51 protein-coding genes and 1 pseudogene (2 of these 52 only partly in view) are annotated in these 57229 nt (G+C 62.8%); 23 read left to right on the forward strand and 29 right to left on the reverse strand.

Annotation, left to right across the window (positions count from 1 at the left end; all coding sequences use genetic code 11):
- A protein-coding gene (locus tag ACZYOF_RS00235; protein ID WP_463714389.1) for an alpha-1,4-glucan--maltose-1-phosphate maltosyltransferase crosses the window boundary here: on the reverse strand, positions 1–39 show its 5' portion. The gene continues 1911 nt to the left of window position 1, outside the view; the window shows 39 of its 1950 coding nt (coding positions 1–39); its start codon is at positions 37–39; its stop codon lies beyond the left edge, outside the window.
- 201 nt (positions 40–240) lie between these two features.
- Here ACZYOF_RS00235 and malQ point away from each other — a divergent pair, with 201 nt between their 5' ends.
- The 3 genes from malQ to ACZYOF_RS00250 all read left to right on the forward strand — a co-directional run bounded on the left by malQ (position 241) and on the right by ACZYOF_RS00250 (position 5244).
- On the forward strand, positions 241–2190 hold the full coding sequence (gene malQ / locus ACZYOF_RS00240) for a 4-alpha-glucanotransferase (RefSeq protein ID WP_463714390.1): 1950 nt from the start codon (positions 241–243) through the stop codon (positions 2188–2190).
- 73 nt (positions 2191–2263) lie between these two features.
- Positions 2264–4069, forward strand: coding sequence for a glycoside hydrolase family 15 protein (locus ACZYOF_RS00245; RefSeq protein ID WP_463714391.1), 1806 nt, complete (start codon positions 2264–2266; stop codon positions 4067–4069).
- A gap of 179 nt (positions 4070–4248) precedes the next feature.
- Positions 4249–5244 (forward strand): L,D-transpeptidase family protein, encoded by a 996-nt coding sequence (locus ACZYOF_RS00250; RefSeq protein ID WP_130578792.1) that lies wholly within the window; start codon positions 4249–4251, stop codon positions 5242–5244.
- A 191-nt stretch (positions 5245–5435) separates the two neighbouring features.
- On the opposite strand, the gene ACZYOF_RS00255 is transcribed toward ACZYOF_RS00250, so the two are convergent.
- The 8 genes from ACZYOF_RS00255 to ACZYOF_RS00290 form a co-directional block, all read right to left on the reverse strand.
- Positions 5436–6248, reverse strand: a complete 813-nt coding sequence (locus ACZYOF_RS00255; protein ID WP_463714392.1) for an HAD family hydrolase — start codon at positions 6246–6248, stop codon at positions 5436–5438.
- Positions 6245–6733, reverse strand: a complete 489-nt coding sequence (locus ACZYOF_RS00260) for a gluconokinase (RefSeq protein ID WP_463714452.1) — start codon at positions 6731–6733, stop codon at positions 6245–6247. The genes ACZYOF_RS00255 and ACZYOF_RS00260 overlap by 4 nt, the downstream gene beginning before the upstream one ends.
- A gap of 28 nt (positions 6734–6761) precedes the next feature.
- Positions 6762–7505 carry a 6-phosphogluconolactonase gene (pgl, locus tag ACZYOF_RS00265; RefSeq protein ID WP_282528960.1) on the reverse strand — a complete coding sequence of 248 codons (744 nt, stop codon included), beginning with the start codon at positions 7503–7505 and terminating at the stop codon, positions 6762–6764.
- Positions 7506–7507: 2 nt separating this feature from the next.
- Positions 7508–9016 carry a glucose-6-phosphate dehydrogenase gene (zwf, locus tag ACZYOF_RS00270; RefSeq protein ID WP_130582121.1) on the reverse strand — a complete coding sequence of 503 codons (1509 nt, stop codon included), beginning with the start codon at positions 9014–9016 and terminating at the stop codon, positions 7508–7510.
- 13 nt (positions 9017–9029) lie between these two features.
- Positions 9030–10022, reverse strand: coding sequence for a phosphogluconate dehydrogenase (NAD(+)-dependent, decarboxylating) (gene gnd, locus ACZYOF_RS00275; protein WP_463714393.1), 993 nt, complete (start codon positions 10020–10022; stop codon positions 9030–9032).
- Positions 10023–10142: 120 nt separating this feature from the next.
- Positions 10143–12989, reverse strand: a complete 2847-nt coding sequence (locus tag ACZYOF_RS00280) for a bifunctional transaldolase/phosoglucose isomerase (RefSeq protein ID WP_463714394.1) — start codon at positions 12987–12989, stop codon at positions 10143–10145.
- A gap of 211 nt (positions 12990–13200) precedes the next feature.
- A complete protein-coding gene (locus ACZYOF_RS00285) occupies positions 13201–13650 on the reverse strand; it encodes a DsrE family protein (protein ID WP_463714395.1) in 450 nt (149 codons plus the stop codon).
- Positions 13651–13710: 60 nt separating this feature from the next.
- On the reverse strand, positions 13711–14331 hold the full coding sequence (locus ACZYOF_RS00290; RefSeq protein WP_463714453.1) for a hypothetical protein: 621 nt from the start codon (positions 14329–14331) through the stop codon (positions 13711–13713).
- A 474-nt stretch (positions 14332–14805) separates the two neighbouring features.
- Here ACZYOF_RS00290 and ACZYOF_RS00295 point away from each other — a divergent pair, with 474 nt between their 5' ends.
- The 4 genes from ACZYOF_RS00295 (at position 14806) to ACZYOF_RS00310 (ending at position 21009) form a co-directional block, all read left to right on the forward strand.
- Complete coding sequence (locus tag ACZYOF_RS00295) at positions 14806–16749, forward strand: PrkA family serine protein kinase (RefSeq protein ID WP_463714396.1); 1944 nt, start codon at positions 14806–14808, stop codon at positions 16747–16749.
- An 18-nt stretch (positions 16750–16767) separates the two neighbouring features.
- Complete coding sequence (locus ACZYOF_RS00300; protein ID WP_282528961.1) at positions 16768–18039, forward strand: YeaH/YhbH family protein; 1272 nt, start codon at positions 16768–16770, stop codon at positions 18037–18039.
- Positions 18036–19580: a SpoVR family protein gene (locus tag ACZYOF_RS00305; protein ID WP_130582116.1), complete on the forward strand. Its 1545-nt coding sequence runs from the start codon at positions 18036–18038 to the stop codon at positions 19578–19580. The genes ACZYOF_RS00300 and ACZYOF_RS00305 overlap by 4 nt, the downstream gene beginning before the upstream one ends.
- Before the next feature lie 238 nt (positions 19581–19818).
- A complete protein-coding gene (locus tag ACZYOF_RS00310) occupies positions 19819–21009 on the forward strand; it encodes an ABC transporter substrate-binding protein (RefSeq protein ID WP_463714397.1) in 1191 nt (396 codons plus the stop codon).
- 112 nt (positions 21010–21121) lie between these two features.
- On the opposite strand, the gene ACZYOF_RS00315 is transcribed toward ACZYOF_RS00310, so the two are convergent.
- The 5 genes from ACZYOF_RS00315 to ACZYOF_RS00335 all read right to left on the reverse strand — a co-directional run bounded on the left by ACZYOF_RS00315 (position 21122) and on the right by ACZYOF_RS00335 (position 28334).
- Positions 21122–22177 carry a 2-oxoacid:ferredoxin oxidoreductase subunit beta gene (locus ACZYOF_RS00315; protein ID WP_463714398.1) on the reverse strand — a complete coding sequence of 352 codons (1056 nt, stop codon included), beginning with the start codon at positions 22175–22177 and terminating at the stop codon, positions 21122–21124.
- The gene (locus ACZYOF_RS00320) at positions 22174–24021 is read right to left on the reverse strand and encodes a 2-oxoacid:acceptor oxidoreductase subunit alpha (protein ID WP_394567487.1); all 1848 of its coding nucleotides are present in this window, start codon (positions 24019–24021) and stop codon (positions 22174–22176) included. The genes ACZYOF_RS00315 and ACZYOF_RS00320 overlap by 4 nt, the downstream gene beginning before the upstream one ends.
- Positions 23991–25790 carry an FAD-dependent oxidoreductase gene (locus ACZYOF_RS00325; RefSeq protein WP_463714399.1) on the reverse strand — a complete coding sequence of 600 codons (1800 nt, stop codon included), beginning with the start codon at positions 25788–25790 and terminating at the stop codon, positions 23991–23993. Before ACZYOF_RS00325 ends, ACZYOF_RS00320 begins: the two co-directional genes overlap by 31 nt.
- A gap of 251 nt (positions 25791–26041) precedes the next feature.
- On the reverse strand, positions 26042–26713 hold the full coding sequence (locus tag ACZYOF_RS00330) for a hypothetical protein (RefSeq protein ID WP_463714400.1): 672 nt from the start codon (positions 26711–26713) through the stop codon (positions 26042–26044).
- Positions 26714–26762: 49 nt separating this feature from the next.
- On the reverse strand, positions 26763–28334 hold the full coding sequence (locus tag ACZYOF_RS00335) for a winged helix-turn-helix domain-containing tetratricopeptide repeat protein (RefSeq protein WP_463714401.1): 1572 nt from the start codon (positions 28332–28334) through the stop codon (positions 26763–26765).
- A 163-nt stretch (positions 28335–28497) separates the two neighbouring features.
- Between ACZYOF_RS00335 and ACZYOF_RS00340 the strand changes: the two genes are divergently transcribed.
- Both ACZYOF_RS00340 and ACZYOF_RS00345 read left to right on the forward strand, forming a co-directional pair.
- Positions 28498–29478 carry a Bug family tripartite tricarboxylate transporter substrate binding protein gene (locus ACZYOF_RS00340; RefSeq protein ID WP_463714402.1) on the forward strand — a complete coding sequence of 327 codons (981 nt, stop codon included), beginning with the start codon at positions 28498–28500 and terminating at the stop codon, positions 29476–29478.
- A 58-nt stretch (positions 29479–29536) separates the two neighbouring features.
- Positions 29537–30553, forward strand: a complete 1017-nt coding sequence (locus ACZYOF_RS00345; RefSeq protein WP_463714403.1) for a methyltransferase — start codon at positions 29537–29539, stop codon at positions 30551–30553.
- An 88-nt stretch (positions 30554–30641) separates the two neighbouring features.
- Here ACZYOF_RS00345 and ACZYOF_RS00350 read toward each other — a convergent pair whose 3' ends face one another.
- Complete coding sequence (locus tag ACZYOF_RS00350) at positions 30642–31628, reverse strand: LGFP repeat-containing protein (protein WP_463714404.1); 987 nt, start codon at positions 31626–31628, stop codon at positions 30642–30644.
- Between the two features lie 192 nt (positions 31629–31820).
- Between ACZYOF_RS00350 and ACZYOF_RS00355 the strand changes: the two genes are divergently transcribed.
- Positions 31821–32993, forward strand: coding sequence for a helix-turn-helix transcriptional regulator (locus ACZYOF_RS00355; RefSeq protein WP_463714405.1), 1173 nt, complete (start codon positions 31821–31823; stop codon positions 32991–32993).
- Positions 32994–33046: 53 nt separating this feature from the next.
- On the opposite strand, the gene ACZYOF_RS00360 is transcribed toward ACZYOF_RS00355, so the two are convergent.
- Positions 33047–33790 (reverse strand): SDR family oxidoreductase, encoded by a 744-nt coding sequence (locus ACZYOF_RS00360; RefSeq protein ID WP_463714406.1) that lies wholly within the window; start codon positions 33788–33790, stop codon positions 33047–33049.
- 121 nt (positions 33791–33911) lie between these two features.
- Between ACZYOF_RS00360 and ACZYOF_RS00365 the strand changes: the two genes are divergently transcribed.
- Positions 33912–34511, forward strand: a complete 600-nt coding sequence (locus tag ACZYOF_RS00365) for a DUF4269 domain-containing protein (RefSeq protein ID WP_463714407.1) — start codon at positions 33912–33914, stop codon at positions 34509–34511.
- A 120-nt stretch (positions 34512–34631) separates the two neighbouring features.
- Entirely contained in the window at positions 34632–35426 is a 795-nt protein-coding gene (locus ACZYOF_RS00370) for an alpha/beta fold hydrolase (RefSeq protein ID WP_463714408.1), read from the forward strand.
- Between the two features lie 54 nt (positions 35427–35480).
- Here the strand turns inward: ACZYOF_RS00370 and ACZYOF_RS00375 are convergent.
- A pseudogene (locus ACZYOF_RS00375) lies at positions 35481–36171 on the reverse strand (LysR family transcriptional regulator).
- A gap of 116 nt (positions 36172–36287) precedes the next feature.
- Here ACZYOF_RS00375 and ACZYOF_RS00380 point away from each other — a divergent pair.
- The 4 genes from ACZYOF_RS00380 (at position 36288) to ACZYOF_RS00395 (ending at position 39142) form a co-directional block, all read left to right on the forward strand.
- Positions 36288–37067, forward strand: a complete 780-nt coding sequence (locus tag ACZYOF_RS00380) for a carboxymuconolactone decarboxylase family protein (protein ID WP_130581557.1) — start codon at positions 36288–36290, stop codon at positions 37065–37067.
- A gap of 122 nt (positions 37068–37189) precedes the next feature.
- Positions 37190–37585, forward strand: coding sequence for a (R)-mandelonitrile lyase (locus tag ACZYOF_RS00385; RefSeq protein ID WP_463714454.1), 396 nt, complete (start codon positions 37190–37192; stop codon positions 37583–37585).
- 28 nt (positions 37586–37613) lie between these two features.
- Positions 37614–38309 carry a dihydrofolate reductase family protein gene (locus ACZYOF_RS00390; protein ID WP_463714409.1) on the forward strand — a complete coding sequence of 232 codons (696 nt, stop codon included), beginning with the start codon at positions 37614–37616 and terminating at the stop codon, positions 38307–38309.
- Positions 38310–38380: 71 nt separating this feature from the next.
- A complete protein-coding gene (locus ACZYOF_RS00395; RefSeq protein ID WP_245476594.1) occupies positions 38381–39142 on the forward strand; it encodes a glucose 1-dehydrogenase in 762 nt (253 codons plus the stop codon).
- Positions 39143–39178: 36 nt separating this feature from the next.
- Here the strand turns inward: ACZYOF_RS00395 and ACZYOF_RS00400 are convergent, their stop codons facing one another.
- Genes ACZYOF_RS00400 through ACZYOF_RS00410 form a run of 3 tightly spaced genes read right to left on the reverse strand, consistent with a single transcriptional unit; the run spans position 39179 to position 42490 of the window.
- On the reverse strand, positions 39179–39802 hold the full coding sequence (locus ACZYOF_RS00400; RefSeq protein ID WP_282528943.1) for a VOC family protein: 624 nt from the start codon (positions 39800–39802) through the stop codon (positions 39179–39181).
- 13 nt (positions 39803–39815) lie between these two features.
- A complete protein-coding gene (locus tag ACZYOF_RS00405; RefSeq protein ID WP_463714410.1) occupies positions 39816–41414 on the reverse strand; it encodes an MFS transporter in 1599 nt (532 codons plus the stop codon).
- Between the two features lie 32 nt (positions 41415–41446).
- Positions 41447–42490 (reverse strand): D-cysteine desulfhydrase family protein, encoded by a 1044-nt coding sequence (locus ACZYOF_RS00410; protein ID WP_282528945.1) that lies wholly within the window; start codon positions 42488–42490, stop codon positions 41447–41449.
- A 135-nt stretch (positions 42491–42625) separates the two neighbouring features.
- Here ACZYOF_RS00410 and ACZYOF_RS00415 point away from each other — a divergent pair, with 135 nt between their 5' ends.
- Positions 42626–43498, forward strand: coding sequence for a LysR substrate-binding domain-containing protein (locus tag ACZYOF_RS00415; protein ID WP_130581550.1), 873 nt, complete (start codon positions 42626–42628; stop codon positions 43496–43498).
- A 184-nt stretch (positions 43499–43682) separates the two neighbouring features.
- Here the strand turns inward: ACZYOF_RS00415 and ACZYOF_RS00420 are convergent, their stop codons facing one another.
- Positions 43683–43913, reverse strand: a complete 231-nt coding sequence (locus ACZYOF_RS00420; protein ID WP_130581549.1) for a hypothetical protein — start codon at positions 43911–43913, stop codon at positions 43683–43685.
- 86 nt (positions 43914–43999) lie between these two features.
- Here ACZYOF_RS00420 and ACZYOF_RS00425 point away from each other — a divergent pair, with 86 nt between their 5' ends.
- On the forward strand, positions 44000–44581 hold the full coding sequence (locus ACZYOF_RS00425) for a GrpB family protein (protein ID WP_463714411.1): 582 nt from the start codon (positions 44000–44002) through the stop codon (positions 44579–44581).
- 123 nt (positions 44582–44704) lie between these two features.
- Here the strand turns inward: ACZYOF_RS00425 and ACZYOF_RS00430 are convergent, their stop codons facing one another.
- Both ACZYOF_RS00430 and ACZYOF_RS00435 read right to left on the reverse strand, forming a co-directional pair.
- Positions 44705–45577: a tetratricopeptide repeat protein gene (locus tag ACZYOF_RS00430; RefSeq protein ID WP_463714412.1), complete on the reverse strand. Its 873-nt coding sequence runs from the start codon at positions 45575–45577 to the stop codon at positions 44705–44707.
- Between the two features lie 279 nt (positions 45578–45856).
- Positions 45857–46294, reverse strand: a complete 438-nt coding sequence (locus tag ACZYOF_RS00435) for a hypothetical protein (protein WP_463714413.1) — start codon at positions 46292–46294, stop codon at positions 45857–45859.
- 356 nt (positions 46295–46650) lie between these two features.
- Here ACZYOF_RS00435 and ACZYOF_RS00440 point away from each other — a divergent pair, with 356 nt between their 5' ends.
- Positions 46651–48957 (forward strand): caspase family protein, encoded by a 2307-nt coding sequence (locus ACZYOF_RS00440; RefSeq protein ID WP_463714414.1) that lies wholly within the window; start codon positions 46651–46653, stop codon positions 48955–48957.
- Between the two features lie 19 nt (positions 48958–48976).
- On the opposite strand, the gene pip is transcribed toward ACZYOF_RS00440, so the two are convergent.
- From pip to pqqA, 6 genes are all read right to left on the reverse strand, one after another.
- Positions 48977–49963 (reverse strand): prolyl aminopeptidase, encoded by a 987-nt coding sequence (pip, locus tag ACZYOF_RS00445; protein WP_463714415.1) that lies wholly within the window; start codon positions 49961–49963, stop codon positions 48977–48979.
- Entirely contained in the window at positions 49953–51158 is a 1206-nt protein-coding gene (pqqE, locus tag ACZYOF_RS00450) for a pyrroloquinoline quinone biosynthesis protein PqqE (RefSeq protein ID WP_282528950.1), read from the reverse strand. The genes pip and pqqE overlap by 11 nt, the downstream gene beginning before the upstream one ends.
- Positions 51155–51463, reverse strand: coding sequence for a pyrroloquinoline quinone biosynthesis peptide chaperone PqqD (gene pqqD, locus ACZYOF_RS00455; protein ID WP_463714416.1), 309 nt, complete (start codon positions 51461–51463; stop codon positions 51155–51157). Before pqqD ends, pqqE begins: the two co-directional genes overlap by 4 nt.
- Positions 51464–51474: 11 nt before the next feature.
- Positions 51475–52230, reverse strand: a complete 756-nt coding sequence (gene pqqC / locus ACZYOF_RS00460) for a pyrroloquinoline-quinone synthase PqqC (RefSeq protein WP_463714417.1) — start codon at positions 52228–52230, stop codon at positions 51475–51477.
- A 35-nt stretch (positions 52231–52265) separates the two neighbouring features.
- On the reverse strand, positions 52266–53195 hold the full coding sequence (gene pqqB, locus ACZYOF_RS00465) for a pyrroloquinoline quinone biosynthesis protein PqqB (protein WP_463714418.1): 930 nt from the start codon (positions 53193–53195) through the stop codon (positions 52266–52268).
- 133 nt (positions 53196–53328) lie between these two features.
- Positions 53329–53409 (reverse strand): pyrroloquinoline quinone precursor peptide PqqA, encoded by an 81-nt coding sequence (gene pqqA / locus ACZYOF_RS00470; RefSeq protein WP_082637312.1) that lies wholly within the window; start codon positions 53407–53409, stop codon positions 53329–53331.
- A gap of 257 nt (positions 53410–53666) precedes the next feature.
- Between pqqA and ACZYOF_RS00475 the strand changes: the two genes are divergently transcribed.
- From ACZYOF_RS00475 to ACZYOF_RS00490, 4 genes are all read left to right on the forward strand, one after another.
- Entirely contained in the window at positions 53667–53927 is a 261-nt protein-coding gene (locus ACZYOF_RS00475; protein ID WP_028166081.1) for a DUF6894 family protein, read from the forward strand.
- A 175-nt stretch (positions 53928–54102) separates the two neighbouring features.
- Positions 54103–55377 carry a PQQ-dependent sugar dehydrogenase gene (locus ACZYOF_RS00480; RefSeq protein WP_463714419.1) on the forward strand — a complete coding sequence of 425 codons (1275 nt, stop codon included), beginning with the start codon at positions 54103–54105 and terminating at the stop codon, positions 55375–55377.
- A 118-nt stretch (positions 55378–55495) separates the two neighbouring features.
- Entirely contained in the window at positions 55496–56065 is a 570-nt protein-coding gene (locus ACZYOF_RS00485; protein ID WP_282528953.1) for a c-type cytochrome, read from the forward strand.
- Between the two features lie 260 nt (positions 56066–56325).
- Positions 56326–57229: the 5' portion of an amidase family protein gene (locus ACZYOF_RS00490; RefSeq protein WP_463714420.1), read on the forward strand. The gene runs 488 nt beyond the window's last position; the window shows 904 of its 1392 coding nt (coding positions 1–904); the start codon lies at positions 56326–56328; the stop codon falls past the right edge of the window.

Here is a 57229-nt window from a genome sequence, read left to right on the forward strand (position 1 = left end):
GCCGGCGGCACTCTCGACAGTTTGAGCAGTTTTGTTCACGGTGATGCCGCCATTGACAAGGAAATGACGCCCCCGTTGCGTGAAGGATACGCTCCGGACTGATATAGAAAGCCGCTCATGGGACATTGGTTCCCATGGAACGGCTGGGAGGACAGCGAGTTAAACATCATCTATCCCCTTCCTGCATCTACATAATTTCGTGACCCGCGCTTGCTGGGTTGCGTGCAAAGCGCGTGCCGAATGGACCCCTACGCCAAAGCCAGAGACCTCGGAATTACGACCGAATATATCGACGGTCAGGGCCACCGCCGTGTGACAGACGCGGCTGCGTTGAAAACGATCCTCGACGCCTTGCCGCCGCGCGAGCCGCGCCGGTGGATCGAACAGCCTGTTGTCGTGCGGCGCGGTCGCCCCGCGCCATCGGAGCTTTCGATGGACGCCAAGTTGCCGGTCGGATGGACGATTTCCGCCGGTGGCAAAATGATGGCGAAGGGTGAGGCGGGCGACCGGACGATATCCTGGCCGCAGGATCTGCCGGTCGGGGTGTACCAGTTGCGCCTGAACGACGCTGCCGGATCCACCGAAGAGCTGCCGCTGATTGTCGCACCGGAACGCGCCTTTGGCGGCGATTTCGCCCGCTGCTGGCTGCTCGCGGTTCAGCTCTACAGCGTGCGTTCCGCGCGCAATTGGGGAATGGGCGATTTCACCGACCTGCGGGGCTTGATCGAACTCGCCCATCAATTGGGTGCCGGTGGTGTCGGACTTAACCCGCTGCATGCGCTGTTCGATGACCGCCCCAGTGATTGTAGCCCCTATTCGCCGAACAGCCGGCTGTTCCTCAACGCGCTCTATGTCGACGTTGAGAAGCTGCCGGAATTCCGCGCCGACCCCAGCGCGAAGGACAAGCTCGCACAACTGCGCGCCGGGGACATCGTCGACTATCGTGCGGTTGCGGCGTCAAAATGGCAGGCGCTGCGCTCGGCATTTGCCAACTTCAAGGCAAGCCCGACACTCGAGCGCCGGCAGGACTTCGAACGCTTCAGGACCGAGCGCGGGCCGCTATTGTCGCGCTTCGCCTGTTTCGAGGTTTTGCGGAAAAAGTTCAATCAGCCCTGGTGGGAATGGCCCGAGGAATGGCGGCGGCCGGACGATGGCAAGTGCAGCCGCCTGCGCAAGGGCGCCGATTTCGGGATTGAGTTCGTCGAATTCGTGCAATGGAACGCTGACCGGCAGCTTGCGGCATGCAAGGCGCTGGCGCACCAGCTCGGCATGAAGGTCGGGCTTTATCTCGATGTCGCCGTCGGCGTGCAGTCCGACGGTTTCGATGCCTGGAACGAGCAGGGGGCGATCTCGCGCCTGCTCGGCGTCGGCGCGCCGCCGGACCCGCTCAACACCGCCGGGCAGGATTGGGGACTTGCCGGCTTCAACGCCGCCGGCCTCGAAATGCGTTCCTTCGAGCCGTATCGGCAAATGCTGCGCGCCTCGATGCGCCATGCCGGCGCGATCAGGCTCGACCATGTGCTCGGCTTGAAGCGGCTTTATCTGGTGCCGCAAGGCTTCGGCCCGGAGAACGGCGCTTATGTGCAGATGCCGTTCGAGGCGCTGCTCGCCGCGACCGCGCAGGAGAGCGTGGCGCATCGCTGCGTCGTGATCGGCGAGGATCTCGGCACCGTGCCGGAAGGTTTTCGCGAGCAGATGAACGACTGGGGCATCTGGTCCTATCTGGTGATGATGTTCGAGCGCGACGACGGCGGGGCGTTTCGCGGCATCGACCGTTACGCCGCCAATGCGCTCGTCACCTTCAACACCCATGATCTTGCGACCTATGCTGGCTGGCGCTCGTTCAGCGATTTGAAGCTGAAGCGTTCGCTCGGGATCGATCCGGGCGAAAGCGACGAGGCGCGCTGGCGTGCCCTGGGCATGCTGGACGAGCTGCTGCGCCGGAACGGCGTCGACCGCCATGATCTTTATTCGGTGGCCGCTTTCCTCTCCCGGACCAGGTCCCGCCTGCTGACGATCTCGCTGGAGGATTTGCTCGGCCTGGTCGACCAGCCCAACATTCCCGGCACCGTCGACGAACATCCGAACTGGCGGCGGCGGCTGCCGGTGTCGATCGAGCACATCGCCTCCGCCATCGATGTCGAAGCGCTGAAGAACGCCACCCGCGAGCGGTCGTCCACATCAACCTAGAGCATGGTCCGGAAAAGTGGAAACCGGTTTTCCGAAAAGATCATGCTCAAATAAAGAGGGAGCAGTCGCCACCGTGTCTTGCAGGATCGAAGATTACGGACTGATCGGCGACTGCGAGACGGCGGCACTCGTCGGTCGTGACGGGTCGATCGACTGGCTGTGCTGGCCCGCCTTCGATTGCGACGCCTGTTTCGCCGCACTGCTCGGCAACAACAAGCATGGCCGTTGGCAGATCGCGCCGGCCGAGGCCATCATCAAGACCTCCCGCCGTTACCGCGACAACACCCTGATCCTGGAGACGCGGTTCGAGACGGCAAGCGGTGTCGTCGAGCTGATCGACTTCATGCCGCCGCGCGGCAAGGCTTCCGACGTCGTGCGGCTGGTGCGCGGCGTGAAGGGGTGCGTCAAGCTGCAGATGGAGCTGATCATCCGTTTCGGATTGGGCACTGATATTCCCTGGGTCAAGAAGAGCGAGGACGGATCGGCGCTGCTGGCGATCGCCGGGCAGGACATGATCGTGCTCCGCTCGCCGGTCCAGACCCGCGGTCAGGATATGACCACGGTGGCCGAATTCACGGTCGGCGAAGGCGAGACCGTGCCTTTCGTGATGACCTATGGACCCTCGCATCTGCCGGTTCCGGGGCCGATCGATCCCGTGCAGGCCTTGCAGGACACCGAGGCGTTCTGGACTGAATGGTCGAACCGCTGCACCTATGAGGGGTTTGCCCGCAACCTCGTGCTGCGCTCGCTGATCACCCTGAAGGCGCTGACCTTCGCGCCGACCGGCGGCATCGTTGCGGCGCCCACGACCTCGCTGCCGGAGAAACTCGGCGGCCAGCGCAACTGGGACTACCGCTATTGCTGGCTGCGGGACGCGACCTTCACGCTGCTGGCGCTGATGAACTCGGGCTATACCGAGGAAGCGCTCGCCTGGCACAATTGGCTGTTGCGCGCGGCCGCGGGATCGCCGGCCAACATGCAGATCATGTACGGCATCATGGGCCAGCGGCGGCTTCTGGAATGGGAAGCGCTCTGGCTGCCCGGCTATGAGGGCGCGCAGCCGGTTCGTATCGGCAATGCGGCGCATGCGCAGTTGCAGCTCGACGTCTACGGCGAGTTGATCGACGCCTTCCATCAGTCGCGCGTGGCGAAGCTGCAGCTCGACGAGCGGAGCTGGTCGCTGGAATGCACCGTGCTCGAACACCTTGCGGAAGAATGGGACCGGCCGGACAACGGCATCTGGGAGCGTCGCGGCGAGGGCAGGCACTATGTCTTCTCGAAAGTGATGACCTGGGTCGCGTTCGACCGTGGCATCAAGAGCGTCGCACAATTCGGCCTCAAGGCACCGCTCGACAAATGGCTGGTGCTGCGCGAGACCATCCACCGCGACGTCTGTGCCAAAGGATTCGACATCGAGCTCAATTCGTTCGTCGAATCCTATGGTTCGAAACTGCTGGACGCCAGCGTCCTGCTGCTGCCGGCGGTTGGATTCCTGCCGCCGACCGATCCGCGGATCCTCGGCACGCTGGCCGCCACCGAGCAATACCTGATCCGCGACGGCTTCGTCATGCGGCACGACCCGCGCGAAGTCTCCGACGAGAAGCAGCCGATCGAAGGCGCCTTCCTTGCCTGCACCCTTTGGCTCGCCGACGCCTATGTGCTCGCGGGCGAGGTCGGGAAGGCCCAAACGCTGTTCGATCGCGTCATCGCGATCGCCAATGACCTCGGCCTGTTGGCCGAAGAATTCGACGCCATCGCCGGCCGCCAGACCGGCAATTTCCCGCAGGCGCTGACCCATATCGCGCTGATCAACACCGCGCACAATCTGAGCGACGCCAAGCGGGCGGCGGAGAAACCGGCCGTGCAGCGGTCGAAATAGGCTGCCGCCTGGGCCTCCCGCGACGGAACCCGCGGGGTCGTCGATCATTGTTGCAAATATCCAGATCATGATCCGATTGAACGAAATCGGATCATGATCTCATCTCTTTGTTTGAGCATGATCTTTTCGGAAAACCGGTTTCCACTTTTCCGGATCATGCTCTGGTTGGAGGATCGGCAATGGCTCGCCTGTTCGCCGCAGCGTTGTTTGCGTGCTGGCTGTCAGGGCCGGCGTTCGCTGCCGGCCTCGATGTCGCCGCGATCAACAATGCCGGGTACCGGGCTCGCCCCGCGGCCGAGGACAAGGCCGACGCGACAATCATCAAGGCCCAGGTGCTGCTCGAGCGCGCGTTGTTTTCGCCCGGAGAGATCGACGGCAAGTTTGCCGAGAATACGCGGAAGGCGCTGCAGGCGTTCGCGGAAGCCAAGGGCCTGACGTTTCAGAAGACGCTCACCCCGGAGATCTGGGCGAAGCTGAACGAGACCAATCAGGGCGACGTCATCACGAGCTACACGATCTCCCAGAAGGATGTGAAAGGACCGTTTGTCAGGAGAATTCCCGCCAGGCTGGAGGCGATGAAATCGCTGCCGGCGCTCGGCTACAAAAGCGCGCGCGAGGCGCTTGCGGAGAGATTCCACATGAGCGAGGGGCTGCTCGCCCAGCTCAATCCCGGCAAGAAGTTCGACCGGGCCGGCGAGACCATTTTTGTCGTCAACGGTCGCGATCCCCGGCTCAAGCTGAGCGTGGCCCGGATCGAGGTCGACAAGTCGCGGCAGACCGTCAAGGCCTTCGACGGCGGCGGCGCGCTGGTTGCGTTCTTTCCGGCAACCGTCGGCAGCCAGGACAAGCCGACGCCGAGCGGCACGCTCAAGGTGATCTCGTCCGACGCCAATCCCTATTACCGCTACAACCCGGCCTATAGGTTCAAGGGCGTGCACGCCAAGCGGCCGTTCATCATCAAGCCCGGCCCGAACAATCCGGTCGGATCATACTGGATCGGGCTTTCGGGCGAAGGTTACGGAATCCATGGTTCGCCCGAACCCTCGAAGATCAGCAAATCGGAATCCCATGGCTGCATCCGCCTGACCAATTGGGATGCCACGCTGCTTGGTGCGAGCGTCAAGAAAGAGACGCCGGTGGATTTCGTCGAGGGCGCGGACAACAAGGAGAGCTGAGCGGCGATTGCAACGACGGCGCCTCCACAATTACGATGTCGTCCCGGGCTTGACCCGGGACCCATAACCACAGGGCGTTGTTGTGTGCTCCGCCGCAACTGCTTGCTCGCGCCACAACATCTCCCTGTGGTTAATCTCCCTGTGGTAATGGGTCCCTGCTTTCGCAGGAACGACAGCGGTGATGGGGTTGGTCAAGCGGTTTCGTTATAGTTCAATACCATCTCGATCGCCTTGGCGAAGCCGTCGCGCTCGTTGCTGTCGGTCACGAACTTGGCCTGGCTCTTGACCTCATCGGTGGCGTTGCCCATCGCAAACTGAACGCCGCTCCGGGCGAACATCGGCAAATCGTTGCGCATGTCGCCGATGGTCGCCACCGCCTCGGTCGGAATGCCCAATCGTTTCGCCATCGCCTCGACAAAGGTGCCCTTGTCGTGGCCGGGCGGGGTGACGTCGAGATAATAGGTTTGCGAGCGGACGGCGGTCGCCTCGGTGCCGAGCGCCTGCTGCATCGCGGTTTCGCAGCGCGCGAGCAGCGGGGCGTCGGAAGATGCGCCGACGATCTTGCAGGCCTGGTCGAGATAGGGCGTGTAATCCGTGACGATGGTCGGGTCGTGCCGGATGGTGTGCCGCTCGTGCGCGACATATTCGCCGTCGGGATTGGCCGTCAGCCAGCGGTCGTTGGTGAACAGCCAGATGTCGACGCCGAATTCGCGCAGCAGCTCGATGCTTCGCCGCGCGGTCGCCGGCGGGATCAGGTGCTGCTCGACCGGCTTGAGCTGCGGATCGATGATCGAGCTGCCGTTGAAGGCGCCGACCGGCAGCGTGATCGACAGCGGCTCGATCAGGAATCCCATGCCGATCGAGGGACGGCTGGAGACGATGGTGAAGCCGATCCCGGCCGCATGCAGTTTTTGCGCGGCTTCCCGGGCGGCGTCGGTCAAAACCTTTTCCTTGGTCAGCAGCGTACCGTCGACGTCGGAAACGAGCAGGGCGATGCGGGTCATGGGACTACCGGTTTGATTTGGCGGATGATGGCGTCGACGGTGGCTTCGACCGTGGCGTCGATCGAGACGGTGATCGGATGTTCGCTTAGGCTCGGCGGCTCCAGGGTCTGGAACTGGCTCGCCAGGAGGCCCGGCGGCATGAAATGGCCCTTGCGCTGGGCGAGCCGGCCCGCGATCAGCGCCTCGGTGCCGTCGAGGAAGACGATGCCGACGTCACTCCGTCCATGCAGGAGGATCTCGCGGTAGGCATGCTTCAGCGCCGAACAGGCGACCACCACACGCTGGCCTGCCTCGCAGACGCGGTCGATCTCGTCGGCGATCGCCTGCAGCCAGGGGCGGCGGTCGTCATCGGTGAGCGGCTGGCCTGCGCTCATTTTCGCGACGTTGCTTGCGGGGTGAAAGCGGTCGCCGTCCTCGAAACGCCAGCCGAGCCGCCTCGCAAGCGTCTCGCCGATCGTGCTCTTGCCTGAACCGGAAACGCCCATCACGACGAGGGCGCAGAAGGTCGCCGGATCAGCCACTAAAATTCTCCGGCCGCGCCGCCTCGTCGATCAACCAGACCGTCTCGCCGATGGATTGCGCGCGGTTCGCCGGCAGGTTCTCGCCGGACAACGCGCGGGTCAGGATTGCGCGCTTGTCCTTGCCGGCGACCTCGAACAGCATTTCGCGGCAGCAGGACAGCGTTGGCAAAGTCAGGCTGACGCGCGGCACGAACGGTCCGACATTGGCCTTGGGCACGCCGACCACCCATTGGTCGATCACCTCGATCGCGGGGTAGTTCGGAAACAGCGAGGCGGTGTGTCCGTCCGGCCCGATGCCCATCAGCACCAGGTCGAACAGCGGACGGGCTGCGTCGAGCGCCTCCGCGCCGTAGAACGATTTCAGCTCGCGCGCATAGCGTTCCGCCGCTTCATCGGGGCTGGCGGCATAGGTCGGGATCGGATGGATGTGGGGGGCGGGCGCGTAGCGATCCAGGAATGCCCCCCGCGCCATCGCCATGTTGTTCCTAGGGTCGTCGACCGGCACGAAGCGCTCGTCGCCGATGAACCAGTGCACGCGGTCCCACGGGATCCTGGCGTGGTACGGCTCGGTCGCAAGCAATTGGTAAAGCGCTTTCGGGCTCGATCCGCCGGTCAGGCAGATCGCGATCCGGCCGCCGTTCGCGGCCATCCGCGCCAGCACCCGCTCGGCGGCGGCCTTCGCCAGCGCCGCGGGATCGGCGACCACGATGATCTGGCGGCGACCGACGGCGGTCATCGTCAACCCAGCTTTCGCCAGCTACGGCCGTCGCGGGTCAGAAGCGCGTTGGCGGCCTCAGGGCCCTCGCAGCCGGCCTTGTAGGGTTGCAGGCCGGCGCCGCCGGTCTTTTTCCAGGCATCGAGGAAGGGTTGCACGGCCTGCCAGCCGGCTTCGACGCTGTCGGCGCGCTGGAACAGGATGTTGTCGCCGATCATGCAGTCATAGATCAGCGTCTCATAGCCGGTCGACGGCTCAGCCTTGAAGTAATCCTTGTAGCGGAACTTCATCTCGACGCCGTCGATGTTGATGGTCGGGCCGGGAACCTTGGTGTTGAACTGCAGTTCGATGCCCTCGGTCGGCTCCGTGGAGATCACGAGGTAGTTCTGCGAGAGCTGGTCTATCGGCGTGTCGCGGAACATCGCGAACGGCGCCTGCTTGAACTTGATGGCGATCTCGGTGCGCTTGGCGGCCAGGGCCTTGCCGGTGCGCAGATAGAACGGTACGCCGGCCCAGCGCCAATTGTCGATGATGAGCTTGAGCGCAGCATAGGTTTCGGTGGTGCTGCCGGGCTTGACGTCCGCGGTCTTGCAATAGTCCTCGATCGCCGTGTCGCCGATCTTGCCGCCGCGATACTGCCCCCGCACTGAATTGTGCAACGCCTCCTGCTCGCTCTGGATCTGGATCGCGGCCAGTACATTGGCTTTCTCCGTGCGCACCGAATGCGCGTCAAAGCGGATCGGCGGCTCCATCGCGACCAGCGACATCAGTTGGAACAGATGGTTCGGCACCATGTCGCGCAGCGCGCCGGTCGAATCATAGAAGCTGCCGCGATGGCCGACGCCGAGCTTCTCGTCGACGGTGATCTGGATGTGGTCGATATGATTCCGATTCCAGATCGGCTCGAACATGCCGTTGGCAAAGCGCAGCACCAGGATGTTCTGGACGGTTTCCTTGCCGAGATAGTGATCGATCCGGTAGATTTGATGCTCGTCGACGAGCTTCAGCAACTCGGCGTTCAGGTGCTTCGCCGAGTCCAGGTTCGTGCCGAACGGCTTCTCGATCACGATCCGCCGCCAATAGCCGTTCTCCTTCAGCATGCCGGTGCGGGCGAGCTCCCTGGTGATCGGCAGGAAGGCGCCCGGCGGCGTCGCGAGGTAGAACAGGCGGTTGCCGCCGGTGTCACGCGCGGCTTCCGCCTTGTCGAGCTGGACCCGCATCTCGTCGAAGGACGCAGGGTCCTTCGGGTCGGCTTCAACCGCGGTGACGCAGTCGAACAGGCGCTTGGCGATGGCCTCGTCGACCGGGCGGGTTGCGAACTGCCGCAATCCCTTCATCAGGCTTGCGCTCAAATCCGCGTTCGACATGCCGCCGCGGGCAACGCCGACGACGCAGAATTTGTCGGGCAACAGGTTGGTCGCGGCGAGATTATAGAGGGCAGGGATCACCAGCCGGTGCGCGAGGTCGCCCGTGACGCCGAAAATGATGAAAGAGCAGGGGTCGGGTTTCTTTTGCGCGTGACCGTTCGTCATCGTTAAGCCTTCCCTAGCTCTTCTTGGCGCCTTGCGGCGGCTCCCGGTGGCCGCCGAAACCGGCGCGCATGGCGGAGAGAATCTTCTCGGCGAAGGTGTGGTCCTTGCGCGAGCGGAAGCGGGCAAACAGCGCCGCCGTCAGCACTTCCGCAGGCACCGCCTCGTCGATCGCGGCATTGACCGTCCAGCGGCCTTCGCCGGAATCCTCGACGAAGCCGGAATAATTATCGAGGGTGGCGTTCTCGGCGAGCGCGATCGCGGTGAGGTCGAGCAGCCAGGACGGGATCACGCTGCCGCGGCGCCAGACCTCCGCGATATCGGCGATGTCGAGATCGAAGCGGTGATCTGGCGGAAGCGCCTCGCTCTTGGCGTTCTTCAGGATGTCGAAGCCCTCGGCATAGGCCTGCATCAGGCCGTATTCGATGCCGTTATGGATCATCTTGACGAAATGCCCGGCGCCGACGGGGCCGGCATGGATATAGCCCTGTTCAATGCGGGGGTCGCGGCCGTCGCGGGACGGGGTGCGCGGAATGTCGCCGATCCCGGGCGCGAGCGTGCTGAAGATCGGGTCGAGCCTATCGACGACGGATTTCTCGCCGCCGATCATCATGCAGTAGCCGCGCTCGATGCCCCAGATGCCGCCAGAGGTGCCGACGTCGACATAGTTCAGGCCGCGCTCCTTCAGCGCCTTGCCGCGGCGGACGTCGTCCTGCCAGAACGTGTTGCCGCCGTCGATGATGGTGTCGCCCGGCTGCATCAGCCTCGACAGCGCGTCGATCGTCGCCTCGGTGATCTTGCCGGCCGGCAGCATCACCCAGGCGGTGCGCGGCTGCTCCAGCTTGAGCACGAATTCCTCCAGCGAGGCGGAGCCGGCGGCCTTGTCGGCGGCGAGCGTGGCGACCGCCTTCGGATCCTTGTCGTAGACCACGGCGCTGTGGCCGTGGGCCATCAGCCGGCGGACGATGTTGCCACCCATCCGCCCCAAGCCGATCATGCCGAGCTGCATGTTCTCATGTCCTTACTGTTGAGCACGATTCCGAAAACTGGAGCTCGCTTCACCTCCCCCGCAAGCGGGAGAGGGGCGCAGCTCGATCTTGGTCGGTACTCGATCCAATCTCATCCTGCTCTAGTTGAGGGCTTCGTTAAGCGCAGCGTCCAGCGTGGCCAGCGCCGGGCCCAGTCCGCCCTTGAGATGGACGCGGAGCGCGCGCCGGCCGCGTTCGGTCAATACGTCGAAATCGCCGCGCGCCTGCGCCGCCTTGATGACGCCGAAGCTTGCCTTCTGGCCCGGTACCGGCAGGTCCGCGGCATCGTCGGCGGTGATCTGCAGGAACACGCCGCTGTCGGGGCCGCCTTTGTAGGCCTGGCCGGTCGAGTGCAGGAAGCGCGGTCCGAACTCGGCGCAGGTGGCGAGATGCTTGCTGTCGCGCACGGCGAGCCGCATCTTTTGCAGTGCGTCGATGAACGCCTCGTCGCGCTCCATATAGGCGAGCAGGGCGACGTAGTCGCCGCGATGCGAGCGCGACAGGTGAGCCTTCAGCCAGGAGCCGAGCGTGCCGTCGGCGCCGGCCTTGCGCAGCTCGGCGGCGTTGTGCCCGTCGGTGTAGAGGTCGGCCTCGGCGGTGGAGACCACCGGCTGTTCGGCCGGCAGCGATCCGGTCTTCTCGAAGGCTGCGGTCAGTTCACGGGTCTTGATCTTGGCCGCCTCGACATCCGGCTGGTTGAACGGGTTGATGCCGAGCACAGAGCCTGCGACCGCGGTCGCGATTTCGAAGCGGAAGAACTCCTGGCCGATATGGTCGATCGACGGCAGGACGATGCGGGCCATGGGATGGCCGGCCTGCTCCAGCGCGTCCAGCAGGGCGTCATGCTCGGCGTCGTCCTCGCCCTCGGTGCGGAGGTCGATGAAGAAGCGGTCGTCGCCATAGGCACTAGGCTCGCCCAGCGTCTCGCCGTCGACCGGGATCAGGCCCTTGCCGTCCTTGCCGGTGGATTCGGCGATCAACTGCTCGGCCCAGGCGCCGAAATCGGCGATTTTCCTGGACGAGGTGATCGTCACCTTGTCGCGGCCTTCGAGGCCGGCGAGCCCCATCGCGAGCCCGAGCTGTACGCCGGGGTTCTCATGCGGCGGCACGTCGGCGCCGCAGGAGCGCACCATCGACAGCGTATGCTTGATCAGGCTGCGGACATTGAAGCCGGCGGCAGCGGCCGGCACCAGACCGAACGGCGAGAGCACCGAGTAGCGGCCGCCGATCGTGGGCTCGCCGTAGAAGATGCGGGCAAAGCCCTGCCGCTTCGCGGTCTTCTCCAGCGACGAGCCGGGATCGGTCACCGCGATGAAGCGGTGGCCGGCCTTGGCGGCGCCGATCGCCTTGGAGACGCGGTCGAAGAAATAGTCCTTCATCACGTTCGGCTCGGTGGTGCCGCCGGATTTGCTGGAGACGATGAACAGCGTCTTGGAGATGTCGACCGCCGCTTCCATCGCCCGCACCTGCGCCGGGTCGGTGGAATCGAGCACGTGCAGCTTGGGGAAGCCGGTCTTCTTGGCGAAGGTCTCCGCCAGCACCTCCGGCCCCAGGCTGGAGCCGCCCATGCCGAGCACGACCGCGTCGGTGAACTTCTGGCCCTTCACGCGCTCGGCGAAATCCTCATAGTCGGCGACGTCGGCCTTTGCCGGGCTGGTCAGCCAGCCCAGCCATTTGTCCTCATCCTCGCCGGTCCAGACCGATTTGTCCTTGTGCCAGAGCCGGCGGACCTTGGCCGAGGCGCGCCATTCCTCGGTATTCTCTTCGATTGCCTTGGCAAGCTCGCCGCCGACCTTGAGCTGCTGGCCGTCGATGCCGGTGCCGAGCGAGGTCGCGCGCTTGAACGCGACGGCGCCATAGAGCTTGTCGGCGGCATCGGCGAACAGCCTGACGCCGTCCTTGACCAGTTCGGCGGTGATCGCGTCCAGCGAGATGCCGGACTTCTCCAGTTCGTCGAGCACACGCTGCGCGTCCTCGACGTTCTCCTCGAGGCTGTCGCGCACCTTGCCATGGTCGCGGAAGGCGTCGAGCGTCGCCGGCGGCACGGTGTTGACCGTGTCGGGGCCGATCAGCTCCTCGATATAGAGGACGTCGCTATATTCCTTGTTCTTGGTGCCGGTCGAGGCCCACAAGAGCCGCTGCGGCTTGGCACCCTTTGCCAGGAGTTTTTCCCAGCGCGGACCTGCGAAGATCTGCTTGTAATCCCGATAGGCCATCTTGGCGTTGGCGATCGCGACCTTGCCCTTCAGCGACGCCAGCCGCTCCTTCTCGGTGGGATCGTTGGCCTTCGCGATCTTGTCGTCGAGCTGCTTGTCGACGGCGGAATCGATGCGGCTGACGAAGAAGCTCGCCACGCTCGCAATGTGCGATGGGTCGCCGCCGGCGCTCACGTATTTCTCCAGGCCCTTCAGATAGGCCTCCGCCACCTCGCGATAGACCTTTTGCGAGAACAGGAGCGTGATGTTGATGCTGATGCCTTCGCCGATCAGGTGCTCGATCGCGGGCAGTCCCTCCGGCGTCGCCGGCACCTTCACCATCAGGTTCTTGCGCCGCACCTCCTTCCAGAGCCGCTGCGCTTCGGCGATGGTGCCCTTGGTGTCCATCGCCAGATAGGGCGACACTTCGAGGCTGACGAAGCCGTCCTTGCCGTTGAGCTGGTCATAGACCGGTCGCAGCACGTCGGCGGCGTGCTGGATATCCTCGATTGCCAGATGCTCGAACAGTTCGGCGACCGGGCGATCGCCCTTCTTCAGCGCATGGCCGATCGCCCCGTCATATTCGTCCGAGCTGCCGATCGCCTTCTCGAAGATCGACGGGTTGGAGGTGACGCCTTTGACGCCGTCCTCGTCGATCAGCTTCTTGAGGTCGCCTTTGGCGACGAAGCCGCGGGCGAGGAAATCCAGCCATACCGACTGGCCGTGGCTTTCGAGTGTTTTGACGGGGTTCATGATGCCTGTTTCTGCTTGATCGGGTCGGTGGACGGGTTCCCCAGCAGCTTTCTGGGGCGGGACCGGATTGTCAACACGGGGCGGAAAGGGCTGCCTAAGGCGAATATGCGCATCAAAAGGAGACAACTCCACCCGGACCGGTTTGATCCCTTGGATTTGATCCGATGCAACCGCGAACTCTGAACAATTTTATGACGGTGCGGTGCACTGTTCACGGCCTGAGATACAGGTAGCCCTGCGACTGCAACTCGGCGAGGCGGACGACGCCGCCCTTGTCGGCGACCACGAAGCCGGGGAGGAGCTCCTTCAGGCTGACATTCTGCGATTTCATGGTATTGCCGCAGGCGGCAAGCTCGACGCCATCCCCGGAAAACTGCTGGACGCGCCGCGACAGGTCGGGATTGGCGGCGGCCGAATGGAAGGCGCGCAGCGCCGGTCCGTGGACCACCAGCGCAATGGTAACATTCTCGGGCCCGCCGACGCCGTCGAAATGGTTCTGGATGTTGCCGAGCACAAAGTTGACCTTATCGAGGTCGCTCGGCTGATAGACCACCTTGAGCTTGGCGAGAGGCGATGGCGCCTCGGTGGCGGCGCGGGCGCGTGAGCCGGCAAGGGCGCCTAAGCCTGACACCACGCCCCACAAGATGCTGCGTCGATGCATGGCACCCTCCCTCGATTGAGTTGGCTGGCCGACGAGCGTATGATCCACTTCGCGAGCGTATCATTTGTGTCTGATGGCGGCGAGTTCCCGGCGGTCGGTCACAAGCTCGGCACATTCTTCCGCGTCTGCGCGATCGACGCGAAAGATCTTGTCGTCCGCGCCGGCGATGAGCGCGTCTTCGGCCTTTTGGTCCGGCTTGTCGCGATTCCAAATCCTGATCCGCTCAAGGCGGATGATGGTGGGCTTGTCGTCTTTCGACAGTGCCACATTGATGCCGCCACCTTCACAATCGACGCCGCAGCCGAAACGGATTTCGTTGCTCGCGTCCTCTGTGACAACATGGCCGCAAAAGCTGCTGGAGTCGAAATTGCCGGTGCGGTGACGGTACTTAATTCCAAGGCGGAATGAGTAGCTGGTGGTTTTTTCCTCCCGCGCGCTCTCCGCCGTCACCAACAGTTTCATCGCGCTGACTTTCTGCTTCGGATGTTGCGCCAGATGACTGGCGTCATAACGGCGCACGAAGCAGGCGTAGGTCTTTTCGGCGAGCGGGCCTGCGAATATCCTGTTGTCGAAAGTTGCGGTCTTGGCGCTGTCGACGCCATCTTCGGCGTGACTGTGGCTAATTCCCGCGAGCATTGCGGCTGCGACAACTAGATGAACGGAGAATAAAATACGCTTCATGATCTGTTCAGCGAACGCAAGCGATCTATATGAAATGATACACGCCACCTCGATCGACGCGCCGACGATGCCGCGTCACGATGTGCTGACGGGTTTGACTTAGTCGCGGCAGAAGCCGGATGCGTTCAAACCTGTGGCAGTTCGTGGGCGTGAAGGAGCTGCGCGATGGCAGCCGAAAGGCGGTCAGAAAGGCATTTGCTGATGGCAGGGAAGCCTGGTCTTTGTCGGTCCTCCGGTAGAATCACGGATGTGGCGGACCAGCTACATGGTCAAGAAAGTAAATGACAAATCGCGTTTTTGATGAACTATTAGGCTGGCTGCTTGTTGATAAGGCAGCGGCTGCTTGCGCCGCGCATTGCGGAAGGGAGGCTGGCGAGTGTCCAATAGCTCCAGCATGCCGACCGTGATTCGAGGAACGTTTCGGCAAACCGGCTCGTTCTCGTAAGGCGGCGCAACATACCGTGGAGAGGGATCATGTACAACGATTCTCTGTTCAACGCTTTCGCTAGGTCGTTCGAGGCTCGAAGCCAGAGCGATATGTCGATGGCTGAATATCTCGAGTCGTGTCGAAGTGATCCGATGCGATATGCGAATGCGGCAGAACGACTACTGGCTGCGATCGGCGAGCCTCAGATGATCGACACGGCCAAGGACCCTCGCCTTGGCCGTATCTTTATGAACCGCACGATGCGCACCTATCCGGCATTCGCGGGCTTCTACGGCATGGAAGATACGATCGAGCGGCTCGTCGGCTTCTTCCGTCACGCCGCGCAAGGCTTGGAAGAGCGCAAGCAGATACTCTATCTGCTCGGACCGGTCGGCGGCGGCAAGTCATCGCTCGCCGAGCGGCTCAAGGCATTGATGGAAGTGCATCCGATCTACGTGCTGAAAGCCGGCGACGAGCTGAGCCCGGTCTTCGAAAGCCCGCTCAGCCTGTTCGATCCGGATCAGCTCGGGCCAATGCTGGAGGAGAAGTACGGCATTCCGCAGCGGCGCCTCACCGGGCTGATGAGCCCGTGGTGCTATAAGCGGCTCGAAGCTTTCGGCGGTGACATCTCGCAATTCCGCGTCGCCAAGATCCAGCCCTCGCGGCTGCGGCAGATCGCGGTCTCCAAGACCGAGCCCGGCGACGAGAACAACCAGGACATCTCCTCGCTGGTCGGCAAGGTCGATATCCGCAAGCTCGAGACCTACGCGCAGAACGATCCCGACGCCTACAGCTATTCGGGCGGACTCAATCGCGCCAATCAGGGCATCCTCGAATTCGTCGAGATGTTCAAGGCGCCGATCAAGATGCTGCATCCGCTGCTCACGGCGACGCAGGAAGGCAACTATATCGGCACCGAGAATATCGGAGCGATCCCGTTCGGCGGCATTATCCTCGCACACTCGAACGAGGCGGAATGGCAGAGCTTCAAGGCCAACAAGAACAATGAGGCCTTCATCGACCGCATCTGCGTCATCAAGGTGCCTTACTGCCTGCGGGTCACCGAGGAGCAGAAGATCTACGAGAAGCTGATCCAGGGCTCCGAGCTTGCCAGCGCACCTTGCGCGCCCGCGACGCTGGAGACCTTGGCGCGCTTCTCGGTGATGTCGCGCCTGCGCAAGCACGAGAACTCGACGCTGTTCGCGAAGATGCGGGTCTATGACGGCGAGAGCCTGAAGGAATCCGATCCAAAGGCGCGCAGCGTCCTGGAATATCGTGATGCCGCAGGTGTTGACGAAGGCATGGACGGTGTCTCGACGCGCTTCGCGTTCAAGGTGCTCGCCGCCACCTTCAACCACGACACGATAGAGGTCGGGGCCGATGCCGTGCACCTGATGTACGTGCTCGAGCATTCGATCCGCCGTGAGCAACTGCCCGAGGAAATCGAGAAGCGCTATCTCGAATTCATCAAGGCCGATCTCGCCCCGCGTTACGCGGAGTTCATCGGCAATGAGATCCAGAAGGCCTATCTCGAATCCTACTCGGATTACGGCCAGAACCTGTTCGACCGCTACGTCGATTACGCCGACGCCTGGATCGAGGATCAGGACTTCAAGGATCCCGACACCGGCCAGTTGCTCAACCGCGAGCTTCTGAACCAGGAGCTGACCAAGATCGAGAAGCCGGCCGGCATCGCCAACCCGAAGGATTTCCGCAACGAAGTCGTCAAATTCTCGCTGCGGTCGCGGGCGCATAATGGTGGTAAGAACCCGAACTGGACCTCCTATGAAAAGGTTCGCGACGTCATCGAGAAGCGGATATTCTCGCAGGTCGAGGATCTGCTTCCGGTCATCTCGTTCGGTTCGAAGAAGGACGGCGAGACCGAGAAGAAGCACGACGACTTCGTCGCGCGGATGGTGGAACGCGGCTACACCGAGCGCCAGGTCCGCCGTCTCGTCGAATGGTATATGCGCGTGAAGCAGGCTGGCTAAGGCGGATGCAAAGTGACGATGCATATTGTCGATCGGCGCCTGAATCCGGGCGGCAAGAGCCTTGAGAACCGACAGCGGTTCTTGAGGCGGGCCAAGGCCCTGGTTCAGGGAGCCGTCAAGAAGACGTCGCAGGACCGGGACATCAAGGATGTGCTGGAAGGCGGCGAGATATCGATACCGCTCGACGGCATGGACGAGCCGCGCTTCCGCCGCGAGGGTGGCACCCGCGACATGGTGCTGCCCGGCAACAAGAAGTTCATCGAAGGCGATATCCTGCCGCGTCCGAACCAGGGCGGTGGCCGCGGAACGGGGCCGGGCGAGGGCGACAGCGAAGATGCGTTCCGCTTCGTCCTGAGCCGCGACGAGTTCGTCAACCTCTTCCTCGACGATCTGGAATTGCCCGACCTCGCCAAGCGCAAGCTCGCGGAGGCGGAGAGCGAAGGCCTGCATCGCGCCGGCTACACCACCTCAGGTTCGCCCGCGAACATCTCGGTGAGCCGCACCGTCAAGCTCGCGCTGGCGCGTCGCGTCGCGCTGCGCCGGCCGCGGCCGGAGCAGATCGCCGAGCTCGAGGCGGAGGCGGCCGAGGCAGCGGAGCCGCGACGCTCCGAACTCTTGGCGCAGATCGCGGCGCTGAAGGCCAAGGCGAAACGGATCCCCTTCATCGATCCCATCGATATCCGCTACCGCCGTTTCGAGACCGTGCCGAAGCCGGTGGCGCAAGCCGTGATGTTCTGCCTGATGGACGTGTCGGGCTCGATGTCGGAGCACATGAAGGACCTGGCGAAGCGGTTCTACATGCTGCTCTACGTGTTCCTGAAGCGGCGTTATCGCCACGTCGAGATCGTGTTCATCCGCCACACCGATCGCGCCGAAGAGGTGGACGAGGATACATTCTTCCATGGACCGGCTTCCGGCGGCACGCTGGTGTCGAGCGCGCTGCAGGCGATGCACGATATCGTCCGCACCCGGTTTAGACCGGCTGAATGGAACATCTACGCCGCGCAAGCCTCCGACGGCGACAACATGACCTCCGACAGCCTCCTGACCGGACGGCTGCTCACGGAGCATATCCTCCCGGTCACCCAGTTCTTTGCCTATCTCGAGGTTGGCGAGGCCGCCAACTACACCTTCGACATGCCGGACTCCTCGCTCTGGACCCTTTACGAGCGCTTGCGCAACGAGGGCGCGCCGCTCGCGATGCGCAAGGTGAGCGAGCGCAGCGAGATCTTCCCGGTGTTCCAGGACCTGTTCAAGCGTCGCGGCAAGCAGGAGAAGGCCACGCCATGACGAAGACGGGTGAGCGGCTGTTCGACGGCGCCGACTGGGATTTCCGCACGCTGCAGCGCGTCCATGATGCCTGCGAGGAGATCGCGAAATCGGAGCTCGGCCTCGACGTCTATCCTAACCAGATCGAGGTCATCACCGCCGAGCAGATGCTGGATGCCTATTCGTCGGTCGGCATGCCCTTGTTCTACAAGCACTGGTCGTTCGGCAAACACTTCGCCTTTCAGGAAGCGTCCTACCGCAAAGGATACATGGGACTGGCGTACGAGATCGTGATCAACTCCTCGCCGTGCATTTCCTACCTGATGGAGGAAAACACCGCGACCATGCAGACGTTGGTGATCGCGCACGCAGCCTTCGGCCACAACCATTTCTTCAAGAACAACTACCTGTTCAAGCAGTGGACCGATGCCGACGGCATCCTGGACTATCTCGAATTCGCCAAGGGCTATATCTCGCACTGCGAGGATCGCCACGGCCGGCGGGCGGTTGAGCATACGCTCGACGCCGCCCATGCCTTGATGTCGCACGGCATCGATCGCTATCCCGGCAAGAAGAAGCTCGACCTGCGCACAGAGGAGAAACGCGCCGGCGAGCGTCGCGCGCACGAAGAGAGCGCCTTCAACGATCTCTGGCGTACGGTGCCGACCGGACCCGCGAAGACCAGGGCCGCGCTGACCGCGGAGCGCCGCCGCATCCTGCTCGGGCTGCCGCAGGAAAACATCCTGTACTTCCTGGAGAAGACCGCGCCGCGGCTGCAGCCCTGGCAGCGCGAAGTGCTACGCATCGTCCGCCACATCGCGCAGTATTTCTATCCGCAGAGCCAGACCAAGGTGATGAACGAGGGCACCGCGACCTACGTCCATTACAGCATCATGAACCGGCTGCACGAGCAGGGCCGCATTTCCGACGGCAATTTCCTTGAATTCCTGCAGTCGCACACCAACGTCGTGTTCCAGCCGGATTTCGACGATCCCCGCTTCTCCGGCTTCAATCCCTATGCGCTCGGCTTTGCGATGATGCAGGACATCGAGCGGATCGTGACCGAGCCGGAGGACGAGGATCGCGAATGGTTTCCTGACATCGCGGGCAGGGGCGATGTCATGGGCGTGCTGCGCGAGGTCTGGGCCAATTACCGCGATGAGAGCTTCATCGGACAGTTCCTGAGCCCGCGGCTGGTGCGGCGTCTGCGCCTGTTCCATCTGCATGACGATCCCGCGGAGACCGCCGGCATCCGCGTCGATGCCATCCATGACGAGCGCGGCTATCGCCGCGTGCGCCGCGAACTGGCGCGGCAATACGATGTCGGCTTCATCGATCCCAACATCGAGGTCGTCGATGTCGACCTGGAAGGCGACCGCCGGCTGATGCTGCGCCACACCGTGGTCAAGGGATCGCAACTGGTAGAAACCGATGCGCGGCGCGTGCTGCAGCACCTCGCTGATCTCTGGAGCTACGACGTGGTTCTCACCGAGGTCGACACTCACGACAAGGTGTTGAAGGAATATGTCGTGAGCCCGCGCATCCTGCCCGCGGTGGCGTAGTTATTGCCGTAGCCCGGGTGAAGCGCGAGCGTAACCCGGGATCGCTCTCAAAGGCGGACGCTGATGTCCCGGGTTACGCGTTCCGCTCCACCCGGGCTACGAATTTACAATCCTCCACTTGCCTGAGATCACGATTGCGCGCGCCCAATTGCCGGCACGCGGAATTCTTGTGCGATTGCCTCATCTGGCGCGATTGGTATGGTGCGCGCGGTCAAGAAAACCAAAAAGGATTAAGACCGTGACAACTCGCAAATGTCTGGCGGGCGCTTTCGCCTCCGCCGCGCTCTCGATGCTGATGATGTCAGCTTCGCTCGGCGCCGAAACCACCATCAAGCTTGGAAACACCGCGCCCTACAGCGGGCCGGCATCGGCCTACAGCACCATTGCGCGCGCGGAAGCTGCGTATTTCCAGATGCTGAACGACCAGGGCGGCGTCAACGGCCGCAAGGTCGAATTCGACAGCCTCGACGATGCCTATTCGCCGTCGAAGACGGTGGAGCAGACACGCAAGCTCGTCGAACAGGATGAGGTGCTGGCGCTGTTCAGTTCCGTCGGCACCGCGCCCAACATCGCCGTTCAGAAATACCTGAACATCAAGCGCGTGCCGCAGCTCTTCGTCTCGTCGGGCGCGACGCGGTGGAACGACCCGAAGCAGTTCCCCTGGACCGTCGGCTTCAACCCGACCTACGAGCTCGAAGGCAGGCTCTACGCCAAATACATTCTGCAGACCAAGCCGGACGCCAAGATCGCCGTGATCACGCCGAACGAGGACGCCGGCAAGGATTATCTGAAGGGCTTCAAGGAAGGGCTCGGCGAGCATGCCGGCCAGATCGTGTCGGAGACGACCTATCTGACCAGCGATCCCACCATCGACTCGCAGATGGTGTCGATGCGCGAGTCCGGCGCGGATGTGTTCTTCGCCGAGGCCACGCCGAAATTCGCAGCGCAAGCGCTGCGCAAGGCCGCCGGCATGGGCTGGAAGCCGCTGGTCATCCTGCCGACCGTCTCCAATTCCGTGTCCGCCGTGCTCGAACCGGCCGGCCTGGAGAATGCGGTCGGTGTCGTCACCGGCCTGTACCTGAAGGATCCGACCGATCCGCGCTGGGCCGACGATCCCGCGCAGAAGGAATTCTCGGCCTGGATGAAGAAGTATCAGCCGAATGCCAGTCCCGGCGACCTCTTCAATGTGCAGGGCTATACGGTTGCCGGCGTGATGGCGGCGGTGCTGAAGAACTGCAAGGACGATTTCAGCCGCGACAACATCATCAAGCAGGCCACCAACCTCAACGGGCTCGAACTGCCGATGCTGCTGCCGGGCATCAAGGTGACCACCGAGCCGACCAACCTCACTCCGATCCGGCAGATTCAGATGGCACGGTTCGACGGCAAGTCATGGGTCCTGTTCGGCGACGTGCTGAGCGACAAGTAAGGGGCGCGCCGCAACTTGTAGGGTGGGCAAAGCGTAGCGTGCCCACCATCCACATTCGGTGCAAGAAAAGGTGGGCACGCTGCGCTTTGCCCACCCTACGGCGCTACGGCGCTCAGCGCAGGCTGGCGTTGATCTTGTCCAGCGCGGCGGAGCCCGGGCAGAGCGCCTTGGCGTCGAGCGTATTGAGCGGGGTGTCCACCGTGTTGAGATGGGCGTGCAGGTCCTCCGCTTCCGGATCGACGTACAACAGCCCGGTGACGATCTGGCCTTTGGCGGCGTGCTTCTGCAGGAAGGTCATCGCCCCCAGCCGGTCATGCGGATCGTAATCGGCATCGAGCTTGCGCAGCGCGATCCGCGAGCCGTCGTGCTGCTCGACCACCTGCACGGTGCCGGGCGCATAGTCGACATGGATCGGCTCGCGGCCGACAAGCACGTCGAGCCGGTTCACGGCGTCGTTGTGCTCGCGGACATAGTCGAAACTCTTGGTCGAGCCGGCGTGATTGTTGAAGGCGATGCAGGGGCTGATGACGTCGATGAAGGACGCGCCCTTGTGCTGGATCGCGGCCGCGATCAGCGGCACGAGCTGGGTCTTGTCGCCGGAGAAGCTGCGCGCCACGAAGGTGGCTCCGAGCTGCAGCGCGATCGCAACTAGGTCGATGGCGTTGTCGGTATTGACCACGCCCTTCTTGGACTTCGAGCCGCGGTCGGCGGTTGCGGAGAACTGGCCCTTGGTCAGGCCGTAGACGCCGTTGTTCTCGACGATATAGGTCATGTTGACGCCGCGGCGGATCGAATGCGCGAACTGGCCAAAGCCGATCGAGGCGCTATCGCCGTCGCCGGAAACGCCGAGATAGATCAGGTCGCGGTTGGCGAGGTTGGCGCCAGTTAGCACCGACGGCATGCGACCATGCACCGAGTTGAAGCCGTGCGAATTGCCGAGGAAATAGTCAGGCGTCTTCGACGAGCAGCCGATCCCGGAGATCTTCGCCACCCGGTGCGGCTCGATCGAGAGCTCGTAGCAGGCCTCGATGATCGACGCCGTGATCGAGTCGTGGCCGCAGCCGGCGCACAGTGTCGAGATCTTGCCCTCGTAGTCGCGGTGGGTATAGCCGAGCTCGTTCTTCTTGAGGCCGGGATGATGGAATTTCGGCTTTGCAATGTAGGTCATGACACGGCCTTGCGCAGAGGGGTCACCTTGAGATGGTCCTGATGGTCGCCGATCGCATTCGCGATGAAACGCGCAGTGATCGGCGAGCCGTCATAATGCAGGATCGGCACCAGCCGCACCGGGTCGATGCCGTTCTCGTTGACGATCAGTTGCCGGAGCTGCGCGTCGCGGTTCTGCTCGACGACGTAAACGAAATCGTGGTCGGCGATGAAGCTCGCGACGCTGGAGTGGAACGGGAAGGCGCGGATGCGCAGCCGGTCCAGATGATGGCCGCGGGCGTCCAGGATCTCGATCGCCTCGTCCATCGCCGGCGCGGTCGAGCCGAAATAGATCACGCCATATTTGGTTGGCTTGGCCGCGTTGGCCTGCAACGGCCGCGGCACCAGGTCCTGCGCGGTCTCGAACTTGCGCACCAGGCGCTGCATGTTGTCGGCGTAGACCGGGCCTTCCTCCGAATAGCGCGCATAGCGGTCGCGCGAGGTGCCGCGGGTGAAGTACGAACCCTTGGTCGGATGCGCGCCGGGATAGGTGCGGTACGGGATGCCGTCGCCGTCGACGTCGAGATAGCGGCCGAAATCGCGGCCTTCTTCCAGCATCTCCCTGGTCATCACCTTGCCGCGATCATACTGCCGCGCATCGTCCCAGCGGAGCGGCCGGCACAGCCGATGGTTCATGCCAATATCGAGATCGAGCATCACGAAGATCACGGTCTGCAGCCGCTCGGCGAGATCGAAGGAGGTCGCGGCAAACTCGAAGGCCTCTGCCGGATCTTCCGGGAACAGCAGCACATGCTTGGTGTCGCCATGCGAAGCATAGGCGCAGGCGATGATGTCGCATTGCTGGGTGCGCGTCGGCATGCCGGTCGAAGGACCGGCGCGCTGCACGTTCATGATCACGGCTGGAATCTCGGCGAAGTAGGACAGGCCGATGAATTCCGTCATCAAGGAGATGCCGGGGCCGGAGGTCGTGGTGAAGGCGCGCGCGCCGTTCCAGGAGGCGCCGATCACGATGCCGATCGAAGCGAGCTCGTCCTCGGCCTGCACGATCGCGTATTTCGCCTCGCCGGTTTCCGGATCGTGCCGCAGCTTCTTGCAGTGGTTGGTGAAGGCTTCGGCGAGTGAGGATGACGGCGTGATCGGGTACCACGCGCAGACCGTGGCGCCGCCATAGACCGCGCCGAGCGCGGCGGCACTGTTGCCTTCCAGGAAGATTCGGTCACCGACCTTGTCGGCCTTCTTGACCCTGAGCCCGATCGGGCATTTTAGGTTCTGCAGCGCCCAGTCGCGGCCGAGATGCAGCGCATGGACGTTGGAGGAGAGCAGCTTCTCCTTGCCTTTGTACTGCTCGCCGATCAGTTGCTCGATCAGCTTCGGATCCATGTCGAGCAGCGCGGACAGCGCGCCGAGATAGATGATGTTCTTGAACAGTTGGCGCTGGCGCGGATCGGTGTAGGTCGAGTTGGTGATCGCGGTCAGCGGGACGCCGATCACGGTGATGTCGGCGCGGAATTTCGACGACGGCATCGGCTTGGTGGAATCGTAGAACAGATAGCCGCCGGGCTCGATCGAGGCGACATCCTTGTCCCAGGTCTGCGGGTTCATCGCCACCATCATGTCGACGCCGCCGCGGGCGCCGAGATGGCCGGCTTCAGTCACCCGCACCTCATACCAGGTCGGCAGGCCCTGGATGTTGGAAGGGAAGATGTTGCGTGGCGAGACCGGCACGCCGTGGCGCAGGATCGCGCGCGCGAACAGTTCGTTGGCGCTCGCCGAACCCGAGCCGTTGACGTTGGCGAAGCGGACGACGAAGTCGTTTACGCTGCTGATCGGGCTTTGGACTGACATGTTGATCCCGCGTGAACCATATCGATGAGGTATTTCTGCATGTCCCAGGCGCCGGTCGGGCAGCGCTCGGCGCACAGCCCGCAATGCAGGCAGACGTCTTCGTCCTTCGCCATGATGCGGCCGGTCTTCAAGCCGTCGGCGACATAGAGCGCCTGGTCGTGATGCGGTGAGGGCGCTTTCAGCCGCTGCCGCAGATCATCCTCCTCGCCGTTCTCGGTGAAGGTGATGCAATCCATCGGGCAGATGTCGACGCAGGCGTCGCATTCGATGCAGAGCGGCGCGGTGAACACTGTCTGCACGTCGCAGTTCAGGCAGCGCTCGGCCTCGCCGAGTGCGAGCTTGAGGTCGTAGCCGAGCTCGACTTCGGCGCGGATGTCCTTCAGCGCGATCACCTTGTCGCGATGCGGCACCTTGAAGCGCTTGTCGGTGGAGATGTCGTTGTCATAGCTCCACTCGTGAATGCCCATCTTCTGCGAAGAGATGTGCACCTCCGGCAGCGGGCGCTCGTTGATGTCCTCGCCGGACAGCATCTTATGGATCGACAGCGCGGCGTCATGGCCATGCGCCACCGCCCAGATGATGTTCTTCGGGCCGAATGCAGCGTCGCCGCCGAAGAACACTTTCGGATTGGTCGACGCGAAGGTCTTCGGATCGACCTTCGGCATGTGCCATTTGTCGAATTCGATGCCGCAATCGGCCTCGATCCAGGGGAAGGCGTTTTCCTGGCCGACCGCGACCAGCACGTCGTCGCAGGCCACGGTCTCATCGGGCTCGCCTGAGGGCACCAGATTGCGCCGGCCCTTGGCGTCGTATTCGGCCTTCACCTTTTGGAAGGTGATGCCGGTGAGCTTGCCGTTGTCGTGGGTGAAAGCGATCGGCACCATATAATTGAGGATCGGGATGTCCTCGTGGAGCGCGTCTTCCTTCTCCCAGGGAGAGGCCTTCATCTCATCGAAGCCGGAGCGGACGATCACTTTCACGTCCGCCCCGCCGAGCCGGCGCGCGGTGCGGCAGCAATCCATCGCGGTGTTGCCGCCGCCGAGCACGATCACGCGGCGGCCGATTTTCTCGACATGGCCGAACGACACTGAGGACAGCCAGTCAATGCCGATATGGATGTTGGCGGCTGCTTCCTTGCGGCCGGGGATGTCGAGCTCGCGGCCGCGCGGCGCGCCGGAGCCGACAAAGATCGCGTCATAGTTCTCGGCCAGCAGTTGCTTCAGGCTGTCGATGCGATGGCCGCCCTTGAACTCGATGCCGAGGCCCAGGATGTAGTCGGTTTCCTCGTCGATCACCGAATCCGGCAGGCGGAATTTCGGGATCTGCGTCCGCATCATGCCGCCGGCCTTGGGATCCTGGTCGAACACGGTGCAGTGATAGCCGAGCGGGGCAAGGTCGCGCGCCACCGTGAGCGAAGCGGGGCCGCCGCCGATCAGCGCGATGCGCCTGCCGTTCTTCGGCCCGGGCCGTGGCAAACGGTGCTTGATGTCGTCCTTGAAATCGGCCGCGACGCGCTTCAGGCGGCAGATCGCGACCGGATTCTCCTCGACGCGGCCGCGGCGGCACGCCGGCTCGCATGGACGGTCGCACGTACGCCCCAAGATGCCGGGGAACACGTTGGACTTCCAGTTGATCATGTAGGCGTCGCTGTAACGCCCCTCGGCAATCAAACGGATATATTCGGGAACCGGTGTATGTGCGGGGCAGGCCCATTGGCAGTCGACTACTTTGTGAAAGTAGTCCGGCGCCGAGATATCAGTCGGTTTCATTCCTACCTTATCCGCGCGGAACCCAAAGTCAGATGCGCGGCCTTATCTTTGCCTGCGAACGCTCAACGGACGGGCGTTCTTCTGGTTTTCCAATTGCATCATAGACGTCTCTTATTAGAGCCATTCCAGATCGGGCACACAAGCCAATTCTGCGCGACACCAGGCATTCGCGCGCTGCAGCTACGCGTATGGCGTTGGGCTCAATGAAGATTATGCGGCGGCGCAACAATTCGTGACACCGCCGGCGCAGATCACGCGCGAGGCAGGTCGCTTTTGGCGAGGTCCCACATCAGCTGGTAAATGCCGCTGGAGATCACCAGCGGCTTGTAGGCGGCGTTGTCAGCCACCAGCGCCGCAGCGGCCGGGACGGCCTTCACATCGGTGGCGTCGATCAGCACGAACCAGTCGCCGGCGCCCACGGCGGCATTCGACGCATCTGATGTCAGCGGCTTCGACAGGGCAGGGTCGTTTTCGATCAAATGGATGGAGATGATCCCATCGAGCTTGGTGGGATCGAACTGGTCCCGCAGCGCTTCGCGCAGTCTGTCCCTGCCGTCGCCGGGCGGACGAAGCCGGATGATGCCGAGCGCCGCGCCGCGGCCGGTGCCCCGGCTGATGGTGATGCGCGCGACGCCGCGGATCATGTTCTTGAAGCGCGCGATGTTGGCCTTGGACCATTCGGTCTGGTTGGCGAGTGCGGTGCGGTAGGCCGGGCTGTCCAACACCTCGAAGGTCTCGGTCGAGTAGAGGCTCAGATATTTCGGCTTGCCCTCATGTGCGACGTAGCGACGCGCCTCCAGGAAGCCGTCGATGGCGACGCGCTCCTCCAGATGCTCGCGGTCATACCAGCGATTGAAATCGGCCTCGTCGGCGGGATCGATATCCATCGACGTCAGCAGCATGCCTTTTCCGGCCAAGGGCATTGTTGTTCTCCAGTTTCAGGTTCAGCGGACGGAATTACTGTCCGCCAATTCAGCCGTTCGGTAGCCCTGCTTTACGCATACCTTCGGCGATCCGTGCGCGCTGCGCGAGGCAAGTCGAGTTGTCTGTCGGCGCACAGGCGTGGAAGTGGGAGATAGTGAAATTGGGATCGATGGCCAGTCCCGCCTGTACCGAAGCCCGCGCTTCCTCGATCCGCCCGAGATGAGCCAACGCCGCGGCGAGATAGACGTGAACGAATGCGGCGACATTCCGATTGGTCTCGATGGACCGCTTGAACCAGTAGGCGGCAGCTTCATCGGCCGCAAGATATGACTGCGCGACACCCGCATTGGTCGTCCAGGTGAACGCTCTATTGTCACGGGGAGAAAGCCGAAATGCCTGCATGATGTAGGCTTCAGTTTCCTCGGCCCGACCGAGATAACATTTGCCAAGCCCGATCCAGCCGTAAGCGGTGGCCAGATTTCGATCCAGCGCCAACGCGCGCTCACATTCGGCGATGCCCTGAGCGGCACGTTTGGTAAAAATCTGGACGACGCCAAGGAGGCAATGCGCCATGGCGTGGTTGGGCACGTGCGCAAGGACCTCGGTCAAGGACTTTTCGGCCGTCTGGAGGCGAGCGGCCCGGTCGCCGGTCTGCATGGACGTTCCCCGCATGGCATCGACGAATGCCGTGCCGACCATCGCCTCGACGTTGCCGGCATCCAGGCATAGGGCTTGTTCGAAAAACTTGCGCGCTTGCGAGAGGTTGATGGGGTCCGATCCCCGGTTCACACACGCCATGCCCTGGAAATACAGGTCCATCGAATCCGGAAGCGGCGCCCGCGCCGCCCGCCGCGCCTCAGCCGTGACCAATTCCGTTCCAAGCTGATTGGCTAGACGCGCTCCGATTTCATCCTGCATGTCGAAGAGATCGGCGATCGGCTTGTCGAACCGTTCGGCCCACAGGTGATTGCCGGTTTCGGCATCAATGAGCTGGACGTTGATACGCACGCGGCTTCCGCTACGCTGCACGGAGCCCTCGAGGACATAGCGAACGCCGAGTTCCCGACCGATCTGCTTCAGATCGACGTGCTTGCCCTTGTAGGAGAAAGCGCTGTTGCGGCCGATCACGAAGATCCCGACCATGCGCGACAAATCCGTGGTCAGGCTCTCGGTCACGCCGTCGGCGAAATATTCCTGCTCGGGATCAGGACTCAGATTAGTGAACGGCAAAACGACCAGCGAGGGTTTATCAGGAGTGGCAAAGCCTGGTTTCGGCGAGCCGCCCGGCACCGTTGCGCCCGCCGGTCCAGCCGTTTCGTGCACCGCGCCGATGAAACGGACGCCTTTACGGGGAAAGGTTCTGATGAGGCGCTGTTCGTCTCCGGAATCGCCAATCGCCCTGCGCGCAGCATTCAGGCGCGTGGTTAGAGCCACATCCGAAACGACGCGGCCTTGCCAAATGGCACTTATGAGATCGTCCTTGCTGACAACGCGGTCCCGGTTGCCGATCAGATAGCCGAGCAAGTCGAATACCTTCGGCGCAACAGCGATGACATCCGTGCCGCGACGCAGCTCGCGCCGGGCGGTGTCAAATGAAAAATCTTCAAAAAAATAGCGCAAGCGACTTGTCCGCACGGCCATTGGTGGAAGTGTCCAAGCCTGCTCGCAAGAGTAAGCCGACGATAAGGAAAAAGTAAGCCGGTGGCCAAGTCTATCTATCCTGGCCGTGGTACATCCAAAGGTAGAATTCGTCCCAGTGGGACTAGGTCGGGGGAGACAGTTGATGATCACACGTCGTGACTTGTTGACAGTGTCGGCGGCCGGTGTCGCGTTCTCCGCGGCGGGTCTCGTGTCGCGCGCCGTGGCACAACCACTTGCAAAGACCGCGCATATACTGACGGGATTCACGCCCGGGTTGCAGGACGCGCTGGCAAGGCTCGTTGCCGGCCAGATGAAGGATTATGCGGAAACGATCGTGGTCGAGACCCGGCCTGGCGCAGCCGGCCGTGTCGCGGTCGAGGCGGTGAAGACTGCTGACGCTGACGGAACGGTTATGCTGCTCGCGCCGCTTGGATTCATGATGCTCTTTCCGCACGTCTACAAGACACTCAGATATGAGCCGCGGGATTTCACCCCGGTATCGACCGTTGCCTCAACCCCAACTTTGCTGACGGTAGGTCCGAAAGTGCCGGGAGATGTAAGGACGCTTGCAGATTTTGTCACCTGGTGCCGCGCCAACCCAAAGCAGGCCACCTACGGTACGGCAGGTGTCGGCACCGCGCTGCATTTCCTCGGTGCGATGCTGGCCCGCACCGCGGGCTTTGATTTTCTTCACGTGCCCTATCAAGGCAATGGCGCGATCCAGGATTTGGTCAAAGGAGAGATCGCATCGGCCATCATGCCGGTCGGCAGCTCGTTGGGCCTTGTCCGATCCGGAGAGCTTCGGGCGCTGGTGACCACCGGGCCGCGCCGCAGCCCATTTCTTCCCGATGTGCCGACGGTGGCGGAAGCCGGTTATCCCTCGCTTGAGGACCTTACCTGGTACGGGTTTTTCGTTCCCGCCAAGACGCCGGCGGATATCGTCGAGCGCCTCAATAGTTCCATCCAGGCCGCCCTTCGCATCGACGAGGTAAGGTCCGGCATGGTAAAATTGGCAGTCGAGCCCGACGCGATCGCGATGGGCGACTTCGCCCGGCTGATCACATCCGAATCCGAACGTTGGAAAGCGATCGTGCAAGCAACGGGATTCACTCCGACCAATTGAAGATTCCGATGGCGGACCGGCTGCAGTCCCCAGGCCTCTCATCTTGTTGGAGGAACACATGAGCGGATCAGAATCGATATTCGATCTCGTGCAGTCCCACCGTATCACGGCGGTGATCTATGCCGCCGCCAGGCTCGATCTCGCGGAGGCGATCGGAGATGATGCAAGATCGGTGGCCGAGCTCGCCCGGTTGGTGTCCGCCGACGAAAGCGCGCTGCGTAGGCTGCTCGTTGGCCTGACAACGATTGGAGTCTGTAACCGGGCCGGCGGAGACAGGTTTACGATCACCGACCTCGGCCGACAGCTTGATCGGAATGCCAATCCATCTTTCAAGGACTGGGTTCTTTTCGAAGGCGAAGTTCTCGCGCGATCCTGGGCCGGCCTTGTCGATTCCGTTCGCTCCGGGAAGACCGCGACCGAGATGCGGGGAGAGGGACATAATCGCTATGCCGTGATGGGCAGCTCGCCGGAACTTGTGGCCCGTTTCAATGCTGCGATGGTCAGTCTGACGCGAAGCCTGGTTCCAAAAATCGTGCAGGCATACGATTTCTCGACCGCGCGTGTCGTCATGGATATCGGCGGCGGCTCCGGCGAGCTGATCGCCGGCGTGCTGCTGCACAACCCGAATCTTAAGGGAATAGCGTTCGATCTCGCACGCTGCGAGAAAGAGGCACAAGAGCATTTTAATCGGGTTGGCATCGCCGACCGCTGCCGGTTCGTCGCCGGCGATTTCTTCGAGGCGGTCCCGCGCGGCGCCGACACAATCCTGATGAAGAGTATCCTCCATAATTGGAGGGACGATCGGAGCAAGATCATCCTGAACAAGTGCCGGGATGCGCTTGCAGCGGGGGGCAAGCTGATCATCATCGAGCGGATCATGCCGGAGCTTCCCACAACGGCCGCTCCAGATCGCGAGCGCGCCATGAGCGACCTCAACATGCTGCGGGAACCGGGCGGCTTGGAGCGCACCGAAGCGCAGTACCGGACCCTTGCCGAGTCGGCCGGCTTCATCTTTGCGGGACTCTCCAGCGCTGGCTCGTTCAGCCTGATTCAGTTCGACAAGATCACGAATTGATCTCTGTTCGGCAACTGCGCTCCCTGGTCAACCAGGGGGCGCAGTCGTCCTTACGCTCGATTCCCGAGTGGCAACCACACTCCGGCTTTTAATAGCACGCCCACGGAGTCCGATAGTTTTGCATGCTGCAGTTATTGTTCAAAGTGCAGCGAAGACCATCCCTGGTACAGGGGTCGCAACCATCGGTGCAGTATCGGACTTCCGACGGCTGCGCCGGATTAGACGGCTGCCCCGAATTGGACGGTTGCTTCGGGTTCGACGGCTGCTTGGGGTTTGATGGTTGCCCCGGGTTCGATGGCGTAGCAATGGGCTGCAGACGAACGCCGGTACTCGCGCTCCACCACAGAGCGCCCCTTTGGAAGTCCTGCCGCCTGATTCCTGATCCCTGATATTCTTCATATTCGTTACCGGTCGGATAGCCGAGCGAGCTGCGCTCATAACCCATCTCCGCCCATTTCTGTCGTATTGCGCCGTAAATCTCGACCGCACCGGTCTGAGCCGTCCAATATATCGAGGCCTCCGGTTTTCCTCGCAAATGAAGCGCGCGAAAATGGTTATACCGACCGGCGCCATCGGGCGTTCCCATTTCGTCTGTTATCGGATAGCCCAGGTTGCGCTCCCATCCGAGCTGAGCCCATTTTCCCCTGATCGCGCCGTAGATCGCATGGCTCCCGGTTTCGGGCGTCCAATAGATTGAGGCTTCCGGTTTGCCGGACACGTGAACGGCGCGGAAATGGTTGAACCGGCCGACGCCATCTGGTGTCTTCGACTCGTCGACGATTGGATAGCCGTAATTCTCAAATCCTGCCTGGGCCCACTTTTGACCGATGTTTCCCCAAACCGCGTTGGCGCCGGTTTCGGGATGCCAGTAGATAAAGCCATGCACGAAGCGATTGAAGCGACCGCCATACCGAGCATCCGCTTCATCCGAAAGCGCGCCTCCAACCGGGCCCCCTTCGCTCCCCAGTGCCCGCCACTTGTCTCCAATCGCGCCGTACACCGCGAAAGCATAGGCCGCTGACGCAAACAGCAGACTGGTCATGATGAAACCGAGCAAGTGTTTCTTCCCGCCCATTTGATCCCTCCTCAGATTTCCAGGTGTTTTCCAGGTGCCATCGCGCAAGGGGTGGAATTGTCGCACCCAGCAACAAAGGAATTGATCTCACAGGTTAAGTATTGGCGCATCGAACGTTCGTCTTATGCTATTCACCTTTCGGTTGTATGCGTTGAGTTTCATTTTTTATACAACTTTTACGGGTGATCGGTGATGGCGCGAGCGGATGCGATTCTTGCAGCGGTCCAGCGAATCCACGAAGCGCCGCTCACCCCCGACGGCTGGACGTGTGCGTTGCCGTCAATAGCGAGCGCCTTGCGCAGCGAGCACAGCATTTTCCTGGCCCAGGACGCGAGCCGTGCGGCCGAGTTCGTTGTCGGCTTCGGGATGAGCTCCGAGCAGACCGCAGGCTTTACCGCAGCGGCCGGCCCCGGCTCCGCGTTCTGGGAGATCATCCGTGCGCTGCCGGTCGGGTCCGTGGCGCCAACTTCCGCACTTCTACCCGACCGCGAGTACGCCCGGACAACCTTCTATAACGAAGGCGTCCGGCCGTTGGGCGCATTTCACGGCCTGCTGGTCTCGCCGCTGCGCACGCCACAACGGTTTGTCCATCTCTCCACCGGCCGCCGGCTGGGCCGTCAGGATTTTGACGCCGACGATATCGCAGCACTGCGCACGCTGGTGCCGCATCTCGTGACCGCGCTAAACGTGGCCCACAAGTTGGCCGCGGCCGAACTGCGTGCGGCTGGAGCGCGGGCTGCGCTCGATCGATTGGAGGTCAGTGTCATCCTGGTCGATGCTGCGGCGAGAATTCTATTCGCGAACCGGAGCGCGGAAGCGATTCTCTCCGGCAATGACGGCCTCGGCGTCGATCGAGACGGCGTCCGCGCGTGCAGCCGCAACATAACCCGCGTCTTGCATCGTCTGATCGCAAGTTGCGCGGACGCCACGACGATCAATGGCGAACCCGGCGGAAGCATTGAGCTCCCACGTGGTGAGGGGTGCAGGCCCCTGCACGTTGTCGTCGCGCCGTTTCGAGCGAACGCGGAGCAGATTGATACGGCCTGGTTCGGCACCGCGCTGCCTGTGGCGATCCTCATCGTCACCGATCCCGAACGAGAGCGGCGTATGCGAAAGGAGCACTTACGTCGTCGGTTCGGGCTCACCTCGGCGGAGGCGGACGTCGCCTTTGAGATTCTCAAGGGCGACGGGCGCGCCGCATCCGCTGCTAGGCTCGGCATCGCGGCCACAACGGTCAGGGCACATCTAAGCCATATCTTCGAGAAGACCGGCGTGCACAGGCAGGCCGAACTGGTTCGACTGCTGATGCAGGGCGAGCACGAACTGACGAACGGCGCTGGCAAATCAAGAAGGTCAGGCCGTTGATCCATGATCGGCAATTGATGCATCATGGATCGCCGTCACTGCATCGACCGACGTTAAAGTCTCGCGAGCCAAGCCTCCAGGCGGGTTGGTCCAAGCCGGGCTGTGCCGCTGGGCGTCAGCGAGGCATCGTCGATCGGCGCGCCATAATACTCTGCGGTTGGATCGCCGAAAACGAGCCGGCTGTCGCCTGATGCCTTCAGGCGGCGCGCAACGAATTCATTGAAGGGCGCCTTCTCTGGGCCAGCAATGTCGATCGTGGCGTTCAGCGGCTGCCCGATCGCAACCTCCGCTAGGCAATCAACGACATCGTCGGCCGCGATCGGATGGAACAGGGCCGACGGAACGACAATCCTGTTCCCGATCGCTCCGGTTTCGGCGATGGCGCTCAGGAATTCGAAGAACTGGGTCGCGCGGACGATGGAGTAGGGAACGCCGGACGATTTGACCAATGTCTCCTGCGCGACCTTGGCACGAAAATAGGCAATATCCGGCGAGCGGTCGGTCCCGACAATCGATAGCGCGACGTGATGCGTCACGCCGGCTGCGGTTTCCGCAGCAACGAGATTGCGGGTAGAACGCTCGAAGAAATCGAGCACTGCGGCGGGTTCCCAGGATGGCGAATTGGAAACGTCCACCACGACCTGCGCGCCGGTGAGTGCTGCCGCGAGCCCTTCTCCCGTCACCGCGTTCACGCCCGACCGCGGAGAGGCCGGCACGGCCTCGTGTCCCTGTTGGCTGAGCTTTGCAACCAGCTTCGATCCGATCAGTCCGGTGCCGCCGATGACGATGATCTTCATGACACTCTCCCTCAGCGTTTGACGAAGGCGAGCAATTCCGGATTGACGACTGAGACGGCTCGCCAACAGGGTGCGCAAATATCTCACGAGCCGTTGCATCCAGCAACTCTCGGGAGCGATGATGGAAGATCGAGTCAAATGTGGTACTGCGAACCCTGATCTCAGAAGGGCTGAGAGCCGAAAGTGGCGGCTAGTATCTTGGCAAGCAACAATGGAATACGAAGCCGCGATAGGTAGCTCAGGTGTGTTGGAAGCGCTCCGCGCCTTCGATCCGCGGGTGGTCGGGACTCTTCCCCTGGCGCTCGCCGTGCCGGGAAGCGATATCGACATCATCTGCCACGCATTCGACCCGATGGCCTTTGCCGAGGTGATCTGGAGACAGTTCCAAGCCTGCGACGGCTTTCGTATTTATCAGTGGACCTCCCCGGGACGACCGGTGGTCGCTCGCTTCGAATGGGGAGGGTGGCCCTTCGAGGTGTTCGGGGATGCAAGGCCGGTAGATCGGCAGCGCGGCTGGTTGCATTTTGAGATCGAGAAAAGATTGCTCGAACTCGATGACGGACGCCTCCGGAAGGCTGTCCTTCAGCAAAGGTCGCTGGGAATCAAGACCGAGCCCGCCTTCGCAGCCGTCCTTGGGATAGACGGCGATCCCTATCGCGGCCTGCTCGAACTTGCTTCGGAGACCGACATTCAGTTGCGCGCTCGGCTGAACTCATTGTGAGGAATTGTCCGCCGCGCCGCTGGTGAGCCGCTCTGTTACCGCCGTAGCTCAAATTCCGTCGCCTTTGTCAGACCGATGTCGCATGCTTCAACGACGGAGAATGGCAAGCAGGAGAAAGAAGTGCCCTACGCGGACGTTAACGGTCAGCGGCTCTATTACGAGGATACGGGCGGGGCTGGCCCGGCGATTGTCTTCTCGCACGGACTGTTGCTTGACGGCACCATGTTCGCGCCGCAGGTGATGGCGTTCCGGGACAGATACCGGTGCATCGTGTGGGACGAGCGCGGGCACGGGAAGACTGCCACGGAAACGTTGCCGACCTTTTCTTACTACGATTCCGCAAACGATCTCGACGCACTCCTTGCGTTTCTCGGTATCGAGAGCGCCATTCTCGTCGGCGTGTCTCAGGGCTCCTTCCTGAGTATGAGATGCGCCCTGATGCATCCTGAGCGCGTCCGTGCCCTGGTCTTGATCGCAACGCAGGCAGGCGTAGACGACCCGAAAACACTTGCGAGCTATCGTGCGCTGCTTGGCGCATGGATCGCAGGCAAGCTGCCGGACGAAATCGCCACCACGGTCGAGCACATCATTTTCGGTCCCAACTGGCCTGGCGCCTCCGCATGGAAGGAAAAATGGCGCGCCATGACGGCGCCAAATCTCTTGAGCTGTCTCGACACGCTCGCTCGCCGAGACGATATCAGCGACAAGATCTCCTCGATCCGCGTCCCCACACTTGTCATCCATGGCGATGCCGATACCGCCATTCCACTCGCCAGGGCGCAAGCCATGAAGGAAGCCATTCCCAATGCGGAACTGATCGTGATTGCGGGCGGTCACTCCGTCAACATGACCAACCCAGGCCCCGTGAACGCAGCCGTCAAGGATTTCCTTGAACGACATCCTCTCGTCTCTTGAACGCCGAAGGCGTGAAAGCGGTCTTGGGCGATCTCGACAAAACTCAAGCAGCGATCATTTGCGGCGGTAGCGAAGCGCATCGACCAGCAGCGAGAACGCCGGCGATGGCTGCCGGCGGCTCGGATAATAGAGGTGATAGCCGGAGAACGGCGGGCACCAGTCCGACAGGACGCGCACAAGCTGGCCGCTCGACAAATACGGCTGCACATGCCCCTCGGTCAAATAGGCGAGCCCGAAGCCTTTCAAGGCGGCGCTGAGCAGTGCGCCGGCGCCGTTGAAGACAAGCTGGCCCTCGACGCGCACATTCACTTCACGCCCGTTCTTCTCGAATTCCCAGGCATAGAGGCTGCCGCCATGCGTAGGCAGGCGCAGGTTGATGCAGTTGTGATGGGTCAGATCCTGCGGCGTCCGCGGCCGCTTCCGGTTGGAGAAGTAGGAGGGCGCGCCCACGACCGCCATGCGCAGGTCCGGACCCACACGCACGGCGATCATGTCCTTTGCCACCAATTCGCCCGGACGAATCCCGGCGTCGTACTGGGCCGCGACGATGTTGGTGAGACCGTAGTCGATCAGGACTTCGACCCGTGCGGTTCAGCAACCTGACACCCAACCGCTCTTCCAGGCCGCGGACGATCTCACTGAGCGTCGGTTGGGAGATCCCGAGCTTTGCCGCCGCCCTGGTGAAGCTCCGCTCCCGCGCCACCGCCAGAAAGGCAAGTAGATCGCTCGCGTTCTCGCGGTCCATTTATAGGTAACTCCGATAAATCTGATCGGATTTTATCATCTAATACCTGGATGCCCAAAGCGCTACGTTCGCATGCGATCGCTGGCCCAGCCATCCGCTACCGAGGAGAGTTCTCCATGAGAGTGCTCGCAGCCGCCGCCGTCTCACTCTGTCTGATGGCTCAGGCTTCGGCCCAGACGCCCGCAACCAAGGGAGCAAATACGATGCCCACGCCCCAAGACATTCGGGCGGTCGCGCCCGCCCTCGAAAATTACGCGCAAGGCGTTGTGCTTGGCGATCTCTGGAAGCGACCCGGCCTCTCGGCGCGTGATCGCAGCATCGTGACCGTCGCCGCCCTCATCGCCCGGGCTCAGACGGTCGAGCTGCCATACTATCTCAATCTCGCGATCGACAGTGGCGTGAAGCCGTCGGAACTTTCGGAGATCATCACGCATCTGGCGTTCTACACCGGCTGGGCGAATGCAATGGACGCGCTCCCGGCGGCGCAGGAAGTCTTCAGGAGCCGCAACATCGGAGCCGATGAGCTTCCGCCGGCGTCCGGACCGCGGCTCCCCCTCGACGAGGCTGCGGAGACGCAGCGGGCGACGCGTGTTGGACAGCAGTTCGGTCAGATCACGCCGAGCCTCGTGCAGTACACGACCGACGTGCTGTTTCGCGACCTCTGGCTGCGACCGGGCCTCGCCCCTCGGGACCGCAGCCTCGTCACCGTGAGCGCCCTCGTCGCGACCGGACAGGTCGCTCAAATCACCTACCACCTGAACCGGGCGATGGATAATGGATTGACGCGGGAAGAGGCCGGAGAGGTGCTCGGCCATCTGGCCTTCTATGCCGGCTGGCCCAACGCGTTTTCCGCGGCGCCGGTCGTCAAGGACGTGATCGAGAAACGGCCTCCGTAGTGATCAGGATGTACTCGCGTCGACGATTGATCGCTGGCACCGGAGCCGGATTCGCCTTGACCGTGATCGGCGGGGCCGCGGCGGAAAAGTCGACCACCAAGCGAAGGAGTGGAGACATGGATATCGAGATCAAGCGAAATGGTTCGCGGCCCTCTGCCAAGGGCTCGCCGGACTGGTTCACCGGTTCGGTCCGCGTCGACCCGTTGTTTCAGGCGCCTGATCCGGCGCGGGTCGGCGCCGGACAGGTCACCTTTGAGCCCGGCGCCCGGACCGCCTGGCACACCCATCCGCTCGGCCAGACATTGATCATCACCTCGGGACTGGGATGGGTGCAGCGCGCCGGCGGACCTATCGAGGAAGTGCGGCCAGGCGACGTGGTGTGGTTCCCGCCAGGCCTCAGGCACTGGCACGGAGCGACGCCGACCACGGCAATGACCCACATCGCCATCCAGGAATCGCTCGACGGCAAGAATGTCGACTGGATGGAGAAGGTCAGCGACGAGCAATACCGCAAGTGATCGAGCCGCGATTGGATGGAGAGATCGAATGAAGCCCTACGTCATCTGCCACATGGCGGCGAGCATTGATGGCCGCACGCTCCTCAGCCGCTGGAGTCCTCAGGCCAGCGTGTCGCCAGGGCTGTTCGACCGATTGCACGAAGAGATCGGAGGCGACGCCTGGCTGGTCGGACGCACAACCGGTCAGGAATATGCCAAGGGCAGCAAGTATCTCTCGTCCACGAAGGATGTCTTCCTGCGCGAGCCCTGGTTTGCGCGTCGCGACGCGAAGGCCTACGGCGTCGTGCTGGACGCGCGCGGAAAAATCGTGTGGGGCCGCTCGGACATCGGCAATGATCCCATCGTCGTCGTGCTGACGGACGACGTCTCGGATGCACACCTGGCGGGACTTCGCAGCGAAGGAATTTCCTACGTCTTCGGCGGGAAGAAACAGCTCGACCTGCCGCTGACGCTGGACGTCCTGAACCGCGAGCTCGGTGTGAAACGTCTGTTGCTGGAAGGCGGCGGCGTCACCAATGGTGCCTTCCTGCGGGCAGGGCTCGTCGACGAGGTGAGCCTGATCCTGTTTCCGACAGTGGACGGAGCGAAGGGAGCGCCGGCCGTGTTCGACTCGCTGGAGAACGAGCAGGGACGGTCGGCGCCCGTCCGATCGATGACCCTCGAGAGCCATCAGGTGCTCGAGGGCGGAGTCATGTGGCTGCGTTACAAATTGCAGAATGAATGATCCAAGGACCTGCATCTCAATCGGCCTTGAACGGGCCGTCCGTCCTCCACAGCACTAAAGGAGCGAGTTCAGTGTATTTGCCTTTCAAGAACCAGGTCGCGCTGGTCACGGGCGCTGCATCCGGCATGGGTTTGGCCACCGCCAGAGCTTTCGCGGACGCCGGCGCGGCCGTCGCGCTCGTCGATGTCCGGGAGGACGCCGTACGCCGTGCCGCCGAAGAGCTGGCGGCGGCCGGCCATAAGGCGATCGGGATTCAGTGCAACGTCGCCGATGAAGGCGACGTCGCCGCAGCGGTCGAACGGACCGTATCCGAATTCGGGCGGGTGGATGCCGCGTTCAACAATGCCGGCGTGCAGTCGCCTGCGATCGAGACTGCCGACGTTACGGGCGAAGAATTCGATCGGGTCAATGCCATCAATCTGCGCGGCGTCTGGACCTGTATGAAGCATGAGCTCAACCACATGCGAGAGCAGGGCAGCGGCGCTATCGTCAATTGCTCGTCCATTGGCGGCTTGATAGGTCTGCCAGGGCGTGCGGCTTACCACGCCGCCAAACATGGAGTGATTGGGCTGACCAGGAGTGCTGCGCTCGAATATGCAGCGCGCGGTATCCGCATCAACGCGGTGTGCCCGGGCACCATCGACACCCCCATGGTTTCCGAGATGCTTTCCAAAGAGCCCGAAGCGATGAAGGAAATCCTTCGGAATCAACCGATCGGTCGGCTTGGTCGCCCCGATGAGATCGCGTCCGCCGTCCTCTGGCTGTGCAGCCCCGGCGCTAGTTTCGTCATTGGGCATGCGCTCGTCGTGGATGGCGGGTTTACCGCTCACTGAACGCGGCCCTCGGCAGAATTGTTCTGCGCGCCTCCCTTAACCATCGCTCTTCAACGCTGCTCGCACGAAGAGGGGTTCTGCGATCTCGAGTGGCTTCAGCGGGGCGCCTGCTTCCGAGAAACGCTTCCAGTAGGAAAGACTCCCGGCAACATCGACATGCATGATCTCGAGTTTGAGATCGTCCGGATCGGAGAAGAAGAACGCGTAGTAGCCGGGCTCATAGTCGTACTCGGCCGGGGGATCGAGGATCGGCACGTTCCTATCCTTTAGAAACCGATAGAAGGCGTCGACTTCGTCTCGAGAACCGACATTCCAGGCGAGGTGATGGAAGCCCGGCGAATGGCGGTCGTGAGTCCTGTTCGGGCTGTCCGGATTCGCGACGCTCATGATAAACCAATGCAGCGTACCATGTGGCGCCCAGCTCGCCCAGGCGAGGCGCGTGACGCTTTCCTCCACCAGCAAATAGCCAAGCCGCTCCATAACGGGTTGGTAAAAATCCCTGGCTCGCGTGACGTCCGTGACGGTGAGCCGCAAGTGATTGATCGTGCCGGTGCGGTCGGTGTGCGGCTGGCCTGGCAGCACATTTTTCGGATCTTTGCGCATATCTTTTCTCTCCAAAGCATGATGGCTCGGCGCGGCAGGGCGAGCGATTGCCTTCATCCGCGCCGCGGTGTCAGTCCGCGATGCGGCTTCCAGTTCGGTTGCGCATGAACAATAGGCCGATCACAAAGCTCAGCGACGCCACGCCGACCGGATACCAAAGGCCGGCATAGGGATTCCCGGTCACCGTCACCACGGCGAACGCGACGAATGGAAGGAAGCCTCCGAACAGGCCATTCCCGACATGGAACGGCAGCGAGAGGGACGTGTAGCGGATGCGCGCTGGGAACAATTCGACCAGGAACGCGGCCATCGGGCCATAGACCATCGTTGCCCACACCATCATCAGGATCAACAGCAGCGCGGCGGGAAGCCATTTGACCTGCGCGGGATCGGCCGTCTTCGGATAGCCGGCGGCAGCGAGTGCTGCAGCGTAGGTGGCGCTGTCAAAACCCTTGATAACAGTCGATCCGATATGGACGACGAAGCCCGCTGTATCAGCCGTTTCGGCGGACGCGTAAGTGACGCCGGCCTTTGACAAATAGTCCCTGGCCATGTCGCAGGGCGTTGCAGGCTTGGCGAACATGTTGAAATTGCAGTCCTTGGCCGCGACCTGGACCGGGCTGTTGCTCTGCGCGGCCGCGAGTGCGGGATTCACCGCCCAGGTGAGGGCGTGAAAGGTCGGGAAATAGGTCACGGCGGCCAGCAGAAAGCCTCCGACGATCAGCGGCTTGCGGCCAATCCGATCCGACAGCGCGCCGAACGCGATGTACAGCGGCGTGCCTGCCAGCAGCGCAATCGCGATCAGGACATAGGCACTCACGTAGTCAAGCTTGAGAGTGGCCGTGAGGAAGTAGAGTGCATAGAACTGTCCGGTGTACCAGACGACGGCCTGTCCGGCGGTGGCGCCGAACAGCGCGATCAGCACGAGGCGCAGATTGGCCCAATTGCCGAAACTGTCGCGAAATGGCGCGCGGGACGTGGCACCAGCCCGCTTCATCTCGGCGAAGACGGGAGATTCCTCCAGTCGCAGGCGGATGTAGACGGACATCCCGAGCAGTGCGATCGAGACGAGGAATGGAATTCGCCAGCCCCAGCTCGCGAACGCAGCCGCGTCCATTGACTGCCGGCAGGCCAGAATGACACCAAGTGACAGCAACAGGCCCACCGTCGACGTGGTTTGAATCCAACTGGTGTGAAGTCCGCGCTGCCGGTCCGGTGCGTGCTCGGCGACATAGATCGCGGCGCCACCATACTCGCCGCCGATGGCCAGTCCTTGCAGCAGGCGAAGTCCAACCAGCAGCACCGGCGCCAGCATCCCGATCTGGGCATAGGTCGGCAACAGGCCAACAGCCGCAGTGGATAGCCCCATGATCAGGATCGTTATGAGGAACGTGTATTTGCGTCCGACCATGTCGCCGAGACGGCCGAATACAAGCGCTCCCAGCGGACGCACGGCGAATCCCGCTCCGAATGTGGCGAGGCTGGCCAGGAATGCTGCAGTCTCGTTGCCGGGAGGAAAGAACAGTGCGCCGAAGAACGCAGCGAGCGTTCCGTAGATGTAGAAGTCGTACCACTCGAAGATGGTGCCGAGCGATGCGGCCGTGATGACCAGTCGGCGCGACTTTGTGGTGTCTGCTTGCGCAGCATCGATTTCGGCCACAGTGACCATGGTGGTGTTCCCCCTTTGCGTGATGTGAAGTCTTATGAAGTGAAAGCGTCGGCGTAGGCGCCAAGCGCCTGGCTTCCGCCGGTGTGCAGAAACAGGATGTTCTCGCCCCGCCGGAATTTTCCGCTCTGGATCAGCGCGATCAGCCCCGCCATTGCCTTGCCGGTGTAAACAGGATCGAGCAGCAATCCTTCGGTCTCGGCCGCGAGTTGGATGGCGTCGATGGTTTGCGATGCCGGCTGGCCGTACCCGGGGCCGACGAAGCCATCGTCGATCAGAGGAGCCTTGAAAGCGGCGACATCTTCGATGCTGAGCAGAAGCGCAGCGGATCGCAGGTGCTGCGCCACCTTCGCGCGCTGGCTCTCGAGCGGCGCCCCGACGGAGATGCCAAGAATAGAGGCCTCCAGCCCGGTGAGATGGGCGCCGAGGATATAGCCCGCCTGAGTGCCACCGCTGCCGGTCGGCAGGATGATACTGTCGATGGCGATTGCGCGTTCATGCAGTTGCGTGAGCAGTTCGAAATAGCCGGCGACATAACCGAGGACGCCGACCGCGTTCGAACCACCCACCGGAATGATGTAAGGCCGCCGGCCGCGCTCGCGCTCCTGTCCGGCAATCTCTTCCATCATCGGGCCGCTCTCGACGTCCCCGACAAGACGAATGTCGGCGCCGAGCAGACGATCGATGAGGACATTGCCGCTGGTGCGATAAAGGTCGCCGCGCCCTCCAACGGAGTCGGTCAGAACCAGAATCGGCCGCAGATCGCAACGAACCGCCGCCGCTGCGACCTGACGCGCATGATTGGACTGGACGGCGCCCGCCGTAATGACTGTATCCGCGCGCTCCTCTCGGGCAGCGCCGATCAGAAACTCGAGCTTTCGGATCTTGTTGCCGCCACCGGCCAGGCCTGTGCAGTCGTCCCGTTTGACCCAGATGGTTGGTCCGTTCAGCTTGGCCGAAAGCCGGTCGAGCCGCTCAAGCCGAGTTGGCGCGTGGACAAGCTCTACGCGAGGAAATGCAGAAAGCCGCTGTGCTTCCTGCTGCGCGCGCTCGGGTGACACTGCAAAACGGTACGCCATCGAAAATTCTCATGGATCGCGAATAAAAGATCGCCCACCTTGTTAAAAGGCTGACCAAACGCTATTTTTTGCAAAATCATTAGTAAAACGAGTTGTTTCGATGGAAATCGATCGAATAAATCGATGGGTTGTGCTATGAACCTCGAACTGGAACTCGTGCGCACCTTCCTTGCGATCATCGAGCAAGGCGGCTTCACCCGTGCGGCGGGTCGGCTGCATAAGACGCAATCAACCATCAGCCTCCATATTCGTCGGCTTGAGGAGATCGTCGGCCGACCGCTTTTCGAACGTCAGGGCCGCGGTGTCGCGCTGACAGAACAAGGCGAGGTCCTTCGAACCTATGCCGAGGCGCTGGTTGATCTAAATGACGAGGCGTTGCTGAAGCTGCGCCGCCCACCGCTGACGGGCACGGTTCGGCTTGGACTGCCGGAGGATTTCGCCACCCGCCATCTGCCGATGGCGCTGCGACGCTTTACAGCAAGTCATCCAGCGATCCGTCTGGAAGTCAGGAGTGCGTTGACAGCCGAACTGATGCGCGACCTGGGGAACGGCGATCTCGACATCGTGCTGGCCCGCCGCGAATCTGAGGCGACGGAGGGATATGTTCTTTGGCGGGAGCCGCTTGTCTGGGTCGGCGCCCGCGGTCAGAGTTTTGTCGTCGACCCTCTTCCCCTCGTGATGTTTCCCCACGGCTGCGTCTATCGCCCGGAAGTATTACGGCGCATGCGCTCCTGTCCGCGACCTTGGGAGATCGTGTACACGAGCACCAGCCTTGCCGGCGTGCAAGCCGCTGTATCGGCAGGCATCGGCATCGCGGCGTTGGCCCAAAGCACCGTTCTTCTCGATTTTGTAGCCCTCGGCGCGGCAGAAGGTTTGCCGGATCTCCCTGAGACTGAAATAGCGCTCTTCAAAGGATCGTCGCGCAACGAGGCGGCAACTTACCTGGGCGAATATCTGTCGGAGTCGGTACAAAGCCTGTCATCTTCATCATCCGCCCGAATGTTCTGATGGCGTTGATCCAGTCCGATACCGTCGCTGAGCCGCTGCGGCTTTGGGTCCTACTCGACAAGACTCAATCCAAGCACGGCTTCTTCGCGGAAGTCCGCGACGAAAGTAGAGCTTTCGTCCTGCAGAAGTTCGGAGCAGCTCAGTGCCGTGTCGCGGCCGAGCGTCAGCTTACATGGCTCTCTTGTTACACGGCTCTCTTGGTCTCCTCGGCGTCAATGCAGCCGGCGATGGCATCGAGTACCGCCAGCTCCGCCTGCTCGATCGACGCGACGGCATAATCAATCGCGAACCCCGCCTCCCACTCAAGTCTCTCGGCCTTGTTTTCAGCGCGCCCGGCCTCTCGCTCTCGCTTTCGCTGGGCGATTCCGACCTTCAACGCCTCGATATCGGCGGCGATTCGTACGCCCGAGAGCAAAGGTCTGGATTGCCCCGAAGCGGACTCACAATAGCGGCACGATTGCTCAGTAGTATGTGTCGGTCGCTACCGCGTGATACAGTTCAATGAAAGGCAGTCAGGGGGTGAACGGGGAGAAATACGGAGCCGGGTCGATTGTTGTTTCCGACTATGACCCGAAATGGCCGACGTTGTTCGCGCAGGAGCGCACTACGATTAAGAATGCTCTCGGCTCGTTCGCTTTGGCTATTGAGCATATGGGCAGCACGGCAGTTCCAGGTCTCCCTTCGAAGCCCATCATTGACCTGTTAGTTGGTGTACCTAGCCTTGAAGAGGCAAAGGAACGATGCATCGAGCCGATTGAGGTGCTTGGCTACATTTACGTACCGGAGTACGCGTCATGGATCCCCGGCGAGCTGTTCTTCCGTAAGGGGCCTCCGGGGCCGTGGACCCACCATGTGCATTTGATGGAGCCGTCCCATCCTCGTTGGGAGGCATTACTGGTGTTTCGCGACTATCTTCGCACACACCCTGAGGCAGCCCGCGCCCGCGCCTATGCCGACATTAAGCGGGCCCTCGCTGCTTCGTCAAAAGACAACATAGAGGCCAATAGAACCGGCAAAAATGTTTTCGTCGAGAAGACAACAGCTAAGGCTCGTGCATGGCGCGCGGATGCAGGAGATCAATAGCGACGCGAGATGTCAGGGCCTCAACATGTGCTTTTGGCCCGCAGCAGACCTGATGCCTTTTCTGAGGTCCCTCGAGCAGCCGTATTCAATAGTAACAGCTTTAGACGCGGCGACCGTTGATCCCTACTTCAAGCGGAGCCTCTGCAGCCGCTTCACGGCGAATTCGTCGCCAGGCTTCAGTCTTAAGACGGCCTCGTAGTCGCGATACGCACGATCAAGCTCGCCTGCCCGTTCGTAGGCTAGCCCTCGATATCTCAGGGCCGTAGTGGAATTGGGGCGGAGTTCGACAGCTTTATCCAAGCTTTCGATCGCGGCCTTCTCATTCTTCAGTGTGAGATGTGCGGCTCCGACGCCCACCCGAAGTCGATACGTGTCGTTTTGCGTGAGATGCCCGAGTGCCAGCGCCTTATCGTAATCCTCCAGCGCGGTTTGCGGTCGGTCCGAGCGATTATAGGCCTCGGCACGTCCAAGCATGAATACGCCCGATGTCGGATCAAGCTTTATTGCTTCGTCAAACCGATGGATTGCTTCCTCGGATTGGCCTAGTTCCATAAGCGCCAGTCCCTGGCCATTGGGGAAAGTCCCGTCATCAGAAAAAAACTTTGCCCCGGCGGTGTAGTCGGCCAGTGCAAGCTCAAAGCGACTTTGGTGGTGATAGAAAAAGCCGCGCTCGCTATAAGCGCGTCGATCGGTAGAGCCGACCATTTCAACGACCGCATTGAAATCGGCTTCGGCTTGATCCCAGCTTTTTGCCAGCTGAGCGGTAACACCCCTCATCAGCAGCAGCTCTGCCCGGTCTTTAGGACTGAATTGCTGCTCGAGCCCTTTGGAGTAAATTTGGATGGCGCGCTCAAAGTCCAGCTTGCTTACGGCAACGGCAGCAGCCGTCTGGTAAGTCTGGGCGTCGGACGCAATCACCGCAGAACAGATTGGCCACAGCACGGACAGGAAAGCAATTCCGCGCAGGACTCTCCGCTGTGCCAAGCCAATTTTCATTTGCTTCTCCGGGCCGAGAAAGCGCTCATGCCCGAAGTTGATGCAATCGACAATGGTTCTTATCGAACAATGCAACCGTAATGCTGATTGCGGTTAAACAATCGTTGATCGAGCAACATCTGTCCTCCGCCATTGCTGCCGGCGCAGATTAAGCTTGGCCTCCAAGTTCGCTATTGGACCATCGCGTCATTTCGTGGCGGCGCAGCAATTCGGTCGCTTTTAGAGCGAGGCGGACATCAACTGGCGGCGTCCACAGAATCCGGTTTATGGATACGCTAGTCACTTCATCGTAATGGTGATGCGAGCCAGGCTGGCCGAGAGCTCCACGCCCAACCTGGGTCCGCTAAGCACCAGGACGACGCCATTCGCATTCTGCAAGCGCACAGCGCCGGCTCCGGCGACGAGAGCGCCGGCGGCTCCGACCGCAGTGTAGGTGCCTGCCAGATCGCCGGGATCGCGCAGGTTTTGGGCCTGCCCGACGAACTCATCAATTGACAGCGCAAGCGTGGCGCCAAAACTCGCGCCCGAAATGTCGAAGGGATATTTTTTGCCGTGGAATGTCAGCACGCCTGTACCATTGCCGACGGCGGCGATGATTCCGGCCTTGGAGAAGAGGACATGCACGCTGCCGGTGTCTGCCGGTGACGGACTGGTCGTCGCCGTCCACGCGGCGAACGCTATCAGGCTGGATGCAATTGCACCGCGAAAGTTGCGCATAAGACCTGGTCCCGCGTTTGAACGAGCTGAGGTCGAAGTCCGAGCTTGAGACGAGAGACAATCCTGATCAGGCGCAAGAACGCTTGCGTTAGATCAAGGCGGTCTTTGTCCGCATGAAAATGCGCCGGCTCCGAAATCCTAACCCGAGGGCTGGAATCATGCTGAGCGCCGGCGGCTTCAAGTGCGGGCGGCGGTAGCCACGGTTCCATTCACTGACCGCGTCGAATGGGCCGCGACGAAAAGCCCGTGGAACGTACAGGGGAGGCCAAGGATTGCCATAATTGGCGTAATTCCTGTTCAGCGCTGGTTCACCCGTCGAGGAATCCAATCGAGTGGCATCCGATAGGGGAATGATCATGACACGCATTCTGTTGGCATTGTTCATTGGCCTGGTGTCATCGATCGCGCTGCCTGCACAGGCGCAGGAGCAGGAGAAGCGGCTCGCGCTGGTGATCGGCAATGGCGCCTACGCGACTGGTGCGCTGCCGACGGCGGACAACGATGCAGGCCTCGTGGCGCAGACGCTGCAGGCCGCGGGCTTTGACGTCGTCGGTGCCCGGGACCTCGACGGCGAGACGCTGCGGAAGTCGTTCCGTGAGTTCGTGCAGAAGGTGCAGGAGGCGGGATCGAACACGGTCGCCTTTGTCTATCTCGCCGGCTACGGCGTGCAGCTTACGGGTGAGAACTATTTCATTCCGGTCGATGCGAAGATCGCCCGCGACATCGACGTGCCGGTCGAAGGCCTGCGGCTGTCGGACTACATGCGCCAGCTCTCGGCGCTGCCGGTGAAGGCCAACATCATCATCCTCGATGGCGCGCGTGCGAATTCCTTCGCCAAGGAGGGGCAGCCGCTCGCCGGCGGCCTTGCGCTGGTCGAGCCCGACCCGAAGATGCTGGTGGCGTTCAATGCCGCACCCGGCACGATCGCGCCGGAAGGCCAGCCGCCTTACGGCCCCTACGCGCAGGCGCTTGCCGAGATGATCCGCGCCGGCGGCCTGCCGCTGCCTGAACTGTTCGACCGCGTCCGCCTGCGTGTCAGCGAGATGACCAAGGGCGCGCAGATCCCGTGGAATGCGCAGAAGATCGACACGCCCTTCATGTTCTTTGAACGGCAGCAGGACGCGCCGCCGACCCAGGTCGACGCCAGCGCCCGCGACAAGCCGATCCGCGACTTCGACGCCAAGGACGCCTATGCCGCCGCGCTGGAGCGCGACACGCTGCAGGGCTATGAAGACTTCCTGCAGGCGTTTCCGAATGATCCGCTTGCGAAGCGGGTGAGGGCGATCGTCGCCGCGCGGCGCGAGGCGATCACCTGGGGGCGGAGCTATCGCACCGATTCGCCGAATGCCTATTGGTCCTATCTCCATCGCTATCCGCGCGGCCCTCATGCGGCCGATGCGCGGCGGCGGCTTACAATCCTGTCGGCGGCGCTGGAGCCGCCGCCGTCCTTTGCGCCGATCGACTACGACGTTGGGCCGCCGCCGCCCGATGAGTTCATGTATGTCGAGGATCGCCCGGTCCTCTACTTCGATGATCCCGTGTTCGCCTTTGCGCCGCCGCCACCGCCGCCGGTGTTCTTCCTGCCGCCACCGCCGCCGGATTTCGTGGTGCTGGCGCCACCGCCGCCTCCAGTGGATGTCTTCGTGCTACCCGTTCCGCTGTTCGTGCCGATCCCGGTCTTTGTCCGGCCGCCGATCTATGTTGCGCCGCCGCCGAACAACATCGTGTTCGCCAACATCCACAACCAGACGATCATCAACAACGTCATCAACAATCCGAACCCAACTCCGGCGCAGCTCGGCGCGCTCGGAACGAAGTTCAGTGGTGGCGCAGCTCGGCCGGCGATAGCGCCATCGCTGCCGCCTGCCGCCGCGCAGCGGGCTAATCTGGTCCAGCCATCGCCGCAGGGCGCTGCTCAGCCGGCGCTGGGCACCAAGTTTGCGCCATCAGCATCACCAGCGCCGGGCGCGGCACCCAACGCCGCGGGCGCGCATGCGCTGCCGGGCGCCGGAAGGCAGCCATTGCCGCAGACGACGACGGCGCCCGCGACCGCCGCGCAGCCTGATCCGGGCTCCAAGGCGACGCGACTGACGTCCCCACCGACTGCGCCCAACGCGGCTGGCACCAATGCGCCGGCTGGGACCAAGGGACGGCCTTCGCCGCAGACCGCGACGGCGCCTGCCACGGCCGCGCAACCCAACGCGACCAAGCCGGCAGCTTCGCCGAGCGCTGCCGCTGCGCCGGCCGACACGAAACTCAATCGGGCAGCGCCCGGGCAGCGGCCGTCGGCCGCACGGCCGGCGGATGTTCCGAGGGCCGCTGCCGCGCCGCCATCTCGCAACGCGCCCGCGGCGAGCGCCTTGGCAAGGCCGACACCTTCCGTCGCTCCGCCGGCTGCCGCGCATCGCCCGTCACCGCCGCCGGCAGCGGCGCGGACGCCGCCGCCCGCTGTCGCAGCGCGGGCGCCCGCGCGTGCCGCGGTCGCACCGCCGCCAGCTCCCGCTCCGCGCGTTGCGGCGCCACCGCCACGCGCAGCCGCGCCGCCGCCCCGGGTCGCATCACCGCCGCCGCAGATGCAGCGCGCGGCACCACCGGCGCGGCCGGCTCCGCCAGCGGGTCGCGGCGGAGCTGCCTGCCCGCCCGGCGGGTGCCCTCAGCATTGAACGGTGTGAAGCGCGGGCCTCAATCCCGCTTGCGCGAGGCGAGATCCGCGATTGCCCTCATCACGGCGTCGCGGACACCGGGGTCGTACAGGATGTGCCCGGCGCCTTCGACGATGCGGACGTCGGCCTCTCGCCAGCGTGTGGCCAGCGCAAACGACGTGGCCGGCGGACACAGCAGATCGTAGCGGCCCTGCACCAGGATGCCGGGAATTCCTGCGAGCTTGCCGGCTTCGTTCATCAACTGGTCGGGCGCCATGAAGCAGTCATTGGCGAAGTAATGCGCCTCCATGAACGGCGTCGCGGGAGGGGCGCGCGAGGCGTTCAGCGAGGCGAGGTCAAGCCGTACGCGGGCGGGCGCGTGGATGGAGAGGATGTGTTCGGTGTCGTGCCAGGCGCGCGCGGCCGGGCCGTGCACCGCAGCGTCGGTGTCGAGGATGCGCCGCCAATAGGCCTCGAGCGGCTGCTCGCGCTCCTCCATCGGCAGAACGCTCAGGAAGTCCGCCGACAGCGCCGGGTAGAAGCGCGGCAGCGTGTCGAGAAAGGCGCCTTCCAATTCCCTGCGCGTGCCGAGGAAGGTCGCGCGCAGCGCGAGGGCGGTGACGCGATCGGGATGCGCCTGCGCATAGGCCAGCGCGAGCGTCGCGCCCCAGGAGCCGCCGACCACCAGCCAGCGCTCGAAACCGAATTTCTGCCGGATCGCTTCCATGTCCGCGATCAGGAGCGGCAGCGTGTTGGCCTCGCGCTTTCCCTTTGGCCGGCTGCGTCCGGCGCCGCGCTGGTCGAACAGCACCGCATGAAAACGCTCGGGATCGAACAGGCGGCGGTGATCCGGCTGGCAGCCGCTGCCGGGGCCGCCATGCAGATAGACGGCGGGCACGCCGCCCTCGCGGCCGACACTCTCGACATAGATCTCGTGATCGTCGCCGACATCAAGGAATTCGGACGTCAGTGGCGCGAAAGGATCCGTGCGGCGCGATGATTTGCCCGCCTCGGCGTCAGGCGCCATGGTCGCCTTCCGTCTCCAGCGTGCCGCCGGCGAAATTGCGATAGAGGAAGCGGTTGTTGTTGGCGGCCGCCTCGGTCTCCGCGAGCTTGAAGATCTTCTCGTGCATCGGCGACAGCGTGCAGGCCGGATCGGTATTCCCCGCATCGCCGGTCAGCGCAAAGGCCTGGCAGCGGCAGCCGCCGTAATCGACCTCGCGGAATTCGCAGGATTTGCACGGCTCGGGCATCCACCCCGTGCCGCGATAGCGGTTGAAGGCTTCCGAGTTCTGCCAGATCCAGGCGATCGAATGGTTCGAGCGCACGGATTCGAACTGAAGCCCAGTGATGCTTTCGGCGGCATGGCACGGCAGCACCTTGCCGGCCGGCGAGATGTTGAAGAACTGCCGGCCCCAGCCGCCCATGCACTTCTTCGGCCGCAGCGCGTAATAGTCCGGCACCACGTAGTCGATCGCGAGCACGCCCTTCAAGCGCGCCTGCGCCTCCTCGACGATGCGGCTGGTCTCCTCGATCTGCGCGATCGTCGGCATCAAGGCCGCGCGGTTCTTCAGCGCCCAGCCGTAATACTGCACGTTGGCGACTTCGAGCCGGTCGGCGTCGAGATCAACAGCCATCTGGATGATGTCGGAAAGCTGGTGCAGGTTCTGCCGGTGCATCACCGCATTGACGGTGAGCGGCAGGTCGAGCTCGCGCGTCCATCTGGCGGCCTGGATCTTCTTCTCGTGCGAATTCTTCAGGCCCGCGACGCGGTCGGCCACGACAGGCTCGTTGCCCTGGAAGCTGATCTGCACGTGGCAGAGGCCGGCATCGGCGAGCGCCGCCAGTTTTTGCTTCGTCAGCAGCACGGCCGACGTGATCAGGTTGGTATAGAGCCCGACGTCATCAGCGTGCTGCACCAGCTCGACGAGATCTTTCCGCGCGGTCGGCTCGCCGCCGGAGAAATGGATCTGCAGCACGCCGAGCTCGACGAGCTCGGTCATCACCTTCTTCCATTCCTCGGTGGTGAGCTCGCTGCCGGAACGGTCGAGCTCGACCGGGTTGGAGCAATAGGGGCATTGCAGTGGGCAGCGGTGCGTCAGCTCCGCGAGCACCGCCAGCGGAATGCCGTAGCTCGTCGCAGTCGAGCGGCGCTGCTCCAGCACCGCCAGCCCGTCATCCGGCGCGGCCGTCGTCTTGCCCTCGGCGAGAATGTCGCTCATGGCGTCTTCTCCCGTGCCTCGTTGAGAAAACCCTTGTCCGCCAGGCCCTGCAGCATCGCGATCACATCGGTCGAGATCGCCTCGCGCGGTGCGGCGTATTTCGCGGCGAGCTGATCGACCATCTCGGCGACGCTGCGCTCGCCGTCGCAGAGCTGCAGCACTTCGACCGCGATCTCATCCGGCGCCAGCACGCGTTCCGGCGCCAGGATCACCCAGACCTGCCGTGTCTCGTCGAACTTCAGCTTGGCATGCCGCGGCAATTTCGGCCGGCTTGCCTCGCTGACGCTGATGTTGCGGCCCGCCATCGAAAAATCCTCTAGCTCGCCGTCGGCACGAAAGCGCCGGGCGGGATGTGGCCGTCGACATAGGCATGATAGAGCGCGTCGAGCTGCACCCACAGCACGTTGGTCTTGAAGATCAGCGCATTGCAGACCGCCTCGCGCTCCGCCTGCGTCGTGGCGTGCTTCTTGACGTAGTCGAGCGCAAATCCGGCATCGCGCGGCGCCTGCTGCAGGCGGCGCTTGAAATAGCTCATGATATCAGGATTGACGAAGTCATAATGCTGCAGCATGCCGGAGATGCGCTCCTCGTGCAGGTTCGGCGCGAACAATTCCGTCAGCGAGGAGGCGATCGCCTCCAGCGGCGTCCGGTCGCGGCAGAAATGCACATAGGCTTCCACCGCAAAGCGCGTCGCCGGCAGGATGCCTTCGGTCGATTCGACATAGGCGCTGTCGAGGCCAAGGCCTTCGGTCAGCTTCAGCCAGCGCTCGATCCCGCCTTCGCTGCCGACATCGCCGTCGTGGTCCTCGATGCGGTGGCGCCACTCGATGCGGGTCAGGCGGTCGCGGAAGCGCGAGATCACCACCGCGTCCTTGATCGGGATCGTGCTCTGGTAATAGTAGCGGTTCAGCGCCCAGGCCTGCACCTGGCCCTTGTTCAATTTGCCGCCATGCAAGAGCTTATGGAACGGATGCAGGTTGTGATAGCGCGTCGCGCCGATATGGCGCAGCGCGGCTTCCAGCTCCTCGGCGCTATCAAGCGACACGCCCTTGCCGATCGAATAGGCGGTCATCCCTTTGGGCGAAGGTTCTTGGGGTAAAGGTGCATTCAAAGCTCAATCTCCGTTCCATCGGCGGGGATCTGCCAGCCGGCCCGCTCGGCGGCCTGCCGCTCGGGCGAGTCCTTCAACAGCGCCGGGTTGGAGTTGTTGATATGCAGGAACAGTTTTCGGCCGATAGCAAGCTCCGCGAGGCTCTCGATCGCGCCGTGGCCGCCTGACATCGAAATATGTCCCATCCCCTGACCGGTCTTGTTGCCGAGTCCCGCCGCGATCAACTCGTCGTCGCGCCACACCGTGCCATCGAAGAACACCAGCGGCGCTCCTGCAAGCCGAGATTTCAGATCATCGGTCACGCGCGCGCAGGCGGCGAGGAAGTAGAAATATTTACCGCTGGCCTTTTCCGCAATGCGCAAGCCCAGCGTATCGCCCACGCCGTCCTTGCCGGCCGGATGCGCTTTGCCCTCGAGATACCACGCGCCCTTGCCGGGAACCTCGAACGGCAGCACTTCGATGCCGGAGGGTGAGCCGTCGGGCAAGGTCGGCTCGAATGCGTGGTCCACCGCGATCGGCTGGCGCTTGACGTTCTTCTCGCTCAGCACGTCGAAGACGCTATTGGACTTCAGGATCGCCAGCACCCGCTGGTGCGCGTAGATCGTAAACGGCGAACCCTCGCGCATCGACAATAGTCCCGCGATCGCGTCGATCTCGCCATTGGTGAGGATGACGCCCGCGATCGGACTATGGCGGAGCTCGCCGCGCTTTGGGTGCAATTGCGGCGTTGCGGTCACTTGCTGACGCAGGTCGGGCGAGGCGTTGACCAGGAACCAGTGCGCGCCGTCAGCGCTGACCGCGATCGAAGCCTGGGTGCTCTGCAGGTCCGGCGCTTCGCCTCTTGCCTTGGTGCACACCGGGCAGCCGCAGTTCCACTGCGGAACACCACCACCGGCCGCCGCGCCCAGGACGACGACGCGAAGCATGATCCGTCTCCTGGCGAAAATCTGATAGGCAGGGACACAATAACACAGACGCGGGCGTCAACGCGCATCCCTTGGGGAAGGTTCGGACGCCCGCAAGTCCAGCTTCCGTGAGAGATTTGGCTGTCGCGTCCGCTTACTTGCGGGTCGCGCACATATACATGTTGATTTCCATGCCGACGGAAACTTCGGCGATCTTCGGTGCTTTCCAGGCCATTGAGCTCTCCTAAATTGAAACCGGGACGTATTCCGCCCTGCCAATAAAGTAATGCGGGCGAAAAAGTTCGCCAGTTAAATTTTGACGTGTTGCGCTGCATAAGTCATGCTGCGCCGCAACTTAGGGAATTCACGCAGTTGTGCGAGAGCCGCAAGTCAAATCACACGTTTCGCTGTTGTTCGCATTGCAATCAATAGCAATTCTGGGTTTGACGGAGGCTTCCATCGCAAGGGTCTCAACCGGAGTGTCTGCCGCCGATGCCGCGCTATTTCTTCAACACCCGTATCGGCGATGAGCTGATCTCCGACCCCGAGGGCGAAATCCTGCGGGATCCCGATCGCGCCTGGGAGATGGCGCGCGCCATGATTCGGGAACTGCTGCGGACAGAAGGTGCCGACGCCACGCTGTTGAATGCCGTCATCGAAGTGACCGACGACGAGGGCGATATCGTGCTCGAATTTCCGTTCTCCGAGGCGATCATCGGTCCGCCGGATACGGGCTCGGTCACGAAACATTGAAGGTCCGCGCGGTCGTTCTGCGCTGGATCGCTTCCCCGCCTCGATTCCGACCATGTTCCGGATTGCATCCGTGGACGAATGTCGGAAACTGCCGTTCACGAAGCCACGCCGGCGTGTGCAGGGCGCTGTACATGCGAGGACCAACAGGCTTTCGCATCTGGGGAGAACCACAACGATGAACAACCTGACCACGCCGCGCGGCCTTGTCCTGGCCGGCGCTTTCTTCGGCGCATTCACGCTTGCCGCCCATGCCCAGCAGCCCGCCAGTCCACCTGCCGCCGGCGCGGCACCTGCCGCAGCGCAGCCGCTGCCGCCGGGCTCGCCCCTGATCGGACGGCCCGAGAACGAGGCGGCTGCGAAGCTGGCGCCGGTCGCGCCGCCGCCGCTGGCGGCCGCGCCCGACAAATTGCCGCTCGCCAAGCTCAAGGTGCCGGCCGGCTTCAACGTCGAGGTCTACGCCGCCGGCATGGCGAATGCGCGTTCGCTGGCGCAGAGCGACAAGGGCACGGTGTTGGTCGGCAGCCGCCTGGTCGACAAGGTCTATGCCATCGTCAACAAGGACGGCAAACGCCAGGTGAAGGTGATCGCCTCCGGGCTCTATCGTCCGAACGGCGTCGCTTTCAAGGACGGCACGCTCTACATCGCGGAGCTCTCGAAGGTCTCCAAGATCGAGAAGATCGACGACGTCATCGACAGTCCGCCGAAGCCGACGGTGATCTACGACAATCTGCCGAAGGACGAGGCCCATGGCTGGAAGTTCATCGCCATCGGCCCGGACAACAAGCTCTATGTCCCGGTCGGCCAGCCCGGCAACAACGTGCTGCATGACGATGCGCATGGCCAGATCCGGCGTATCAATCTCGATGGCTCGGGCGCGGAAGTCTATGCGGTCGGCGTGCGCAACACGGTCGGCTTCGACTGGAATCCCGAGACCAAGCACCTCTATTTCACCGACAATGGCCGCGACTGGCTGTCCGAGACGGTGCCGGAGGACGAGCTCAACCGCGTGACCAAGGCCGGCGAGGATTTCGGCGCGCCGTTCTGCTACCAGGGCAACATCATCGACCAGGAGCTCGGCTGGGGCAAATCCTGCAGCGACTACACCCCGCCGGTCGGCCTGATGGGCCCGCACACCGCGGCGCTCGGCATGCGCTTCTACACCGGCAACATGTTCCCGAAGGCCTACAAGAACGCGATCTTCGTCGCGCGCCATGGCTCCTGGAACAAGTCGAAGAAGGAGGGCGGCGATGTCGTCGTGGTCAAGCTCGACAAGGACGGCAAGGTGAAGTCGGTCGAGCCGTTCCTCACCGGCTTCCTCGCGGACAACAAATATGTCGGCCGTCCCGTCGATGTGATGCAACTGAAAGACGGCTCGCTGCTCGTCTCCGACGACTGGAACGGCGCCGTCTACCGCATCACCTACGGCAAGCAGAAGGTCGCGGGGCAGTAGATCGTACTCTCTCTCCGTCATTGCGAGCGAAGCGACGCAATCCATGCCTCCGCAAGTGGCGAAATGGATTGCTTCGTCCGCTTCGCTCCTCGCAATGACGGAGCGCCAGGAAAGATCGATGTATAAGAAGCTAATCACCGCGCTCGCCTGTGCATCCATCACCTTCGCCGCCAGCGCCGGGACCATCCAGGAGCGCGCCGCGCCCTGTCTTGCCTGCCATGGCGAGCGCGGCATGTCCGAGACCGAGAACACCCCTTCGCTCGGCGCCCAGCAAGCGGCTTACGTGTTGATCCAGCTCTTCATGTTCCGCGAGAAGCTGCGCGCGTTCGACACCATGAACGAGATGGCGAAGGATCTGTCCGACGACGACCTCCGCACCTTTTCCGATTTTATCGCCACCTTGCCCAAGCCGGCACCGCCCGCCGAGGTCGGCGATTCCGCCCGCATGGCGCGCGGCCAAGCATTGGCGCATCAATATCTCTGCAACAACTGCCACAGGCCGGATTTCTCCGGCAACGACAACGTCCCGCGCATCGCCAACCAGCGCGAGGACTATCTGAACAAGACGCTCAGCGAGTACAAGGACAACACCCGCCACGGCTATGACGGCACCATGGCCGACGTGATGCAGCCGGTGACGAAAGAGCAGATCGCCGACCTTGCCTATTACATCGCCCGCTATCGCTAAAGTGCGCGGCGATCGTCATTCGGGGGCGCGCGGAGCGCGAGCCCGGAATCCATTCGTCCACTTGCGCGGGTGGACAAATGGATTCCGGGCTCGATGCTATCGCATCGCCCCGGAATGACGGCGTCACCGTTTTCGCGGAGGTCATCCCGACCTTCTCCCCATGCGCGAGGAGAAGGGGCAGATGCCATCTTTGTCCATTCCTTGCGCTGGCCACGTCAGCCCTGTGACGCTAAAACACGCCCGTCGCAACGGAGTTGGCAATGGAAGAACTTTGGCGTCTGTCGGCCGCGGATCTGGCCGGCCTGATCAAATCGAAGAAGGTTTCGGCGAGGGAGGCGGCGACTGCCGCCCTGGCGCGGCTGGACGCGGTCAATCCCAAGCTCAATGCCGTGGTCGACCACAGACCTTCGGAAGTGCTGGCGCAGGCGGACGCCATCGATGCCGCGATTGCCCGCGGCGAGGAGATCGGCGCGCTCGGCGGCGTTCCTGTCACGATCAAGGTCAATGTCGACCAGGAAGGGTTTGCCACCACCAACGGCTTGACGCTGCAGCGCGACGTGATTGCGAAGGCCAACAACCCCGTGGTCGAGAATTTGCGGAAAGCGGGCGCCGTCCTGCTCGGCCGCACCAATTGCCCGGCCTTCTCCTATCGCTGGTTCACCACCAACCTGATCCATGGCGACACCAAGAACCCGCGTGATGGCGGCATCACGCCGGGCGGCTCCTCCGGCGGCGCGGGGTCCGCGGTTGCGGCCGGCATCGGGCATATCGCGCATGGCACCGATATCGCGGGCTCGATCCGCTACCCGGCCTATGCCTGCGGCGTGCATGGCTTGCGGCCGACCATGGGCCGCATCCCCGCCTTCAACGCGGCGCTGCCGGAGCGGCCGATCGGCCCGCAGATCAGCGCCGTCTCCGGTCCGCTGGCCCGCACCGTCAACGACCTGCGCATCGCGCTCGCGGCGATGTCGGCCCGCGACGTCCGCGATCCGTGGTGGATGCCGGTGCCGCTGGAGGGACCTTCGGTGCCGAAGCGCGTCGCGATGTGCCTCGATCCTGATGGACTCAATCCGGTCGCCGAGGTGAAGGCGGCGGTGGCGGATGCCGGCAAGCGGCTGGAGCGCGCCGGCTGGACCGTCGAGGAGATCACGACAACGCCGCCGC

Source organism: Bradyrhizobium sp. LeoA1Lang (assembly GCF_055413685.1).

Bases quoted from the DNA above. Each gene is read 5' to 3' on its own strand.
- ACZYOF_RS00250 (WP_130578792.1), top strand. From the start codon at position 4,249: ATGGCTCGCCTGTTCGCCGCAGCGTTGTTTGCGTGCTGGCTGTCAGGG.
- ACZYOF_RS00300 (WP_282528961.1), top strand. From the start codon at position 16,768: ATGCATATTGTCGATCGGCGCCTGAATCCGGGCGGCAAGAGCCTTGAG.
- ACZYOF_RS00410 (WP_282528945.1), bottom strand. From the start codon at position 42,490: ATGGCGTACCGTTTTGCAGTGTCACCCGAGCGCGCGCAGCAGGAAGCA.
- ACZYOF_RS00315 (WP_463714398.1), bottom strand. From the start codon at position 22,177: ATGACCTACATTGCAAAGCCGAAATTCCATCATCCCGGCCTCAAGAAG.
- ACZYOF_RS00415 (WP_130581550.1), top strand. From the start codon at position 42,626: ATGAACCTCGAACTGGAACTCGTGCGCACCTTCCTTGCGATCATCGAG.
- pgl (WP_282528960.1), bottom strand. From the start codon at position 7,505: ATGACCGCCGTCGGTCGCCGCCAGATCATCGTGGTCGCCGATCCCGCG.
- ACZYOF_RS00280 (WP_463714394.1), bottom strand. From the start codon at position 12,989: ATGAACCCCGTCAAAACACTCGAAAGCCACGGCCAGTCGGTATGGCTG.
- pqqA (WP_082637312.1), bottom strand. From the start codon at position 53,409: ATGGCCTGGAAAGCACCGAAGATCGCCGAAGTTTCCGTCGGCATGGAA.
- ACZYOF_RS00285 (WP_463714395.1), bottom strand. From the start codon at position 13,650: ATGCATCGACGCAGCATCTTGTGGGGCGTGGTGTCAGGCTTAGGCGCC.
- ACZYOF_RS00365 (WP_463714407.1), top strand. From the start codon at position 33,912: ATGGAAGATCGAGTCAAATGTGGTACTGCGAACCCTGATCTCAGAAGG.
- ACZYOF_RS00350 (WP_463714404.1), bottom strand. From the start codon at position 31,628: ATGGGCGGGAAGAAACACTTGCTCGGTTTCATCATGACCAGTCTGCTG.
- ACZYOF_RS00390 (WP_463714409.1), top strand. From the start codon at position 37,614: ATGAAGCCCTACGTCATCTGCCACATGGCGGCGAGCATTGATGGCCGC.
- ACZYOF_RS00305 (WP_130582116.1), top strand. From the start codon at position 18,036: ATGACGAAGACGGGTGAGCGGCTGTTCGACGGCGCCGACTGGGATTTC.
- ACZYOF_RS00405 (WP_463714410.1), bottom strand. From the start codon at position 41,414: ATGGTCACTGTGGCCGAAATCGATGCTGCGCAAGCAGACACCACAAAG.
- ACZYOF_RS00355 (WP_463714405.1), top strand. From the start codon at position 31,821: ATGGCGCGAGCGGATGCGATTCTTGCAGCGGTCCAGCGAATCCACGAA.
- pqqB (WP_463714418.1), bottom strand. From the start codon at position 53,195: ATGCTTCGCGTCGTCGTCCTGGGCGCGGCGGCCGGTGGTGGTGTTCCG.
- ACZYOF_RS00295 (WP_463714396.1), top strand. From the start codon at position 14,806: ATGTACAACGATTCTCTGTTCAACGCTTTCGCTAGGTCGTTCGAGGCT.
- ACZYOF_RS00400 (WP_282528943.1), bottom strand. From the start codon at position 39,802: ATGAAGGCAATCGCTCGCCCTGCCGCGCCGAGCCATCATGCTTTGGAG.
- gnd (WP_463714393.1), bottom strand. From the start codon at position 10,022: ATGCAGCTCGGCATGATCGGCTTGGGGCGGATGGGTGGCAACATCGTC.
- ACZYOF_RS00290 (WP_463714453.1), bottom strand. From the start codon at position 14,331: ATGAAGCGTATTTTATTCTCCGTTCATCTAGTTGTCGCAGCCGCAATG.
- ACZYOF_RS00255 (WP_463714392.1), bottom strand. From the start codon at position 6,248: ATGACCCGCATCGCCCTGCTCGTTTCCGACGTCGACGGTACGCTGCTG.
- ACZYOF_RS00480 (WP_463714419.1), top strand. From the start codon at position 54,103: ATGAACAACCTGACCACGCCGCGCGGCCTTGTCCTGGCCGGCGCTTTC.
- pqqD (WP_463714416.1), bottom strand. From the start codon at position 51,463: ATGGCGGGCCGCAACATCAGCGTCAGCGAGGCAAGCCGGCCGAAATTG.
- ACZYOF_RS00330 (WP_463714400.1), bottom strand. From the start codon at position 26,713: ATGCCCTTGGCCGGAAAAGGCATGCTGCTGACGTCGATGGATATCGAT.
- ACZYOF_RS00340 (WP_463714402.1), top strand. From the start codon at position 28,498: ATGATCACACGTCGTGACTTGTTGACAGTGTCGGCGGCCGGTGTCGCG.
- ACZYOF_RS00325 (WP_463714399.1), bottom strand. From the start codon at position 25,790: ATGAAACCGACTGATATCTCGGCGCCGGACTACTTTCACAAAGTAGTC.
- ACZYOF_RS00435 (WP_463714413.1), bottom strand. From the start codon at position 46,294: ATGCGCAACTTTCGCGGTGCAATTGCATCCAGCCTGATAGCGTTCGCC.
- ACZYOF_RS00430 (WP_463714412.1), bottom strand. From the start codon at position 45,577: ATGAAAATTGGCTTGGCACAGCGGAGAGTCCTGCGCGGAATTGCTTTC.
- ACZYOF_RS00380 (WP_130581557.1), top strand. From the start codon at position 36,288: ATGAGAGTGCTCGCAGCCGCCGCCGTCTCACTCTGTCTGATGGCTCAG.
- ACZYOF_RS00345 (WP_463714403.1), top strand. From the start codon at position 29,537: ATGAGCGGATCAGAATCGATATTCGATCTCGTGCAGTCCCACCGTATC.
- ACZYOF_RS00320 (WP_394567487.1), bottom strand. From the start codon at position 24,021: ATGTCAGTCCAAAGCCCGATCAGCAGCGTAAACGACTTCGTCGTCCGC.
- ACZYOF_RS00260 (WP_463714452.1), bottom strand. From the start codon at position 6,733: ATGGGCGTTTCCGGTTCAGGCAAGAGCACGATCGGCGAGACGCTTGCG.
- pqqE (WP_282528950.1), bottom strand. From the start codon at position 51,158: ATGAGCGACATTCTCGCCGAGGGCAAGACGACGGCCGCGCCGGATGAC.
- ACZYOF_RS00440 (WP_463714414.1), top strand. From the start codon at position 46,651: ATGACACGCATTCTGTTGGCATTGTTCATTGGCCTGGTGTCATCGATC.
- ACZYOF_RS00425 (WP_463714411.1), top strand. From the start codon at position 44,000: ATGAAAGGCAGTCAGGGGGTGAACGGGGAGAAATACGGAGCCGGGTCG.
- ACZYOF_RS00485 (WP_282528953.1), top strand. From the start codon at position 55,496: ATGTATAAGAAGCTAATCACCGCGCTCGCCTGTGCATCCATCACCTTC.
- ACZYOF_RS00475 (WP_028166081.1), top strand. From the start codon at position 53,667: ATGCCGCGCTATTTCTTCAACACCCGTATCGGCGATGAGCTGATCTCC.
- malQ (WP_463714390.1), top strand. From the start codon at position 241: ATGGACCCCTACGCCAAAGCCAGAGACCTCGGAATTACGACCGAATAT.
- ACZYOF_RS00360 (WP_463714406.1), bottom strand. From the start codon at position 33,790: ATGAAGATCATCGTCATCGGCGGCACCGGACTGATCGGATCGAAGCTG.
- zwf (WP_130582121.1), bottom strand. From the start codon at position 9,016: ATGACGAACGGTCACGCGCAAAAGAAACCCGACCCCTGCTCTTTCATC.
- pqqC (WP_463714417.1), bottom strand. From the start codon at position 52,230: ATGACCGCCTATTCGATCGGCAAGGGCGTGTCGCTTGATAGCGCCGAG.
- pip (WP_463714415.1), bottom strand. From the start codon at position 49,963: ATGGCGCCTGACGCCGAGGCGGGCAAATCATCGCGCCGCACGGATCCT.